Genomic DNA, 54825 nt, shown 5'->3' on the forward strand with positions numbered 1-54825 from the left:
CACCGACACCAACTGCACAACCCCATTCACCACACCACCATGAGTAACCTCCACACCCTTCGGCACACCCGTCGAACCAGACGTATACATCACATACGCCACATTCTCCGGAACGATGCGCGGCGCATGGGCGAGTCGAGGCAGCTTCTTATCCGTCAAATCGACGGCGTCGAGCAACAGGGTGGAGACGTTCGATGTCGGCAATGCCGAGGAAGTCGCGGCATCGGTGAGCAGAAGGGTCGGCCGGGCGTCTTCCACTATCGCTGCAAGGCGCTCCGACTTATACGCCGGGTCGATCGGCAGGTAGGCGGCACCACACTTGAACACCGCCAGGACGGCTACGACGAGGTCGGCGGAGCGCGGCAGGGCGACCGCCACCACCCCCCCGGTGGAGGCACCCCTGGCACGCAGGAGCGCCGCCAGACGGCCAGCTCGTTCCTCGAGCATTCGATAGGTCAGCTCATCGTGACCCGCGATCACCGCCGTCCGCTCGGGGTGCTCGGCGGCCTGGCGAGAGACGAGTTCGTCGACGGTCAGCTCGGGAACAGACTGACTGGTAGCACTCCGTGACTGCAGAAGATCACTACGTTCCTGCGCGTCCAGCACGTCGATCGTGTCGATCCGGGCCGCGGGCTGGGCGAGGACCTGACGCAGCACCCGCACCAACCGGTCCGCGATCGCCTGGGCACTGTCGTGGTCGTACAGGTCGGTGGCGTACTCGAGCCGCCCCTCGGCGCCGCCCCCGACGCGAGGAATCATGTTGAAGAAAAGGTCAAACTTGGCCGTACCCGTGAAGGCCGGCTGGAAGCTCACCCGAAGGCCGGGAAGGTCGACCACCGGCCATGGGATCTGCCAGGCGCACATGACCTGGAACAACGGGTGATACGCCGTCGACCGCTCCGGATTCAGCAACTCCACCAGACGCTCAAACGGAACATCCTGATGGTCATACGCGGCCAGCGCATCCGCTCGAACCCGCCGCAACACCTCACTAAACGACGGACCACCCGACACATCAACCCGCAGAACCCACGTATTGACGAAGAACCCCACCAACTCCGCCAACGCCTCATCAGCACGACCCGCGATCGGACCACCGATCGCCACATCCTCACCAGCACCCAGCCGCGACAACAACACCGCCAACGCCGACTGCATCACCATCGACAGCGTCGCGCCCTCTTGTGCCGCGAGCTCGGACATGGCGTCTACGACGGCGGGCCCCAGCTGGAACTCGATCAGGCCCCCGCGGTGGCTCGCGACGGGCGGCCGAGAGCGGTCGGTGGGCAGGTTCAGCAGCCTCGGACCACCGTCCAGCTTGCCGCGCCAGTAGTCGATCTGGGCCCCGGCGACACTGCCAGCACTCTCGTCCGCCAGCAGGTCGCGCTGCCAGAGGGCATAGTCCGCGTACTGCACCGGCAGTTCTCGCCACTGCGGCGACCGGTCCTCGCGACGCGCGGAATAGGCGGCCACGAGGTCGCGCACGAACGGATCCGCCGACTCACCATCGCAGGCGATGTGGTGGACGGTGAGAACCAGCACATGGTGCGATTCGTCCTGCCGCATCAGCAGGGCACGAATGGGAATCTCCTCGGCCAGGCGGAACGGGATCGCGACCTCGGACGCCACCCTCGCGGGGACCTCCTCCGGCGCAACGTCCACCACATCCATGTTGAAAGAGATCTCGGAAAGGGGAACGACCCGCTGGAAGGCTTCGCCTACGGCGTCTTCCACGATTCTCGTCCGAAGAACCTCGTGCCTGTCGATGACATCGCGGATAGCGGATCGCAGGGCAGGCACGTCGACGATGCCGTCCAGCTTCAGCACGAAGGGCCCATTGTAGGTGGCCGAAGGGCCTTCAAGCTTGTGCAAGAACCAAAGCCGACTCTGCGCGAACGACAACGGAATCATTGGATTCGTACTCCCCATTCATATTCGGACGCGCGCATCGCCGATCAGGAAGTACGGACATCGCACACATTCGGACAGCTTGTCGATCGAGCACTCTGCCCGCTGGTCCTGATCTGTCGGACTGGACCCGCGTGGCACTGCTAAGGGCTGCCCAGACCTGGGTTCGAGCCTAACGAGGTCCGCCCCCGGACTCCAGGTTCCATGGCCACGCGGACGACATTGCGATCGGAACTCGTCTCGCCGGCGGGACACCGCGATAGCCCTTTGCGCAGAAACCCTGGCATGAAGCCGAAGTGACGACGGGTCGGCGGTACACGCTCCCGCCGCCACCCGATGATGGCGTAGAAGTGCAATTCCGCAACGCGCACTGCCCGACTCCTGCATGCCGGCGCAAGACCTCCGGCCCGTTTTCGCTGAGGAGCGTCCTCCCCGCGAAACATCGGAGCGTCGAGCTGGTCCTCCAGAAGCCTGGTGTGGGCAATCACGAAGAGGAGGGACCGCCGAACAGAAGTCGCGCGCTGTAGGCAGTCACCGGCTGCCATCCTGACCTTGCCTCTTCACGGCCGCGACAGTCGCCACACTCGTCTCGTCAAGGCCGTCCGCGCCAGAGAGTGCCTGGTGTGCCGAAGAGTCCGCCGGTTCTCCGACGAGCTACGCGGATACGCACCAACCGATGGTGATATGACCGAACCACGCAGCCTTACTTTATGCGCTGCAGGCAAGACTGAGGTCTTCATCATCGTGATGGGCCTGGTTACTGGTGGGTACGGGGGAAGATCTGTCGACATAGGAGGAGGCTCCCGGTGAGACAGCAGTCGACCACATCCCGATGTCCCAACCGGGATCCTCGCTGTGCTGTCCCACCCGTCCGCGGTCACGCTGTCCAGCCGCCCCCCCCCTGAACCACGCTGCCCGACCTCATCCGCGCCGAACGCACCCGCCGCCGGGGCCGGTGGTGATGCCTCGACGCCGGCCAGCAGGCCCTACTCGCCCTGGCCCATCTCCGTAACGGTGGCCCATCCTCCGTCTTGCCTGCGGCTTCGCGGTCAGCGTCACGACCGCCTGGCAGTACGTCCGGGAAGCCATCGACCGGGTCGCAGACCAAAGGCCGTACCACTCTGGAACACAGGCGCCACGGGATCAACGCACAGGTCGTCGCGGAATGCAAGGGATGCCTCATCTTGGCCCCGCCCGCCCTGCCCGGGGCCGTGTACGACCTGACCGCCGCCCGCACCCACGGCCTGATCGACGCACTGGCCAACGCCAAGGTATTGACCTTCGCGGCTTGGCGTACCCGCAGCGACAACGCCACCCTGGCCGCGTCCGCTCCGAAGCCGCGTTCGCTGCCCTGGCCGACGCGTCACCGCCACCGGCTCAACCGCAGCGGCGACCGACGCCTCAGTCGAGCGCTCCACACCGTCGCGCTGGTTCGTTTGGGGCACGACCCGCGCACCCGCGAAGGACGCACCAACGCGAGACCATACGCAGCCTCAGGCGCTACATCAGCCGGCGACCCTTCCGGGCCCTGACGGCGCCACTCAGCCACCAGCACCACTTGACAGCTATCGAAGCATCTGTGAACCCGGCATCCACCATCGGATCACCCGATGCCATACGACGTTCTCAAAGGGCGTCGAGGGTGTGCTTGTATTCTGCGTGGCAGAAGTTCTCTATTCTGCGGCTCTACTCCACAGCGGCAAAGGACGCTGGGGCGAAGTCATGAGTCGCCGAGCGCACCAAATTCTCGACCCATTCGCTGAGGCTCAGCCCACAAGAACTCGCCAGCCGGACGCACAGGTCCAACTGTTCGGGCGCGAGACGCACCTGGATGGCCGTGGGCTTGGCAGACCCCTCGCAACGCTCCGAGCTCGATGTCTGCCAATCGTCAGTGCCGCGCTCGGCGAGGCTGTGCCGCACCTCTCGGCGGAGTCGATTCCGTGACCACTGCTCCTCCTCAGCCCTGCGCAGCCAATATGCCCGCTCCGGCTCGCTCAGCCGCGCCACCTCGGCGTGGTGCGCGATACTCAGACTCGCGACCCGCCGCTCGTGCGGAAACTTCCGCGCAATCCACGCGTAGTTCCGCAAAGTCTGATAGTCGAGGCCGGTCCGCTTGATCGCTTCCCGGTATCGACCGCTGAATGCAGTTTCGCCGAAGATCAGCCAGTCAGCCAGCCACCACGCGGATGAGTTCGAGGCCATCTGCAACTGCATCCCGATGTCTTCCCAGACGTGCTGGGCGAGACCGCTCGGGAAGAGAATTCCCGCCTTGGTAACCGTCACCGGACCGGAGAACCGCATCACGACCGCTGATGAGGAGGCCCTGATGCCTACCGCCTTACCAGCCTCATGACAACCCTGGCCAATCGACCCGTGTGCATTCTCGGCCGGCTTTAATCGGCCATCCGTCATCACCATGCACTCGTCACCTTCCCCCATACGATGATCTCCACACTGAAGATGATCTCCGCGCTGAAGATGATCTCGATCCTACGTCGGTAGACATGAGACAGGAAGCTGACAGGACTTTTGCCAGGGCTTTTAAAAGGGCCGGTATATCCGTTTTAGTAATTTCTTGCATCACTGTCACTACAGATCACGAATTGCACATTTTCTTCACTATGGATCGCATGTCGATGTGATCTTCCGTGGTGATCGCTGTAGGCCGGGGTGATGAGGTATCCCGATGGTGGTGGGTTGTCCGCGCGGGGGCGAGCGAAGCGTGCGGCGGTACGGCGGCAGGCGGGGTGGGTCTCGGTGCCGGTTGGATGAGGGTCGGCTGCGGCGGCTGACCGACGCGTTGGAGCACGGCCGGGCGATCCATGGGGTTGAGTAGTGATCACCGGTGGACCCTGGCGCGGGTCGGAGCTGATCGCCCGGATGTTCCACACCCGGTACACGCTGCGTGACACGGCGAACATCTTGTACCGGTTGGGCTGGTCGATGCAGGTCCCCGTGCATCGGCACCGGCAGCGGGTCCCACCTCAGACGCAGGGTTCCGGCACGGATCCCGCAGCGGGCTCGTTCCGTGGCGAGCAGACCAGCGAGGTGAACCACTGTGTGCTCGCGTACCGGCAGGACAGCGGTATGGCGCGTCTCGGACTTCCGGGCACCGGGTTACTACGCACCGGAATCACACCGTTGCGCGGATTGGCTCAGTGTTCGAGGTAGCCGTCCACGTAGCGGGGGTCGCGCAGCGCCGCCCGCAGGAACGCCAGTTACCACCGGACCCCCGGCACCCGTCGTAGCTGGCGCGACCAGCCGGAAGGGCCGCCGGCCGGTTGATTCGGCCCAGGTGGGTCAGCCGAAGCAGGTGGGCACCGGGTTCGGGCTGCCGACGCAGTTGGTGGGGTGAGTTGCTCACGAGTAGCGCCGGGCCGACCACGGTCACGGTGCCGGCGTTGTAGACACCATCAGGCGGCTCGGCAGAGCTATTCCTAGTGATCTTGACATCGCTGCACACCAGGGCGTTGGTGGCGCCGCTGTAGACGCCACCGGCGACCGCTCCAGCACCGAGAGCCCGGTTGCGGGAGATTTCGCTGTGCCGAATGGCCACCTGGTTGCCGGCAGCGCCCTCGTTGACGAACACCCTGCCGCCGTTGCCCGCCAGGGCGGCGTCGTCAACAATCCTGCTATCCGCCAACGTCACCCCAGTATTGCCGACGACCGCACCGTCCAGGCAGACCGCTGGCCCCGGGAACCCGGTCGCGCCCACATGTTTGTAGGGGGCTTCCGGGGGATGATTCACCATCGCACAGACAAAGACTAAGGCCCTGACTGAAATTCTTGCTGGTCAGGGCCTTATCGGTGTGGAGCTGAGGGGATTTGAACCCCTGACCCCCTCGATGCGAACGAGGTGCGCTACCGGTCTGCGCCACAGCCCCTCCGCCGGCGTGCCGGCGTGGGTCCCACTCGGCATTCACCGAGCGGGCCGGCGATAAGGCTAACAGGTCCCTGACCGCCCTGCGAATCGCCCCCGACCCGGCGAAGGGGTTGCGACGCGACCCGAGTGGGTGGGTGGGTGCCCGGTTCCGGCTGGGCGGGCAATTTCCGAGTTCAGGCCGGCTGAGCACCACGGCCGGCCTGGTACGGGCGCCCGCGGAGGCCGCCGGCACGCCGGTAGGAGACGGTCCCGCCGTTCGCCGCCGCCGGCAGGTCCGCCGGCCGGTCCAGACCCATCGCGGTACGGCGCACCGACTCCCGCTGGGCCGCCAGGCGGCGCTGTGCTTCACGCCGCACCGCGGCCCGGCGCGCCTGCTCGCGCCGCACCTCGGCTTGGCGGGCGGCCAGCCAGGCCGCCTCGCGGGCGGCGGCCCGGCGGCGGCGCTGGTCAGCGAGGGCGCGAGAGCGCAGGTGGGCGACGTAGGCCAGGAGCAGGGTGCCGGTGACCGCGAAGCCGATCCAGAATCCGGGGCTGACGACGAGCACTCCGACCAACTCGACGGAGTTGAGTAGGAGCAGCGCGGCGAGCACCCGCCGCCGCCGGTAGATGGCTGGGGCGTGCTGGCGGCGGCGCGGCAGGGGCCGGCGGGGGCCGGCAGCCGGGCGCCCGCCGAGCCGACGTTGCCGGTGGGGCTTCGCTGACACCGCGCGCAGCTGGTCCGACCGGCGGAACCCTGATGCCTGGTCGACGACGGCGGCACCGGAGTCCACACTTTCACTTAAAGTAACCGACAGCGAACGTGGTGGATTTATTGGCCGGCGACCTGGGACAGTGCGGCGTCGTCGACGGCGCTGGAGCACCCGCGCCGTCGACTTCGCCCGCTCCGCCGCCAGCCGCTCGGTCGCGTCGTACCGGCGGACCAGGGCCGGCGCCAGGGCGAGCAGGCCGGCGGCGGCGAGGACGGCGAGGAGCACCGAGGTCGGCACCCTCACCCCTCCCGTCACCGAATTTCAGGCAAGCACAGGCCAGCGCCGGACGATCTTTCATATTTCGGCCTGGAGCCGAAGATCCTACGGTTGGACTGCAAATGCCGTAGCTTGCAGTTACCTGAGGTTACGGGCGACGGCACCGGATGACGGCTCGCCGCGCCGATCGTCCCAGCCGGGACCGCTCAGCCAGTCGCTGCCCGCAGCCGGCACCAACGGGCCAGCAGGCCCCCCTCGGCCGCCACGTCCTCGCTGGTCAGGGCGTACCCGATGTGGTCACGCCAGGCGCCGTCGATGTGCATGTAGCGCACGTGGTACGCCTCCTCGCGAAAGCCCAGCTTCTCCATCACCCGGCGCGACGGCTGGTTCTCCGGGCGAATGCTGATCTCGATCCGGTGCAGCCCACCCGGCCCGAAGGCGTGGTCCACGGCGAGGGCAAGCGCGGTAGGGATGATGCCTCGCCCCGCCACCCGCGAATCCACCCAGTAGCCGACACAGCCCGAGCAGAACGCCTGGCGCACGATGCTGCCGACATTCAGATGCCCGACCAGACGGTCCCGTCCTCCCTCGCGGAGACAGACCACAAACGGCATGCTCTCGCCGATCCGGGCCGCGCGGCGCTGCTCCCGATACACCCAGCGAAAGGCATCGAGTGAGTTCAGGTCCGCCCAGGCACCCGGGAGAGACGCCTCCCAGGGGGCGAGCCACGCCTCGTTGGCGCGGCGCACCTCAGACCAGGCCACCGCGTCCGAACGTCGGTAGGGCCGCAACGACACCGGACCATCGGCCAACACGGCGGGCCATCCCTGCGTGCGGCGTCCCAGAAGGCTCACCCGGCTGATCCTCCGCCCGCAGCGCCGGCCGGGGCAAGCATCCTCACCGACGTCGGTCCAGCAGCAACACGTCCACGGTGGAACCCGCTGCGGCGGTGGTCACCCGCTCACCGAGCACCAACAACCCGTTCGCCTCGGCCAGCCCGGACAGGGCAAGGGGCCCGCCACGCAGCGGCTGGACGGTGTAGCCGCCGCCGCGCCGTTCCGCGACCTGCGCCGGCCGAAACTCACGCAACCCCGCCGGCGAGGAGATCGTCTCCAGCAGATGTCCCCGAACGCCAGGGCGAAAGACCGGCTCCGCCCCAGCCAGCATATTGATCACCGGCCGCGCCAGTACCTCGAAACCGATCAGTGCCGCCCCCGGATCACCAGGCAGGCAGACCACCGGTACCTCCTCCGGGCCGACCGTGCCGAACCCGAGCGCGGTGCCGGGGTAGAGCGCCACCTCGGTGAAGGCCACCGGTCCGGTCCGGTTCCCCTCCCGACGGGAGAGAATCCGCCGGACCATGTCGCCCGGCCCGGTGCCGGTGCCCCCGGTAGTGATGATCAGATCGGCCCGCAGGGTCTGGTCCTCCAGCAGGCCACGCAACCCCTCCGGGTCGTCGTCGCAGATGCCCACCCGGAACGCGAGAGCACCGGCCTCGGCCGCCGCCGCGGTCAGGGCGTGCGAGTTCACGTCCACCACCTGGCCGGGTTGGCTGCCCCGCCCCACCTCGACAAGTTCGTCACCGGTCGCCACGACCACCACGCGTGGGCTGGGCCGGACCACCACATGGCCGATTCCGGTTGCGGCGAGCACGGCGACCAGTGCCGGCGAGACGTAGGTACCGGCCCGGGCTAGCAACGTGCCGGCCGCGATCTCCTCACCGGCCTTGCGGACGCTGTACCCCCGCTTCGGTACTCGGTGGATCTCCACCGAGGCCATGCCCTGGTCGGTCCACTCGACCGGAACCACCACGTCCGCGCCAATCGGCAGCGGCGCCCCGGCGGCCACCGAGAAACAGGCCCCCGGGGTGAGTCGGACCGGACGCCAACTAGCGGCGCCCAGATCACCGACGACGTTGAGCTGCACGACCCGCCCGCCCGGCGAGCCGGCCTGGGCCGACGGGTAGCCGACGCCCCGGCCACCGGCGGCAATGTCCTCCCAGCACGCCGCATACCCGTCCACGGCTGCCTGGTCGAAGGCCGGGACGGAGTGCGTCGCGACGACATCCTCAGCGAGGACGTTTCCGTACGCCTGGGTGAGGTCGAGGTCGAGTGGCGGCAGCGCACGCAACCTGCGCAGCACACTGCCCAGGTAGTCGGCGAGCGGCGTCAACTCGTTCACGGCCGCCTCGGCGTCGGCCGTCGCGGTCATGTACCCGGACCACCCGAGGAGCCCGCGTTGACAAAGTCGGCGAGCCACTTTCGGAACTCGGCGCCAAGGTCATCGCGTTCCGCGGCGATCTGCACGACGGTCTGGAGATAGCCCAACGGCATGCCCGTGTCGTACCGGGTTCCCCGGTAGACGATGGCGTGCACCGGCACCCCCTCCGTGCGCAGGATCTCCATCGCATCGGTCAGTTGGATCTCGCCGCCACTGCCCGGATCGGTCCGGCCGATCGCGTCGAAGATGCGGCCAGGAAGGACGTAACGGCCCAACACGGCGAGATTGCTGGGAGCCTCCTCCGGCTTCGGCTTCTCCACCAGGCCGGTCACCCGTACCACGTCGCCGATGTCGGCGAGTTCCGCCTCGGCTGAAGCCACCGAGGCGATGCCGTAACGGGTGGTCTGGTCGGGTTCGACCTCGAAGAAGGCCAGCACGACGCCGCCCGTACGGGCCTGCAGCTCCAACATGGCCGGCAGCAGCGGCTCAGCCGGCTTCAGGAACTCGTCCCCGAGCAGCACCGCGAAGGGCTGGTCCCCGATGTGGGACTCGGCGTAGCCGACGGCGTGGCCGAGCCCGAGCTGATCCGGCTGCCGGCAGGTGTAGATGGCGGCCAGGTCCTCGGTCCGCTTGACCGCGGCCAACAGCTCCGGCTTCTTCGCGAGCCGCTCTTCCAAGTCGGGACGGCGGTCGAAATGATCAACTATGGCGGTCTTGCCGCGCCCGGTGATCAGCAGGACGTCGGTGATCCCGGCCTGGGCGGCCTCCTCGACGATGTATTGCAACACGGGCCGGTCAACCACGGGGAACAGTTCCTTGGGCACCGCTTTGGTGGCGGGCATGAAGCGGGTGGCGAGCCCGGCGGCCGGAATGACCGCCTTGACCGCGCGGGGACCGCCGGTTGCGGTGGCCGTCGATGGAGGATCTGCTGAGTGCTCCGACATGCCGCGAGACTATCGGCCACGGCTCTGCCGTGGCGGGTGAGGACCGGAAGTCGCACCGCGGGGAGTGACCGCCCCCGACCCCGGCGCCACCTCGGTCTCCGACCCGTTCCCACCAGCGGCACCGGGCTGGGCCGACGGCTCGCGCCGCGCGCTGGCTCGAAGCGGCCCCTCGTCCGAGCTCACCGGCGGCACGGGCGCGGGCGCCTTCGCCGCCCCGGCGACCCGGCAGGTGTCTCGGCCGCTGGCTTTCGCCGCGTACAGGGCTTGGTCAGCAGCATTGAGTACCTCCTGTCCGGTGCGGCCGTGGTCGGGGTGGACCGCGACGCCAATGGAGACGGTCACCGGCACCAGGACCGGGGCAGCCAACCCGCCGACGGCGATCGGGGTGTCCCGTACCACCGCACCGAGCCGCTCCGCGACGATGGCCGCACCCGTGGCGTCGGTCTCCGGTAGCAGCACCACAAACTCCTCTCCCCCCAACCGAAAGGCGAGGTCGACCTCACGGATCTCGCCGCGGATCCGCCGGGCGAACTCGACCAGCACCCGGTCCCCGGCGGCGTGCCCGTGGGTGTCGTTGACGTGTTTGAAGCGGTCCAGATCGAGGGCGAGGACGCTGAGCATTCGGCCGAACCGGATGGCTCGTTCCACCTCACGGCGAAGCGACTGGCGCAGGTAGCGGTAGTTCCAGAGGCCGGTGAGCGGATCGGTCAGCGACAGCCGCTGGGTCTCCTCGTGCACCCGGACGTTGTCCACCGCCACCGCGGCGTGCCCGGCGAAGGTACGGAGCGTGACCAGGCCATCGTCGTCGAACTCCTCCCCGCCGAGCCGGTCGTAGAGGGCGAGCACGCCGAACGTTGCCGGCGCCGCACCATCAGGCGGGCCACCCGGGCGGGGAGACGGACTGTCAGCCCGCGAGGCGCCGCCGTCCCGCGGGGCCGCGAAGGGCACCGCGATATACGTCCGGCAGGGGGGCTCCCCCGACAGCGCCGCGGCCGGCTCCACCCGGCCGCGGCGCGCCTCTCCGCTGACCGCTACCGCCCCCACCAGGTCGGCCAGCGGCACCCGGAGCGGCCCCGGCTCACCGGCCGGCGCCTCGAGCCCTTCGGTGGCCTGCGCGACCAGCGACCCGTCCGGATCGACGAGGAGTACCGCCCCCGCTCGGGCGCCAGTCGCCGCGATTGCGCTGTGCAGGATGACCCGCAGGATGCCCTGCAGGTCATGGGTGCTGGCCAAGGTGTCCCCCAGCACCTCCAGGTGTCCGCGCAGCTGGTCCCGGCTGCTGGTCAGGGCGGCAACGTAGGTGCCGGTCTCCCGGGTCATCCGGTTGAATGCCCCAGCCAGCCGCCCGATCTCGTCCCGGCCGCGCACCGGCACCCGCGTGGTCAGGTCACCCCGGGCCACCCGGTCCACCGCCCCCGCCAGTTCGGCCAAGGGCCGGCTGGTGGCCCGGGCCAGGCGTCCGGCGACGACGACCGCCAACAGCACGGCCAGCAAGACGGCGGCGACCAGAGCGGCGTACAGGCTGGGGGGTCGGTCACTCGGAACGGAGAGCACCAGCGACAGCGGCTGCCGGTCGGACGGGTCAACCCGCCGCAGATACCGACCGTCGTCGGTGCCCACCACCTGCTCACCGTCCAGTCCACCGACAGCCCCGAGTACCGCCTCGCGTACTCCCGCCGACTCGGTGGTGTGCCGGAGCCGGCTGGCCGGGTCCGGGCCGTCGAGCAGGGTGACCGCCGCCCCGGTGAGCACCGCCAGCCGCGCCACGAACGCGGGGTCGATCGGCTGCGCGGCGGTGACCGCCCCCTGTGCGGCCCCGCTGGCATCCCGGAGGTCCACCCGGGCGGCCAACGCGCCGGGCGGGACGTCGGCCGGGGTACGGGCCGCGCAGTCCCGCCAGGACGCGGCGGGCAGTGGCGTGGTGGCGTGGAGCACCTGGCCGCCAACGTCGGTAACCCGCACGGCGGCGGCGAGACCCCGATCGACCACCCGCCCCGCGGCGGCCGCCCGATCGGCGGCGAGGGCCACCACCTCCGCGGCGGCCCGCAGCTGCTGGCAGAGCGCGTCAACCGCGGTTCGGACGGTGGTCGCGGCAACCGCGAGCCGGTCGGCGGACTGACTTCGATCGATGCTGGTCACAGCGAACCCCACGAAGTACGCCCCGACCAGCACCGGGCCGGCCACCACCGTGAGGAAGGCTGCGGTTAAGCGTGCCCGTAGTGTCACTCGATCCCCCCGGGACTTCGCCGGCCGATGCCTGCGATGCTGACACAGAGTCACTCCCGGATGAGCCCTGCGTCAGGAGTGTTGCGTGCCAGATTTTTCTGATCGAGCGCAAGTGACCCGCGAGGCGAAGTTCGCGACGCGGACCAGATTGCTCGCCCGCCGTCGACGACTCGGCGACGCCGAACGGGCCACCGCCGCCCGACAGGTTCAGGCCGGCCTGGTCGCCCTGGTCCGCCGACTGCGCCCGCGCCGGATGACGGCGTACCTGCCAATCGCCACCGAACCGGGCGGCGCGGACCTGCCGACGGTGCTGCACGCCGCGCTGCCGGAGGGGGCCGAACTGCTGCTGCCGGTGCTCCGGGCCGACCTCGACCTGGACTGGGCGCCGTGGACCGGGCCCGACGATCTGGCAGCCGCCGGCCGGGGGATGCGGGAGCCGACCGCGCCCCCGCTCGGCCGGGCCGCGTTCGCAACGGCCGACCTGGTGGTGCTGCCGGCGCTGGCGGTGGACCGGCGGGGGGTGCGCCTGGGGCGGGGTGGCGGCTCGTATGACCGGGCACTCGCCCGGGTCCCGGCGACCACCCTGACCGTGGTGCCGCTGCACGAGGGTGAGCTGGTCAACGCGCTGCCGGCGGAGCCACACGACCGTCCGGTCCACGCTGTGGTCACCCCGGCCGACGGCCTGCGTACGCTGGACGCTGCCGCACCGCGCTGAACCCGCGCTGGTGTCGCGCCCCACACGTCCGCTGGACGAACCCGGGGGTGATGACGCACCATTGGCACTCGAATATGCCGAGTGCCAACCGACAGTGTCAGTTCCGGAGGAGAACGTGCCCACGTACCAGTACACCTGCACCGCGTGTGGCCACCAGCTCGAGGCGGTGCAGTCTTTCACCGACGCGCCGCTGACCGAGTGCCCGACCTGCGCGGGGCGGTTGCGGAAACTGTTCAACTCCGTCGGCATCGTGTTCAAGGGGTCGGGCTTCTACCGCACCGACTCCCGCACCGACTCCGGCTCAGGCTCGGGTGGCACGGCCAGCAAGCCCGCCGCCGCGAGCAACGAGTCCGGCTCGTCGAGCGGATCAGCCTCGAGCGACTCGACCTCGAGCGGATCAGCCTCGAGCGGCTCGACGTCGAACGGTTCCGCCGCGGGTGACTCAACCTCGAAGAGCGCCGGCGCCTCCTCCGCGTCGGGCGGCACGAAGACCCCCGCAGCCAGCAGCACCAGCTGAGCACAGGCGGGTCGATCCCGCCCCACCACCCGCGTTGACCACGGGCAGCACCCTGTCGTGAAACGGGTCCTTCATCGGAGCCGTCAGCACGCAGGGGCTGCCGTGATCGCTGTGGTTCAGCTCGGTGCCAGGGGGCTGACCGACAGGGTCAGAGGTTCACGCTGGTGTCGTCCGGCCAGCCCCGGTCCCCCAACGGCCAACAACGGGACGACACTCACATGTGCGACCCATCCACCGCCAGTGCCACTATCCAGCCTTTCATGATCAGTCCCAGTGCGGCGGGCGCTGCTCGAGCAGCCAGGCATCGTTTCCGCCGGCCGGTTCCCCCCAGCCCTGGTCGGTGTCGTCGGCAGCCCGCTCCGGCAGCATCGAGCCACCGTCATCGTGCAGCTTGCTCGGACGCTCCTCGGCACGCGCGCCGGATCTCCCGGGCTCCTGGTGGGTCACGAACGCCAACCCTAGCCCAGCGCGTGCCGACTCCAGCCCGGCGCGTCGGCCACCAGACGGCACCGCCTGCTGCCCCTTGGTAGCGTCAGCGGGCATGACGACTCCCGGCAGCTCCGCGGACGACTGCTGGCGACCCCCCGGTGCCGGCGCGGCCAGCGCGTCCGATCCGGCCGACGCGCCCAATCCACCTGGCACTCCCCACCCCGCCGGCGCCCCGGCCGGCACACCCAACCCGACCCCCGGCCCAGTGCCGAGGACTCCGGCCGGCGGATACACCGGCCCACCGCCGACCACCCCGCCACCAGCCGACTGGCAGCCGCCGTTGCACCTCCAGCCACCGCCGCCACGACAGCTCCCCGAACAGGACCTGACGGCCCTGGACCTGGCCGAGCAGCGGGCACAGCACTTCACCTGGACCGTAGGAGCGGTCGCCGCCGTGATTCTGCTGGTGCTCAGCTGCGCGTTCTGCCTCCGGCTGGTGCGCTGACCGTCAGAGGGTGGTTCCCCAGACCGCCTCGGCGCCGGTATGCCCGGTGAGAGCGACGTAGACGAGACTGACCACGGCGAACGCGATCACCGCCACCGACAGCACGTGGGTCACCCAACGAGGCGGTTTCGGCACCCGTGCGTGGCCGCTGGTCAGCACAAGCAGCACGACGGCGGTGACGGCCAACGCCAGTGCGTACCAGAAGGTCAGGTCGCCGTACCGAGAGTGCTCAGCGATCTGGTCGACGATCGGCCCCTGTACTCCGCGGGCGGTGAAGACATCGGTCAGCTCCGCGCCGGACTGCACCGCAACCCATGCGGTAGCCGGTGCTGTCACCGCCAGCAGGACGAGCGCCCAGTCGATGCGGGACCGGAATCGAGGCAGCGCGACATAGGTGATCGACACCAGCGCGAGCAGCGGCACGAAGACGACTACCGCGTGCACCACAAGAACGTGGGCGGGTAGCCCCATGAACTCCTTGAACATGCGTACCTCCGGTGATTGCCGGCACGGGACGGCCAGCCTACGGTCGCCCGGGCCACCCGCCTAGGCCTCGTACCCCAGCTACCCGCAGTCGTGATCAATCCGGGTCACCCGGCGGTTCGGCTCTCGGTGTCGCGCTCGGTTGTCGCGCTCGGTTGTCGCGTGCTGTCATTGGCGCATGTCCAGTGGTGAGGAGCTGCTTCGGTCGAAGGGCCTGCGGGTAACCCGCCCCCGCCTCGCGGTCCTCGACGTGCTCGCCGCCGGCGGTCACCTGGAGGTGGACGAGATCGCCCGCCGGGTCCGGGAGCGCCTCAACTCGGTCTCCACGCAGGCGGTCTACGACGTGCTCGGCGCGCTGTCCCGGGCCGGACTGTCCCGCCGGATCGAGCCGGCCGGCAGCCCCGCCCGCTACGAGGCTCGCGTTGGCGACAATCACCACCACGCGGTCTGTCGGGGCTGCGGCGACATCGCCGACGTGGACTGCACCGTCGGCGAGGCCCCCTGTCTCGACCCGAACACCGCCCACGGTTTCGAGGTGGACGAGGCCGACGTGACCTTCTGGGGTCTCTGCCCCCGCTGCCAGGCCCGCCGCCTCGCCGACGACTGACGGCGAACCGACTCACCGCTCGGGAGCCGGCACGAGCGGTACGCCGGGCTCGTCCGATCCGATGCTCGAGGCGGTGCACGCCGCTGCGCCGGCGTCACCCGCCGTCGGTCACCCGCTCCACGGCGGCCCACGGATCCTTCCCCGGCGTCTGCGCACCGGCCGGACAGTGCCGCCGGAAGTCACACCAGCCGCAGCGCGGCCCCGGGGCGGAGGGGAAGGCCTGGTCCGGGTCACCGCCGGCGGCAACCGATCGCTCACCGGCCATGATGTCCCGGGCGGTCTCCTCGGCCCGGGACACCTGCCGCGCAAGCGACTCCGGGCTGTGCTCGTGCGCGGCGATCGTCCCGGTCGGCAGGTGATGCAGCTCCACCCGGCGACACGGTTTACGGAAAACCCGCTCCGCCGCGTACGCGTAGAGCGCCAGCGCCTGCGAGCCACGGGCATCGTCGGTGTCCAACCCAGCCCGGCCGGTCTTGTAGTCCACGATGGCGAGCTCCGCCCCCGCCGGCCCGACCCGGGAGTCGATCCGGTCAGCGCGGCCGTTGAACGCCAGCACCCCGGTCTTCACCGCGACCACCCGCTCCACCCCCAGCGGTTCGGTCTCCGGGTCAAGCGTCGCCACGTATGCCTCCAGCCAGCCCAGCGCCGTTCGGAACGCGGCCCGCTCCTGCTCGTGATCCCGGTAGCCGTCGCGGACCCAGGTGCCCTTGAGCAGCGTCGCCAGCGCCGCCGACCGCCGCCGGTCAACGGGGAGCCCATGCCAGTTCTTCAACGCGGTGTGCAGGCTGGCGCCGAGCGAGTTGTGCGCCCAGGGCGGCCCCTTTGGCGGGGCGGGGCGGTCTAGGTAGGAGTAGCGGTAGCGCCGTGGGCAGTCCGCGTACGCGCCGAGTTTGCTGGGGGTACAGACGAAGAGCCGCTCCGGCATGCCCTCGAAGCCGAGCTGTTCGGGCTCGCCGGCGCGGGGTCGCGGCGGGGTGGTGGAGGGTCGGCCTGCTCGTCGCACAGCGCGATCCTGCCATCCGCCCCCGACAGAGTCAGCCCGCGGTCATGTACTGGGTGACGAAGGCGGCCACCGCGTCGGCGATCAGCTGGACCGCGATCGCCGCCAGCAGCAGTCCGGCGATCCGGGTCAGCACCTCGATCCCACCCGGACGCAGGATTTTGACGATCCCGCCGGAGAAGCGGAGCACTATCCAGACGGCGAGTAGCACAGCGACGATCGCGCCGGCGATCGCGGTGATGTCGGCCGGGCCATCGGCCTGCTGCATGAAGAGCATCGTGGCCACGATCGCCCCGGGACCGGCGAGCAGCGGGGTACCCAGCGGCACCAGCGCGATGTTCGAGGTGACCTGCTGGCTGGGGTCGTCCGATTTGCCGGTCAACAGTTCCAGGGCGACCAGCACGAGCAGCAGGCCACCGGCGGCCTGCAGGGCGGGCAGGTCCACGTGCAGGTAGGCGAGCAGGGTCGAGCCCGCCACCGCGAAGATCGCGATCACCCCGAGCGCCAGCGCCACCGCCTGCCAGGCCGCCCGATGCCGGTCCCGGACTGACAGGGGTCCGGTCAGCGCCAGAAAGATGGGCATCATGCCCGGCGGGTCAACGATCACAAGCAGGGTTACGAAGACCTCGCCGAAGAGCTTGATATCCACCGGATCAACCTAACGGCGCCGGAATGGACGACACACCGCCTCACCCGGATGCGACGCTGGTCACGCCGGCGGCGACGATCCGCTCGTAGGCCTGCGGGTCGGTGGTGAAGGCGCCCAGCCGGACCGTCTTGTGGGCGCCGTGGAAATCCGACGCGCCGGTCACCAGCAGCCCCAGATCGGCGGCGAGCGCCCGGACGTGCGCCCGCTCGGCGGGGGTGTGGTCCTCGTGGTCCGCTTCCAACCCGGCCAGTCCGGCGGCGGCGAGGTCCGCGATGAGTTCGTCGGGAACCACTCGACCACGCCGGGTCGCCCGGGGGTGGGCGAATACCGGGACGCCCCCGGCTGCCCGGACCAACCGGATCGCCTCGAAGACCTCGATGTCCTCCTTGGGCAGGCGGTACCGCCCTCCCAGCCAGTCCGGACCGAACGCCTCACTCGTCGTCGCGACCAGTCCGGCCCGGATGAGGGTTTGGGCGATGTGTGGCCGGCCGACCGTCCCGCCCCGTGCGGCGGCCAGGGTCTCCGACCAACTCACCTCCAGACCGTCAGCCTGGAGCAGCCGGACGATCCGCTCGCCCCGTTCGACGCGGGCGTGCCGGACCCGGCTCAGCGCCGCGGTGAGGTCCGGGTCATCCGGGTCGAAGAGGTACGCGAGCAGGTGCAGCGGCACGGCGGGATCCTCCCCGTCCCACCGGCAGGACAGCTCCGCACCACGGACCAGCCGCAGCCCGGCCGGGAGCGCCCGGACCGCCGGCTCCCAGCCGGCCGTGGTGTCGTGGTCGGTGATCGCGACGACGTCGAGACCGGCGGCTGCCGCCGCCTGGACCAACTCGCCGGGGGTGAGGGTGCCGTCGCTGGCGGTGGAGTGGGCGTGCAGGTCGATCCGGGTGTTCACTCCGCTGCCGCCTCAGGCGCCATCGTCGGCCTTCGCCTCGTCGGCTTCCTTGCCCAGCCGCGCCTCGACCGCCTGCGGCTCGTACATCTCCTCGACGACACGCAGGTAGAGCTCGTTCGGGTTGGGCAGGTTCTTGATCTCACGCAGCGCCTGCTCCTGACCGGCGGACTCGAGGACGAACGTGCCGTAGTTGAGCGCTCGCCCGGCCGGCGTCTGCTCGTATTTCATGTCGGTGACGCGGACCAACGGCATCATCGCCACTCGGCGGGTGATGATGCCGTTGACCACCATCACCCGCTTGTTGGTCAGGATGAACCGGTCGTACCACCAGTCGGCGACCCGCCACGCCACCCAACCCATCACGGCGAACCAGGCCAGCACCGCGGCGGTTGTCAGCCCCCCGACATCCCGCCCGGCGAGGAAGCCGGAGAGGTATCCCAGCACAAAGGTGGCGACGACGCCGATGAGCAGTGGGGTGGCGAGGTGAATCCAGTGTCGCTTCCACTCACCCCGGTACCGCTCGGTGGGGAAGAGGTAACGGGCGACGAGGGAGCTGGGCTCATCCTCCAGCGGCAGGACCCGGCGCGGCGCCATGCCGGCCGCGTCCGCCCGCAGGCCGGCGAGCTCGTCCTCGGAGATCTGCGGCGGCTGGTATTCGGCCTCGGGGTCTGGAATCCAGGTCCGCCCCGACCGGCTGTCGTCGGCGAAGCCGGGCCCCTCGCCCAGCCTCGTCTCGTCGAACGGACCGGGACCCTGGAACGGGGGTGGACCGGATCCGTAGCCGGATCCGTCCTCTGGGCCGATGCGAGGAATCGACTCCGTGTCGCGCTCCCGACGCTCCCGGTCGGGGTCGTCGGGGTCGAAGGGGGGACCGGAGGGGCTGCCCATCGTCGGCTAGGCGACGATGTTGGTGACGAACTCGCCAAACCCCTGGGCGATGTCCACAAGGCCGCCGCCGAGCGACTTGAAGACGTCCGCCGCGGAGTTCGGCCGGTAGGCCACGAAAAAGATCAGGAATGCGATACCGGCCCAGGTGAGGACCTTCTTGACCATGACGGGCCATCCTCTCGCGCGGGCGCCGGGTCCGATTACCGCAGCGACACTCAGAGTATCAGCGTGATGTCGTACAGTTATTTCACTGTGTCCGTTCTCCGACATTCCGGGGGACCTGTCAAGCCCTCCGGCCGGTCCGGAGCTGGTGCGCCATGCCTGAGCCCGGGCGCGTCCACTTCGAGAGGTTGCGCTGAACAACCCACCGAGCAACGACCCGCACTCGCCGGCCAGGCTATCGCATGCGGCCACAATCCCCGAGCTTCACCGGCCGACGCGCTTCGATCCGTTGGTGATCTCACACCACACAGTGGAGGGATTGCCCCACCTCAGGCCGGCGTTGGCCCGCCGTAGGACCGGATCCAGGCGTGCATGGCGATACCACTGGCCACGCCGGCGTTGATCGAACGGGTCGAGCCGTACTGGGCGATCGAGAAGAGCTGGTCGCAGGCGGCCCGAGCGGGTTCGGACAGACCCGGGCCCTCCTGGCCAAAGAGCAGCACGCACCGCCGGGGCAGCGTGGCCGTCTCCAGCGGTCGACAACCCGGCAGATTGTCGATGCCCACCACCGAAAGCCCGGCACCCGTCGCCCAGGCGACGAAGCCCTCGATCGTCTCGTGGTGCCGCACATGTTGGTAACGGTCGGTCACCATCGCGCCGCGTCGATTCCACCGGCGGCGGCCGACAATATGGACCTCGGCGGCGAGGAAGGCGTTGGCGTTGCGGACCACGGTGCCGATGTTCAGATCGTGCTGCCAGTTCTCGATCGCCACATGAAAGTCGTGCCGCCGCTGGTCCAGGTCTGCGATGACGGCCTCCTGCCGCCAGTAGCGGTACCGGTCAACAACGTTGCGTCGGTCACCGTGCTCCAGCAGGTCAGGGTCGTAGCGCGGATCGTCCGGCGGGGCGCCCTGCCACGGCCCCACCCCGACCTCAAACTGCTCACCGGTCACGGGTCCTAGAGGGTACGGCCAACCGGGTGCGCCACTCAGCCCAGCCCCAGGGCATCCCCGAGTCGATCGAGGAATTGGCGGTCGCTGCGGGCAACCGGCCCGCCCTGACTCGACCCGGCTCGGCAGACCCGGGCGGCGACCGACTGCACCCACTGTCGGTAGGCGGCCGAGTCGGCCGGATCCGCTCGCCGCTCGAGCAGCCGGGCCGCCGCACGGGCGACGGCGAGCAGTTCGGTGGTGTCGGCCAGTGGCCCACCCGGCGCGCTCGACGCACCGTCGTGCCGGGCATAGATCGTGGCCACCACCGCGCGAACCAGGTCACTGTCGGAGGACCGGCCGGCGGCGACGGCGTCGAGGCCGGCCAGCCCGGCGGCGACCTCCCGCACCGGCGCCTGGATGACGGTAACGACGACGGTCCAGCTGGGCAGGCTGGAGAGCAGGTCCCACTCCGCGGCGGAGTAGGGCAGATCGGTCAGCGGTACGGCATGGCGACCAGCGACGGGCGGCTCGCCGGCGAGGGAGTGGCTCATAGGAACCTCCGGCGCCAGCATAAGCCCCGATTACCAAGAAAAGACCAGCAAACGGGGAGTGCCGGATAAATCCGCAATAGCGCGAAGGGTGGGGCCACGCCGGAAGCCTTCCGGAACCTCCGGCGCGGCAACGCCGTCAGCGCGGCGTGGGGAAGCTCGGCCGCTCCAGATCCACCCCGTCGGCGGCCGTGGCCTCGGCGTACGCCTTCTTCGGCACCATGACCTTGCGCCGGAACACACACACCAGGATGCCGTCCTGGTTGTAGCCGCGGGTCTCGACGGCCACCACACCGCGGTCCGGCTTCGAGGAGGACTCCCGCTTGTCCAGGACCGTGGTCTCGCCATAGATCGTGTCGCCGTGGAACGTCGGGGCGACGTGACGCAGAGATTCGACCTCCAGGTTGGCGATCGCCTTGCCGCTGACATCGGGCACCGACATGCCGAGCAGCAGTGAGTAGACGTAGTTGCCGACCACGACGTTGCGGGTGAACTGACTCGCGGTCTCGGCGTAGTGCGCATCCAGGTGGAGCGGGTGGTGGTTCATCGTGAGCAGGCAGAAGAGATGGTCGTCGTACTCCGTGACCGTCTTGCCCGGCCAGTGCCGGTAGACCGCGTCCACCTCGAATTCCTCGTAGTAGCGGCCGAACTGCATCCTGATCCCCCTTCGACGGGCGGTGATGAGTTCGGCACAGCATGCCCTACCGATGGTTAAGGCGAACCGGGGGACAACGCTGGTCGGGAAAAGTCACACCAGCGCCACCCGAGGCCGGACGCAATGAGCGGCGGGGCCCTCCCCGGCACCCGCCGCCCACGCTCTGATGCGACAGATTCTGCCGCACCACGACACAGTCCAACAGAGACGGGGATCACAGTTTTCTTTTTGTTACATTACTCAGCGTAACTCACATCCCTCCTGCAAGTGACCACGGTAAATCCGATAGCTCCATGTCAAGGCTCAAGTTACCGACCCGTAGGCGCAGTGTCACCAAGGTCGGTTGAGAGCGCTCCCACTACCCCTGGTAACGCAAATGCGACATGCACTTGCGTATTGCAGCACCCACCCGTAACCCATGAACATCGATGAGCTCAACCCCCTCCGTAACCGAACCAGCGACGGCGGCGTTTCGGCCATCGGGGCCCGGGAATTCCACGCGGCACGCCCTGGTTCGACCAGAGGTAGTTGTTCCACGCGATCGGAGAGATTGAGATGGCAACCGTTGAGCTGACCACGGCGAACTTCGACGAGTTGACCGGCGGCGACGGAATCGTGCTGGTGGACTTCTGGGCCGACTGGTGCGGCCCCTGCAAGCGGTTCGCCCCGGTGTACGAGCGCTCCTCGGAGAAGCACCCAGACATCGTCTTCGGCAAGGTCGACACCGAGGCACAGCAGGAGCTGGGCGCAAAGTTCGACATCCGCTCCATCCCAACGATCATGGCGATCCGCGACGGCGTCATCGTCTTCGCCCAGCCCGGCGCGCTACCGGAGGCGGCCCTCGAGAACCTGATCGAACAGGTCGAGGCGCTGGACATGGACGACGTCCGCAAGAAGCTCGCCGAGCACCCCCACTGACCTACCCGGCGGCACACCCACAGCGCTTGCCACCGTTTCGTACTTGTGTTCGAATACCAGCCATGCGCTGGGACAGCCTCGCCGCCGATTCGAGCACGACCGGCCTCGACGGGTCAGCGCCAGCGACGCCACCCCTGCCGCTGGCGCTGACCGGCGCCAGCGCCCGCAGCTTCCCCACGCCCGACTTCGCCGGCATGACCTTCTATGAAATCCAGGCAAAGTCGATCATCAACCGGGTCCCGAGCACCGCCCGGGTCCCCTTCGAGTGGACCATCAACCCATATCGGGGTTGCAGTCACGCGTGCGTGTACTGCTTCGCCCGCAACACGCACAGCTACCTCGGACTCGACGCCGGTGCCGACTTCGACCGACGAGTGATCGTCAAAACCAATGCTGGCGAGGTACTCCGCCGAGAACTGGCAGCACCCAGCTGGCGGGGCGCGCCGATCGCCATGGGCACCAACGTGGATTGCTACCAACGAGCCGAGGGACGCTACCGGCTCCTACCGGAGATCATCAACGCGCTACGGGATTTCGCCAACCCCTTCTCGATCCTCACCAAGGGCACCCTCATCCTGCGTGACCTTCCCCTGCTCCGCCAGGCCGCCCAGGTGACCCAGGTCAGCCTGGCCTGCTCGCTGGGCTTCGTGGACGAACGCCTCTGGCGAGCGGTCGAGCCGGGCACGCCGAGCCCAGGTCGCCGGCTACACGTGGTCCGCCAGCTCACCGAGGCCGGCTTCGCCGTCGAGGTGCTGATGGCACCGATCCTGCCCGGCCTCAGCGACGACGACGAGTCCATCGAGGCGACCGTGGCGGCGATCGCCGCCGCCGGGGCGACCGGTGTGACCCCGATCGCGCTACACCTGCGGGCCGGCGCTCGGGACTGGTATGCCCGGTGGCTCGGTCGCGCCTATCCGCACCTGGTCCCCCGCTACCGTGAGCTGTACGGGGGCGGCGCGTACTCTCCGCAGTCGTACCAGCGGGAGCTGACCGCCCGGGTCCGGATCGCGGCCCGGCGGCACGGCCTACATCCCGGCGCTCCCCGGGACGCCCCGCGACCCCCCGGCCGGCCGCACGCTGAGCAGCTCAGTCTGCTCTAGCCGCCCCACCGGGTTCCTCGGCCCACCCTGCCAGCCCCCTCGGCCAGCACTGCCGGTGGTACCGCATCGGCGCACCCGTGCTCCGGCAGTCCGCCACGAGCAGCGGCGTTAGAGTCGATGGATGCGCACGCCCCAGCAGATCCTCGCCGACGCCGCCGTCATCGCCGTTGTCGGCGCGTCCCGTGACCAGCGAAAGCCCGCCCACACCGTGCCGCTACAGCTACACCAGCACGGCTGGCGGATCATCCCGATCAACCCTGCCGTGGACGAGTTGTTCGGCGAGCGCGCCTACCCGTCCCTCGCCGACCTCCCGCACCCAGTCGACCTGGTGGACGTGTTCCGCCCGGCCGATGATGCGGTGGAGGTCGTCCGCTCGGCCGTCGCGATCGGCGCACCGGCGGTCTGGCTGCAACTCGGCATCGTCTCCCCGACGGCCCGGCGGATCGCCACCGACGCTGGCATCGACTACGTCGAGGACCGCTGCCTCGCCGTCGAACGCGCCGCCGCCGGCCTGAGCCGCCGAGACTGACCAGGACGTCAGAGCCGGTACTCCCGGAGCAGACCACGGGAGATGATGGTCTTCTGGATCTCCGAGGTGCCCTCACCGATGAGCAGGAACGGGGCCTCCCGCATCAGGCGCTCGATCTCGTACTCCTTGGAGTAGCCGTAGCCACCGTGGATACGGAATGCCTCCTGGACCACCTCGGCGCAATACTCGGAGGCGAGCAGCTTGGCCATGCCGGCCTCGACATCGTTTCGCTGACCAGCGTCCTTGAGCCGGGCGGCGTTGACCATCAACGCATGCGCGGCCTCGATCTTCGTCCCCATCTCGGCCAGCTTGAACGCGATGGCCTGATGTGTGGCGAGCGGCTGGCCGAAGGTACGGCGCTGCTGCGCGTACGCGGCGGCCAGCTCGAAGGCACGGATGGAGATGCCGCAGGCACGGGCCGCCACGTTCACCCGGCCCACCTCGATTCCGTCCATCATCTGGTAGAAGCCGCGACCGACCTGTTCTGCTCCGCCGAGCACCGCGGACTCGGGGACGGTCACACCGTCGAGCACCATCTCGGTGGTCTCGACCCCCTTGTAGCCCATCTTGTCGATCTTCCCTGGGATGGTGAGGCCCGGAGCGGTCTCACCAAAGCCCGGCTCCTTCTCCAGCAGGAAGGTGCTCATGTTCCCGTACACCGAATCGGCGCCGGTGTCGGTCTTGACCAAGGTGGCAACCACCGATGCGTACGCCCCGTTGGTCAGCCACATCTTCTGGCCGTTCAGGACGTAATCCGCACCGTCCCGGACCGCCCGTGAGGTGATCGCCGAGACGTCGGAGCCGCACTCCGGCTCGGACATCGAGAAGGCCCCGCGTACCTCGCCGGTCGCCATCTTCGGCAGTAGCCGAGCCCGCTGGTCGACCGAGCCGTGCTGAGAGATCAGGTACGCCACGATGAAGTGGGTGTTGACGATGCCGGAGATCGACATCCAGCCCCGGGACAGCTCCTCGACCACCAACGCGTAGGTCAGCAGGGACTCCCCCAGGCCGCCGTACTCCTCGCCGATGGTCAGGCCGAACAGCCCCATCTCGCGCATCCCGTCCAGGATGTCGGCCGGGTACTCGTCGGCGTGCTCCAACCGCTGGGCGTGCGGGATGATCTCCTTGTTCGCGAACTCCCGGACGGTTTCCAGAATCGACTGTTGCACGTCGGTCAGGCCGGGTGTCTGGGCGAGTCGAGCCATATCCGCCTCCGGGTCGGTGCGCTACTCGGGGGGAACTAGTGCCCGGCTAGTATCGGCGGCACGAGCGCTGCCGCCAAGGTGACCAGTCCTCGAACCGCTGTGAAAAGTTTCACCAGCCGGGGTAGCGTCCGGCCACAGGGAGCTCGGCAGGAGGAAAAAGTCGTGAGCCAGCCACCGTCGCCCGGTCCACCGGATCCCGACCGGCCCGTGTCCCCGTGGGAACAGCCCAACGCCGGCCCAGAGCCGTCCCCCTCGTACGAAACCGGCCCGAACCAGCCGCTGGAGCACGGTACCGCGCAGGGCAGCCAGCCCCAGTCGGGGCAGCAACAGTGGGAACAGCAGCAACACTGGGGGCAGCAGCCACAGTGGGAACAGCAGCAACACTGGGGGCAGCAGCCACAGTGGGAACAGCAGCAACACTGGGGGCAGCAGCCGCACCATCTCTATGCCCCTCCCCAAAGCCCGCCGACGAACATCCTGGCCGTTCTCTCCCTGGTCTTCGCCTTCGTATTCGCACCTGCTGGCATCGTCCTCGGCCATGTGGCCCGCCGCCAGCTACGCACCAGTGGCGAGTCCGGTGGCCAACTCGCCACTGTGGGCCTGGTCCTGAGCTACATCTTCACCGTGCTCGGCCTGCTGGCCTGCTGCGGATTAGTGTTTGTGGCCAGCGCCCCCATCCCCGGCAGCCCCGACGGGTACTGAGTCGGGACGCCTCACGGTCCCCGGAGGCGTGGGCGGGCCCCTCGGTGCCGACCTGCGGCCCCGCCCACCTCGGCCCGAGAGTCGCCGGTCAGCGGAACTGCGCCTCGCGCACGCTGTTGCCGCCGTCCACCACCAGCATCTGGCCGGTGATGTAGGAGGCAGCCGGCGAGCAGAGGAACGCGATGGACGCCGCCACCTCGTCCGGCGTACCCGGACGACCGACCGGCGTGCCCAGTCCTTGTTTGAGCTCGGCCATCGTTGACGCGGCGGTGTGGATGGTCCCCGGGGCCACCGCGTTGACGGTCACCCCGTCCGCAATCATCTCCATCGCCAACGCCCGGGTCAGCCCGACGACGCCAGCCTTGGCCGCCGCGTAGGCGGCCTCGGTCGGCAAGGCGTTGACCGGCCCCGCGGTCGCCGCCAAGCTCACGATCCGGCCCCAACCCCGCTCGGCCATCCCGCCGATGAACGCGCGGCTACACAGGAAGGCGGTGGTGAGGTTGCGATCGATCTCACCGTGCCACTCCTCGTAGCTGAGCTGGGCGACCGGCCGCAGTACCTCCGGACTCGCCCGACTCGCCAAGCCGGCATTGTTGACCAGCACCTCAACGTCACCGAGTTGCTCGGTGACCGCATCCGCCAAGGCACCGACCTCCGACTCGTCGGTCAGGTCAGCCACAAATCCGGTGACCCCCAACTCGGCGGCGCGCTCGTGGATGCGACGAGTCGTGGAGACGATGGCGACCCGCGCGCCCAGGTCGGCGAGGCGACGCGCGGTCGCGTAGCCGATGCCGTCCGGGCTGCCGGCTCCGGTCACCAACGCCACCCTTCCGTCGAGCCGCATGGTGACCAGCTCCGGCAGGGGCACGTGCTCGTCCTGCCCGCTCTGCCCAACCGGGTCACCGCCCGTCGCTCGGCTACGGCGGGCCGCGCCGCGGCGACTCGCGTCTCGTCTCGGTCGGCTACCGGCTCTCGCGTCAATCGCCATGCCAGAATCCTGCCCGTTTGCCCCGGGCCGATCAACGCGGCGCGGTGGCGGTTTCCCCGAATTTCCTTCGGCTGACTACCCTGACAACTCACCAACACCCTGTGGGAGAGCAGACCAAGGCCATGACCTATCCCCCCTCCGCCGGCGACTGGCAGGACCCTGCTCGACCGCTTACCGGAGTGCCGGACGACAGTCCACAGCACGCCAATCCGGGGCAGCAACCCATTCCTTCCGCCCCGACGAGCAGCCAACCCGGGCCCGGCCAGCCCACCGGGGGCGTTCTCTACCCTCCAACCGGCCCGTACCCGGGCGCCTACCCGGCGGGCGGCTACCCGCAGCCGACGTACCCGGGCTACGGGTACCCGCAGCCGAAGACGAACGGTCTGGCCACCGTCGCCCTGGTGTTGTCACTGGTCGGTATCGTGTTCTGCCTCACCGCGCCGGCTGGCGCGATCCTCGGCCACGTCGCCCAGAAGCAGATCCGGGAAACCGGCGAGGGCGGCGACGGTGTGGCGAAGGCCGCGATCATCAGCGGCTGGATCCTGACCGGCCTGGCAGCACTCGTCGCCGTCTTCTACGTGGTGGTGTTCGTCGTGATGGTGTTCGTCCTTGTCGCCGCTGCCGAAACCACGAGCACCGTCTGACTACTGCGCCGCCGGGGTGAAGGAAGAGGTACGAACCAGCCCGGCCGCTCGGCCCTTCGCCGCGATCACCAACGCCATCTTGCGCGACGCCTCGTCAATCATCTCGTCGCCGAGCATCACCGCGCCGAGCTTCCCCCCGGCCTCCGAGGTGTAGTGCTGGTAGGCGTCGAGAATCAGCTCGGCGTGGTCGTAGTCGTCCTGGGCCGGCGAGTAGACCTCGTTTGCGGCCTCCAGCTGGCCCGGGTGCAGCACCCACTTCCCGTCGAAGCCGAGCGCGGCGGACCGCTTGGCCACGTCGCGGAACCCGTCAACATCCCGGATCTGCAGGAATGGGCCGTCGATCGCCTGCTTGTCATGCATCCGGGCAGCCATCAGGATGCGCATCAGAATGTAGTGGTAGGGATCGCCCGGATAGTCCGGAATCAGCGCCCCGACCGTCAACGACCTCATGTTGATCGAGGCCATGAAGTCGGCGGGGCCAAAGATGATGGTCTCCACCCGGGGCGACGCCGCGGCGATCACGTCAACGTTCACCAGGCCGGCCGCGTTCTCGATCTGCGCCTCGATACCGATCCGCCCGACCTCGAGGCCGAGTGTCTTCTCCACCTGGGTGAGGGTGAGATCCAGCCACTGCACCTGGCCGGCGTCCTGCACCTTCGGCAGCATGATGCAGTCCAGGTTGGCACCGGCGCCCTCGACAACATCGATAACGTCCCGGTACGTCCAGGGAGTGGTCAGGTCGTTCACCCGGACCACCCGGGTCTTGCCGGTCCAGTCGCCCTCGTTGAGGGCGGCGACGATGTTCTTCCGCGCGTCCGGCTTAGCGAGCGGGGCGACCGCGTCCTCAAGATCGAGGAAGACCTGATCGGCGGGGAGGCCCTGCGCCTTACCCAACATCTTGACGCTGGAACCCGGTACCGCGAGGCAGGACCGACGGGGGCGACCGACTGCGGTCATGTATGCGCTCCTTCCAGCATCCGGCGACAGGCCGGCGCCACCTCAACATGCAGACGATGTGGACTTGACGATCCAAACAGGCGGCGTATCGATCCCAGAGTACGTGGGGAGGCCACGGTAACCTCGTGCCGTGACTGCGGTGAACGGACCTGTGGAAGATCTCACTGGGCGTCGGCTGACAGTGGTGACCGGAGCCAGCTCCGGCATCGGCCTCGCCGCCGCAATCGAGCTGGCCTGCCGCGGCGACCAGGTGGTACTGGTCGGGCGTGACTCGGCCCGCCTCCACGCCGCCGCCGAGCAGGTCCGGGACGCCGCCGGCGAGCTGCCGGAGGTGTTCCGCGCGGACTTTGCCGTCCTCGACGATGTCCGTGCCCTGGCGGCGCGGCTGCGCGCCGCGTACGACCGGATCGATGTGCTGGCCAACAACGCCGGGGCGATCGTGCTCGAGCCGACCACCACCGTTGATGGCTACGAGCTGTCGATTCAGACCAACCATCTCGCGCCGTTCCTGTTGACCAACCTCCTGCGGGATCGACTCGGCCGGGTCGTGGTGACCGCGTCCGCCGCCCACCGCAGCGGGTCGCTGGACCCGAACGACCTCAACCAGCCGCTGCACCGGTACCGCGCGATGAGCGTCTACGGCACCAGCAAACAGGCAAACATCCTGTTCACCACGGAGGCAGCCCGACGCTGGCGGGACCTGCCGACGTACTGCTTCCACCCGGGCGTGGTGCGGACCCGGTTCGGCGGCGGCAGCCGGCTGATCACCTTCGCCATGCGCCTGTTGCCGGCCCGCAGCGCAGAAAAGGGGGCCGAGACCCTGGTCTGGCTCGCCAACCAGGCCCCAGAACGGCTCCACAGCGGCGGGTACTACCAGGATCTACGGCTCCGCCAACCAGCCCGGAAGGCAACTGATCCGCAGTTGGCCGCTCAGCTCTGGGAAGCCAGCGCAAAGGCGGTCGGCATCGACGGTAGCCCGGAATCCGGGACGGGTCACGCGGGCTGACTCCGGGTGCTGCTGTGGATCACCACCGCGACGCCCACCAGAAGCAACGCCAGGCCCGGCAACGCTGACGGCTGCGGCAGCTGGCCCAGCCAGACCCAGCCGATCAGCGCCGCACCCGGTGCCTCCAACAAGATCAGCATACTGACCGTGGTGGCCGAGACCCGACGCAGCGCGTAGGTGAACATCGAATGACCAAGCAGCTGGGCACCGGCCACCAGGGCCAGCACCGCGAGCCAGGTACGGATGTCGAAGCCGGACAACCGCACCCCACCGATCCAGCAGACCACCAGCAGGACCAGAGCGCAGACGCCGTAGCAGACGGTGGTGTACGTGGTGGTGCTGACCGTTCGCCGGGCCTGCTCACCCAGGGCCGTGTAGACCGCGGCGAACATTCCGCCGAGAATCGCGAGTAGATCACCGAGGAACGCCGGATCGGAGAGCGCGAAGTCGGCTCCGGTGGCCAGTGCCGCGCCGGCGACCGCCACGCCGATGCCGGCCCACACCGCCCTCGGCAGTCGCCGACCCTGGGCCTGCGCGATCAGCCCCTGCCATACCGGTTGGGTGGCGACCAGCGCGGTGGCCGCCGCCACCGTGGTGAGCTTGGCGCTCGGCATCCAGGTGGCGAAGTGCGCGGCGAGCGCGACACCGGAGAGAACACAGTACCGGCCGGCGCGTCGTCCGGCCGGAGCGGCCAACGCCCGCAGCTCTGCCCGCCGAAAGAGCAGGGTGGCCGGACTGAGCACCGCGGTCGAGAGCAGGTTGCGCCAGAAGGCTACTGCCAGGGCCGGTGCGGCAGCGAAAGCCACCAGCGGCGCGGAGGACGACACGGCGAGCACCGCGAGGGCGAGCGCGCCGACGGTCAGCGGCTCCGGCGGCAGCCGGTAGGGCAGGGCGGGCACGAGGAGCAATAGTCACACGTATCCGAAGCCGGCTCGATCAGCCTTCGACTACGATCGTCCGCGACTCACCGCCAACCCCTCACCGCCGAAAGGCCCCCATGCCCCGGTTCCAGGCGGTGCTCTTCGACTTCTTCGGCACGCTGACCTGCGCCGTGCAGCGCGGCAGCGCCCACCGTACGACGGCCGAGCTGCTCGGTTGCCCGCCGGAGGTGCTCGTCAACGTCCTCAACCGCACCTACTACCAGCGCGCCACCGGCGCCCTGGGCACCGCCGAGGCGACCCTGCGCTGGGTCTGTGCGCAGGCCGGGGTTCGACCCTCAACCGAGGCGCTCCGGTCGGCGGTGATCGCCCGATTCCGCGCCATCCGCGCCGACACCCGCCTTCGCACCGAGGCAGTACCCACCCTCGCCGCGCTGCGCCAGCGCGGGCTCCGGATCGGGTTGGTCAGTGACTGCACCCATGAACTGCCCGCCCTCCTACCGCAGTTGCCGATCGATCCGCTCCTGGATGTCCGAGTCCTCTCGGTCCAGTTCGGGCGCTGCAAGCCCGACCCGGAGCTGTACCGGGCTGCCTGCCGGCACCTGGGCCTGACGCCCGCCACCTGCCTGTACGTGGGGGACGGAGGGAGCCAGGAACTAACCGGGGCGGAACGGGCCGGGCTGCACGCGGTACGCCTGGCGGCCCCGGACCTCGCTGGCCATCTGACCTTCAACCCGGACACCGGCTGGACCGGACCGGAGCTGACCTCGCTGGCCGACGTGGTTGACCTGATCGACCGGGCCGACGCCGACTCCGGGTCGCCGGGGGCGACCGGACCCGCCGCACACCGGCAGCCGGCGGAGGTCAGTATCGGCTGAGGTCAGCGCCGTCGCACGCGGTGCAGCCGGAGCGGCTTACGAGCCGCCCGAACCACCGCCGCCGGGCGGGGTGGCTGGGCCAGCGAAGCGGTGGGAAGTGCCGGGCCGGCCAGCGGATCGCCGGCGGGAACGAGGCGGTTGAGCGCGCAGCCGACGGTCGCCCAGCGGGCCACGAGGTCGGCAGCCGAACCTGGTGCGTTCAGCCGCTTCGCCGCAACCAGCGGCGCGCTGGTCTCCCAGTCTTCGGTGTCGGGCAGCAGCCGGGTCACTTCCGCCGGCCAGGTGACGATCCGGCCGCCGTGATCGCCCCGCAGCGTGACCTCCGCCCGCCTCGCATCGGCGAGCCCGGGAGCGGTCTGCTCGCCCGGCCCGCTGACCACGAGGAGCCCGCCCGCCTGGGGCACACACCAGAGCGCGGATGCCGGGCCGTCGGCGACACCGACCCAGGCGATGGCCGCCTTCTTCAGCGCCTCGTCAACCAGCAGGTTGCTGCGTCGTACCGCGTCACTCACTCCCGCATCCTCCCGCACCCCACCGCCGGTCCGCACCCCCACGGTCGGGGTGGATGCGGCTCAGCCGACGAACGGCGGGATCACGATCTCGCCCCGGGCCACCGGCGCCACCCCGCCGGTGACGGTAGCGCCGAGGGCAGCCCCGTCGGCCGCGGTAACCGTGCAGGCCAGCGCGGATGGTCGGTTGATCTCGCTGCCCTGGCGAACGGCGTAACCGGTTCGGCCCACGCCAGGCAGCCACCCACTGGCCACCAACCACACCCCCAGCCCCAGTGCGGCCGACCCGGTCGCCGGATCCTCCGGCACGCCCAGCCCGGGGACGAAGACCCGGGTGTGCGCGGTCCGCGACTCGGCATCCCAGGAGAAGACAACGATACGCTCCACTCCGCACCGCCGGGCTACCACCGGATTCAGCCGGGCGCGTGGCACCGCGTGCGGATGGACCGGTAGGTACGGGAATTCCCGGCCGCAGCCGGCCACCCGGGGCGCCGGCCCGGCCTGGTCAACCCCGGTGAGGCCGACCAGCTCCAGCAGCGGCCCCGGATCCAGTTCGGGGCCGAGCGTCGGCGTACCTCCGGTCAGCGTCGCGCCGGTCGCGGTAACCTCGATCGGTAGCACACCGGCGCCGCACTCCTGCCGCACCCAGCCGGCGGCGAAGAGACCACGCCGGCTGGCGGTGACCGCCGCGCCGACACTCGGGTGGCCGGCGAACGGCAACTCGTCAACCGGGGTGAAGATCCGCGCTCGATAGGTGGCGTCGGCCCGGGTGGGTGGGAGCACGAACACCGTCTCGGAGAGGTGGAACTCCAGTGCGAGCGCCTGCATCTGCTCCGTGGCCAACCCGTCGGCCCCGAACACCACCGCCAAGGGGTTACCGGCAAAGGGGCGATCGGTGAAGACGTCCACGATCTCGTAGGCCAGGGTCGACATGCTGATAGACAATAGGCACTTAGGCTGGTTTCCGTGAGTACGCCGACCCGGGTCTACATCGCCCGGCTCGCTGGCGTCGCCGTCTACGACCCCAACGGTGACCAGGTGGGCCGGGTACGCGACGCGGTAGCTCGGCTACGGGCCACGAAGCACCCGCCGGAGGTGGTCGGGCTGGTCGCCGAGATGCCGATGCGGCGGCGGATCTTCCTCTCGATCAACCGGATCACCTCGATCGACTCGGGCGCTGTGGTCCTCGGCACCGGTACCCTCAACCTGCGCCGTTTCGAGAAGCGCCCGAACGAGCTGCTCGTCCTCCAGGAGCTGCTCGACCGGCGGGTGCAGATCCACCCGGACGGGTTGGCCGGGGTCGTGGTGGATGTCGCGATGGAGGCGACTCGCGACGAGTGGACGTTGACCCGGGTCGCCGTCCGCGAGCACACCGGCCGACTCACCCGCCGCGGCAACCTGCGCCAGATCGAGTGGGACCGGGTCCGCGGGTTGAGCGGGATCGCCGACAACCGGGGTACCGCCAACCTGCTGGCGGTCCTGGAGGAGATGCGCCCCGCGGACCTGGCGAACGCCCTGCAGGACCTGCCCGACAAACGGCGCAACGAGATCGCCGCCGCCTTCGACGACGAACGGCTCGCCAACGTCCTCAGCGAGTTGCCGGAGCACGACCAGGTGGAGGTCCTGGCCGCACTGGACCGAGAGCGGGCCGCGGACGTGCTGGAGCAGATGGACCCGGACGACGCCGCCGACCTGCTCGGCGCGCTACCGCCACCGGAGCAGGATGTCCTGCTCGACCTGATGGAGCCGGACGAGGCCGATCCCGTACGCCAACTCCTCAAGTACACGCCGGGCACGGCCGGCTCGGTGATGACCTCCGAGCCGGTGATTCTGCCCCCGGATGCCACGGTGGCCGAGGCACTGGCCCGAATCCGCGAACCCCAGCTCTCCCCCGCGGTGGCCGCCCAGGTCTTCGTCACCCGGGCGCCGATGACCACACCGACCGGCCGCTACCTCGGAATCGTGCACTTCCAACGGCTGCTGCGGGAACCCCCGGCCGACCTGTTGGGCGGGGTGGTGGTCAACGACATCGACCCGCTGCGGCCGGTCACCCCGCTACCTGAGATCACCCGCCGGATGGCCACCTACGACCTGGTCGCCATGCCGGTGATCGACCGCAGCAGCCGCCTGGTGGGCGCGGTCACCGTGGACGACGTACTGGATCAGCTGCTGCCTCGGGACTGGCGGGACCGGGACGCGCGGCCGCCCGCCCCGGTCGTCACCGCCGAGTCGTCGGACGCAGCGGATGGTTGAGCGGCGGCGGCCGGAGCGGTTGGACCAGCCACGCGAGGTCCGGCGCGTCCAGCTGCCCCGGTTCGACCCGGAGGCATTCGGCAGATGGTCGGAGGCGATCGCCCGGAGGATGGGCACCGCCCACTTCATCGTCTACATGACGGTGGTGATCGCCGCCTGGTTCAGCTGGAACACGCTCGCCCCCGCGCACCTTCGGTTCGACCCGTACACCTTCACGTTTCTGACCCTGATGTTGTCGTTGCAGGCGAGCTACGCGGCGCCGCTGATCCTGCTCGCCCAGAACCGCCAGGCGGACCGGGACCGGCTGGCGCTGGAGGAGGACCGGCGTCGGGCGACCGCCCAGAAGGCCGACACCGAGTACCTGGCCCGGGAGATCGCCGCGCTCCGGAACGCGATGGGTGAGGTCGCCACCCGCGACTTCCTCCGCTCCGAGTTGGCCCGGCTCGCCGAGGAGCTGGATGACGCCGCCCAACGCCGGCTACGCCGGCAACACCGGGCCCCGGGGTGGCCGGTCGACGGGGACGGGCTCGACGAACCCCGGGATGAGGTGGAGACTGACGCGGCCGGCGACGGCCGCACCGGTGCCGGCAACAGGTGATCGCCGCCGCTGCCACCCAGGGCGGCGCCACATCGTGGCCGACGTAGCATTGCCGTCATGTCTGCACCCGCCAACACCGTCTCCGACGCGATTCAGGCCGCCCTGGCCACTGTCAACGACCCGGAGATCCGCCGTCCCATCACGGAGTTGGGCATGGTCCGCTCCGCGGCGATCGGCGACGACGGTGTGGTTCAGGTTGAGCTGCTGCTTACCGTCGCCGGCTGCCCGCTGAAGGAGAAGCTGCGCTCGGACATCACGGCCGCCGTGGGCGCGGTGCCGGGGGTGACGGGGGTGGAGATCGAATTCGGCGTGATGAGCCCCGAGCAGCGCAAGGAGCTCCAGACCACGCTACGCGGCGGCGGCACCGACGAGGAGCCGGTGATTCCGTTCGCCCAGCCCGGCTCCCGCACCCGGGTGTACGCGGTGGCCAGCGGCAAGGGCGGGGTCGGCAAGTCCAGCGTGACGGTCAACCTGGCGGCAGCGCTGGCCGCCCGGGGGCTCTCCGTCGGGGTGGTCGACGCGGACATCTACGGCCACTCGGTGCCGCGGATGCTCGGGGCCGAAGGGCGTCCCACCCGCGTCGAAGACATGATCATGCCGCCCGAGTCGCACGGCGTGAAGGTCATCTCAATCGGGATGTTCACCCCGGGCAATGCCGCCGTGGTGTGGCGCGGCCCGATGCTGCACCGGGCACTACAGCAGTTCCTCGCCGACGTGTACTGGGGCGACCTGGACGTGCTCCTGCTCGATCTGCCCCCGGGCACCGGTGACGTGGCGATCTCGCTGGCCCAGCTGCTGCCCAACGCCGAGATCCTGGTGGTCACCACGCCGCAGACCGCTGCCGCCGAGGTGGCGGAGCGGGCCGGCGCGATCGCGTTGCAGACCCACCAGCGGGTGGTCGGTGTCATCGAGAACATGTCGTGGCTGGAGCTGCCGGACGGCACCCGGATGGAGGTCTTCGGGGCCGGCGGCGGCCAATCGGTTGCCGATTCGCTGACGAAGGCCATCGGCGCGCAGGTGCCGCTGCTTGGTCAGATCCCGCTCGACACCCGGGTCCGCGAGGCCGGCGACGAGGGCAACCCGGTCGTGCTCGCCGAGCCGACCTCCCCCGCCGCCGCGGCGCTGGGCCAGGTCGCCGACCGGCTCGCGGTACGACGCGAGTCGCTGCTCGGCAAACCGCTGGGCCTCAAGCCGGCCGGCAACTAGCGCAACCCGGTCGAGCCGCTCTCCCCGAGACCTCTTTCTGGACCGGCGGTCAGCCGATCAGGTGGGGTGCTGGACCCGCCGGTCAGCCGGTCAGTCGGGCTCGCAGGTTGCTGACCTCGGCTGCGGTCAGGCCGTTCTCGAGGAGGTAGCCGGGCATCGTCAGGGCGGCGACCGTCGAACTCAGCGATGTCTCGATGGTGATGTTCCGAGTCGCCAGGAACTCGGTCACCTTGACGAGTTGGTCGGGAGCGCCGAGCTCGGCGTAGCGCTGCCGCATCCGCTCGTAGGAGAGCAGGTAGTCCGCGATGATCTCCTCCGGCGTCGCCTCCGCCAAGGTCAGCAACACCAGCGCGAGCAGCCCGGTCCGGTCCTTACCGCCGGAGCAGTGAAACAGCACGCAGCCCGACGCGGCGGTGCTGATCGCCCGGACGGCGGCTATCACCCGCTCCGACTGCTCGGCCAGCATCGCCGGGTAGTACAGCGGTGACGCCAGGTTATCGATCTTCTCCCAGTGCGCATAGAAGGGTGTGCCAACCGGTTCGAGCGGCACCTGCACCGTCGTGATCCCCGCTGGTCTGGGCGCGCTGTCCTGCCCGTACTCGTCGGCGTTACGCAGATCGACGACCGTGCGAACCCCGTAGGCCCAGGCGGCCGCCCACCCCGTCGCGCTCAGGCGGTTCGGCTCCTCCATCCGGACCACCGCACCCGGCCGCACCCGCCCGAGCCCGCCCAGATCCCGAACGTTGACACACCCGTCCCAGGAGAGCTCCCTGGCCTGCGCCACCGTCGTGTCGTCGCCGTCGGCACCGACGAGCGACGTCGATCCACAGTCGGTGTCAGTCATGCCCCGGCATGGTAGTTCGGCCGCGCAATCAGGCCCGGCCAGGCATCAGTCAGGTCGCGTCGTCGTAGCTGATCCGAGGAGTGGGCGCGGGCGAGGCACCGCCGGTCGCCTGGACCGGACGGCTAGCTGGGCGGCTTGCCGGGTCAACGGCGGTGGCGACATCCTTCAGCTCCTCGTGCACGCTGGTGACATCGGCCCGCAGGTTGTCGTAGACCCCCTGCAACGGCTTCCGAATCGCCGCCTCATCCTCCTCGCTGAGCAGGTGCTTGCGAACGAACGCCTTCGGATGTAGGTCCTGGAGCTGGATGTCGGTGCCCAGTTCCCGACTCAGGTCGGTGGTGGCGTTGGTCGCCATCCGGCGCAGGTTACGCACCATCCGCAGACCGTCACCGATGACCGCGGGCAGCCGATCACCGAAGATCAGCAGCGCCAGGAGCAGCAGCGCACCGATCTCCCACCAGTTCAGGTTGTCGAACACCGCACGATCCTCCCTTCGGCCTCAGCGCAAGCCTACGCACGTCACAGGCTAGCCCGGCAGGGGGCCGAGCGGCTCACTTCACATCCGCGACCAGGGTCACCGAGGCGTTTCGCCGGGACGTGCCACGCCGGTACTCCACCACCACCACGGACCCGGGTGCGAACTTACGGACCAGGGCGATCAGATCAGTCGGCTCGTTCGTCGGCAGCCCGTTGAACGTGACGATCACGTCATTCGCCCGCAGCCCGGCGCCGGCCGCCGGGCCGGACGGCGCCACCGAGACCAACCGCACCCCCACCCCGGCACCCACACCCGCGCCGCCCACCTGGGCGCCGATCACCGTACGACGGGCCTTGCCGGTGCCGATGATGTCCTGGGTGATCCGCTTGGCCTGGTTGATCGGAATCGCGAAGGCGAGCCCGATGTTGCCGGCCTCCTGCCCCTCGGCGACCAGCGACTTGATCGTGGAGTTGACCCCGATCACCCGCCCGGCACCGTCCACGAGGGGGCCGCCGGAGTTGCCATGGTTGACCGCCGCGTCGGTCTGGATCGCCGCGTAGTAGCGGGTGGGGCCGCCCGGCTCGCCCGCCCGCATCGTCCGGTCGAGGGCGCTGATGATGCCGGCGGTGACCGTGTTGGTCAGGGAGAGCGGCGACCCGACGGCCAACACCGGGTCGCCGACCGCGAGCGCTTCCGAATCACCGAACGCCACCGGGCGCAGCCCCTCCTTCGTGACCTTGATAACCGCGATGTCCGACTCCGGATCCTGGCCGACGAGAGTGGCCGAGGTGGAGCTCCCGTCATTGAAGATCACTGTGGCCGGCCCGGTCGCGCCCGCCACCACATGGTCGTTGGTAATCACATAGCCGTCGGTGGTGGCGATGAAGCCGGAACCCTCACTCATCCCGTCGGGGCCCGCCACCCGAACCGTGACCACGCTCGGCAGCACCCGCTCGGCCACCCCGGCGAGCGACTCCGGCCGACGCTGGGCCAGCTCCGGCGGCTGGATCGGGGCACCGCCGAGAACCGGGGCGGTACCGCCCCGGATCGCGAACGCGTAACCGAGCGCGCCCCCCAGCGCACCAGCGAGTAGTGCGGTGACCAGCGAAATGATCAGCAGGTGCCGCAGGGTGGGACGGGTCGACGAATCCGGGTCGGTGACCGGCTCCGGCTCGGTGCCGGGAACCGGTGCGGCGGGCACGACCACCGCCGCCGGTGCCAGCGGATCCCGCCACGGGTCGGCCAACGCGTCAGACCACCAGGGCGAACCCGGGCCACCCGGCGGAGGAGGGGCCGACGACGAGCCCGCCGCTGTGGCACCCGTCCCGGGCTGGCGCCAGTCCCAGCCGTCGGTCACGTCGCTGCCTCCCACTCGTCCCGGGTTCATCCGCGCCAACCACACCCGACCGGTTGCACTCGTTCGAACACCGCCTCCAGGATTGCACGGAAGCCACGGGTGGAGTCACGGTTGCCCACCGTGATCGTCGATGTCGGGACGCGCGGCTGCGCCCCGTGCACATCGCCTAGGCTCACAGTGCCCCACTCACCCCTGAAGGGCGTGTTCCGATCACGCTGCCGCAGCACCCGGAGCCCGCTCTGACCCGAACGCCGTCCGGAGGTGTCCCATCGCCACGGTCGCCAATTCCGGCTCTTCGGCCCAGGCTCTGCAACTCGCCGAGTCGTACGTGACCGAGGATCTCGTACTCCGCACCGCCCGCGCGCTCGCCCACGAGGTCGGCCTCGAGGCGGTGACCCCCGGTGCGGGTGCGGCCCTGCGGCTGCTGGCCGCCGCGGGGAACGCCCGCGCGGTGGTGGAGATCGGCACCGGCACCGGTGTCAGCGGTGTCTGGCTGCTGCGCGGCATGCGCCCCGACGGGGTGTTGACCACGATCGACGGTGAGATCGAGCACCAGCGCATCGCCCGCCGGATCTTCACCGAGGCCGGTTTCACCTCCGGCCGGAGCCGGATCATTACCGGTCGCGCGCTGGACGTGCTGCCACGCCTCGCCGACGGTGCGTACGACCTCGTGTTCGTTGACACCGAGGCGACTGGCTTCGCCGCCTGCGTGGAGGCCGCCCACCGGCTGCTCCGACCGGGCGGAGTGCTCGCCCTCAACGGCGCCCTGGCCGACGGCCGGATCGCCGACCCTGCCGCCCGGGACGTGGAGACGGTGACCACCCGAGAGACGATCAAGGCGATCCGGGAGTCTGAGCACTGGATTCCCGCCCTGCTCCCGGTCGGCCACGGGCTACTCACCGCGGTGCGCGGCTAGGCAACCGCAGGTCGGCTCCCCGGTGGGAGCTCCAGCGGAGAGCCAGAGCTCCCACCGGCAGGGCCGGCCGCCCGACCGTCCGGAGCCGGTCACGTCTCCCCGAGCGTCTCCAGCCAGCGCAGGAGCGAACGGACGCCCCAGCCGGTGGCGCCCGGCGTCAACTCCGCGTCCGCCCCTTCCGACCAGGACGGTGCCGACATGTCGACATGCACCCACCGGTCCCGCAGCTCACCGAGGAACTCGCGCAGATAGAGTGCCGCCACCACCGACCCGGCGCCCTGGGCCGGCGCGCTGAACAGATCGGCGAGGTCGCTGCGGAGGTAGTCGACGTAGTCGGTCGGCAGCGGCAACCGCCACGCCGCTTCACCGGCCGCGTCGACCGCCGCCAACAGGTCCCCGGCGAGGCGGTCGTCCTCGCTGTACAGGGCGGCGGTGCGCTTGCCCAGCGCCACCGCGTTCGCACCGGTCAGCGTGGCCAGATCGACGACCAGGTCGGGCTGGTGTTCCCGTACGGCGTAGGCGAGCGCGTCGGCGAGGACCAGCCGGCCCTCGGCGTCGGAGTTGGTGGTCTCGCTGGTCACGCCCCCGTAGTGGCGGATGATGTCACCCGGCCGGAACGCGGCGCCGCTGACCATGTTCTCGGCGAGCGGGGCGAGGGTGGTGACCCGGACCGGTAGCTGCCGCAGGGCCGCCCCCAGCGTGGCCGCCACCACCGCCGCCGCGCCGGCCATATCCTTGCGCATGAGCTTCATCCCGGCCCGGGGTTTGATCGAGATTCCCCCGGTGTCGAAGGTGATCCCCTTGCCGACCAGCACGACGTGCATCCGCGGCCCGGCCGGCCGCCAGTCCAGCTCGACGAGACGGGGACCGTTGGCGGAGCCGGTGCCCACAGCGACGATCCCGCCGAAGCCCTCGGCGGCCAGCTCATCCGGTTCCCGGACCCGCAGGTGCAGGTCGGGGATGCCGGCCGCGGCGTCGGCCACCTGCCCGGCGAACCACTCCGGGTTCTTCACCGACGAGGGCATGTTCACCAGGTCGCGGGCGAGCCGGGTCATCTCCGCGGTGGTGCGGGCGCCCGCGACCACGTCGGCGTACTCCGCCGGATCTGGCGCCACCAGGTCAACCGCGGCCAGGGCGGGTGCGGCCTTGTCGGCACCGAGCCGGAACCGGTACGAGGCCAGCAGCAGCCCTTCCACCAGCCCCCGTACGGCCGCTGGGGTGGCAGCAGCCGGGAGCGGGAGCGTGACGTGCTCCGCATCGGCCGCCGCCCGGGCGAGGGCGGCCCCGGCCGTTCGCCAGGCCGCCTCGTCCCCGGCCCCGATGCCGAACGGGAACAGGCGGGCCGGCACCCGTCCGGGTCGGATCTGGTTCCAGGTCTGGCCGGCAGCACCGCCCAGTCGCGCGACCGGCAGCAGCGCGGCGAGTTCGTCGGCGACCCCATCCGGCAGGGCCGCCGTGACGGGCACCGGCTGAGCTGATGGTTCCGCCTCGACAGCGGGTTGGACGGGCAGGGCCAGGACATCGAGCCGCTCAGGCTCAGCGAGTAGACGGATGGCGAGCACGCGACGCCGTACCTTCCAGGAGAAGCCTGCGGAGCGACCTCCGCAGAACAGGAGAAAAATGCGCAAAGCGGCTACCGGGGCAGCACGTGGGGTCGGCCGACGACCGGCGGTGGCCGCCCGGCACTCCGGGTGGCCACGGCCTCGCCGTCCGCTTCAGCATGCCTGCGACCACCGGCGCGCGGACGCCGGTGGACCAGGAGGCAGATGGACCGTCCACGCGGGGCGCGGACGGTCCACACTCAGCCGGCAGCCGCCCTCAGCGCGTCACCGAGCGCGGTGGCCTCGTCCGGAGTCATCTCGACGACGAGCCGGCCACCGCCCTCCAGCGGGACTCGCATGACGATGCCACGGCCCTCCTTGGTGACTTCCAGCGGACCGTCGCCCGTCCGCGGCTTCATCGCCGCCATGTTGTCTCCCCTCAGACCTGAACCAGGGTCGGTGGGTTGCCCCACAGCCACTTCGCCACGACCACCCGCAACCTTCACCGGGGTGTCGACCAACGATTTTCCCTGATGAACACCGCCGGACCCAAACCGAGGCAGTATTGATGTAACAGAACCTAGCTTATCCCGAGAAGGCCTGTCACAATGTGCGGTCATGCAGGCACGGTCGGCACTCTTCGACCTGTACGGTGACCACCTCCGGCCCCGAGGTGGCCGGGCACAGGTCGCCGCTCTGGTCAAGCTACTGGCGCCCCTGGGCATCGCACCGCCAGCAGTACGGACGGCGGTCTCCCGGATGGTGCGCCAGGGCTGGCTCGAACCCCTCCGGATGGCCACCGGACCCGGATACGCGATCACCCCGAAAGCCGCTCGCCGGTTGGACGAGGCGGCCACGCGGATCTACCGCACTGGCAAAACCGGCTGGGACGGGCGCTTCGACCTGCTCGTCGTGGCGGCACCGACCACCCGCCGGGAACGCCAGCGCCTCGCCGCGAACCTGAGCTTCCTCGGCTACGGCACGCTCGACGAGTGCACGTGGGTGGCCACCCGACCGGGTGAGGACGTTGACCTACTCCTCGACGAGGCGGGGGTGCGCTACGAGCGGTTCACCGCGGCGCACGTCGCCGGCACGCCGGGCGCGATGGGCGTCGTCCGCCGCGCCTGGGACCTCGCCGAGATCGGCCGGGCATACGATCAGTTCGTCGCCGAACAGCGGGCGCTGCTCGGCGGGGTCACCGTTCGCAGTCCCGACGAGGAGGCGTACGCCGCCCGGTTTCGGCTCGTGCACGCCTGGCGCACCTTCCTGTTCCGGGACCCGCAGCTGCCGCCGGCGCTGCTCCCCGAGCGGTGGCCGGGCACCGCCGCGGGCAGCTTCTTCGACCGCCACGCGGCCCGGCTGCGGCCGGCCGCCGACCGCTACGTCGAGGCCTGTCTCGACGTCGGTAACCGCATCACTGGACAGAAGGGTCATTGACACCGTGACCGAGCCACTCCTCATCGACCGCACCGACGCCGTCGTCACCCTCACCCTGAACCGCCCCACGGCCATGAACGCGCTCGACACCGCCCTGAAGGAGGCGTTCCGGGACGCCCTGGCCGAGTTGGAGGGCGACCGAAGCTGCCGGGCGGTGGTGCTGGCCGGGTCCGGCGGTTCGTTCAGCGCCGGTCAGGACCTGCGCGAGCACGTACGGACGATGGAGTCCGCCGAGGGTAACCCGCTGGACACCGTGGGAACGCACTACAACCCGATCGCCGCCCGGCTGGCGGGCATGGCCAAACCCGTCATCGCCGCCGTGGGTGGCATGGCCGCCGGGGCGGGTGCCTCACTGGCCTTCCTCGCCGACATCCGGATCGGTGGACCCTCCACCAGCTTCCTCATGGCGTTCGCCAAGGTTGGGCTCGCCGCCGACACCGGCGCCTCGTGGACGCTGCCCCGGCTCGTCGGCCACGCCAAGGCCGTCGAGCTGCTGATGCTCGCCGAGCCGGTACGGGCGGCGGAGGCCCACCAGCTCGGCCTGCTCAACCGGCTGGTCGCGACCGACGAGGAGGTGCTGCCGGCGGCGCAGGAGTTGGCCGCTCGGTTGGCGGCTGGCCCGACCATCGCGTACGGGGCGATCAAACGACAGCTCTCCATCGCGGACGCGGGCACGCTCGCTGATGCCCTGGCCGCCGAGGCGCAGGCTCAGTCGATCTGCGGCGCCACCGCCGACCACCGGTCCGCCACCATGGCCTTCGTCGCCAAGCAGAGGCCGGTCTTCGAGGGCCGCTGACGACACCCGGGGGGGGCGAAGCCGCCCCCCGGGGTCAGTCGTCTTCCTCCGGGTCCTGGTTGGCCTCCTCGCCGAGGACGAACGCCCGCATGGCCAGCTCGTTGCCGGAGGGCCAGACGAATGCGGGTAGCTCGCGGGGGCCCAACTCCTGCACGTAGGCCCAGAACTCCCGGACCGCCTCCGCCGATGACCCGGCCTCGATCGGCAGGTCGAGACTGACCATCCAGGACTGCCGTGGCGGGGGCGGACCAAGCTGGTCGACCAGCGCCTGGAAGGCCGTCGGGTCCAGCGGTGTGACCGGCCCGTCGACCGTCAGGGCATCGGCCAACACCGGGGAGTCGAAAGACCGTCGGGTGTAGGTGATCACCAGCCGCGGCTCGACCCGCTCCGCGGGCGGTCCTTCCGGAAGCAGGTCACCGATGTCGGTGACCTGCCCCAGCGCGACCAGCCTCGACGGCGCGTCGGTCAGCACCGCTACCTGGTCGCCGGGGCGCGGCCGAGCTCCCTCGGCAGCAGCGATCAGCTCAAGCGTGTCATGGTGCACGAGCCGCTCGGCCTCCAACCGCCCCGGCGGCAGCAGCACGGCCCAGGTGTCCGCGCCGTCGGTACGGGTCGTCCGGTCGGTCCGGTCCGCGGTGTCGGTCGTCATGCGCTCCATCTCATCACGTCGTCATCGCCAGCCGGCACGTGGCAACCGACGAGATGGTCGTCAACCATGCCGGTGGCCTGCATCAGCGCGTAGGCGGTGGTCGGGCCGACAAACCGGAAGCCGCGCTTCTTCAACGCCTTCGCCATCGTGGTGGACTCCACGGTCAGCGCCGGCACCTGCGCGAACGACGCCGGCCGTTCGCGTCGCGGAGGCGGAGCAAACGACCAGAGTAGGGCGGAGAGGCCGACCGGAAGTTCCAGCGCGACCCGCGCGTTGGAGATCGCCGCCTCGATCTTGGCCCGGTTGCGGACGATGCCGGTGTCATCGAGCAGCCGGGCGACGTCCGCCGCGGAGAAGGCTGCGACCGACTCGATCCGGAACCCGTCGAACGCCTCCCGAAAGGCGGCCCGCTTCCGCAGGATGGTCAGCCACGACAGCCCGGACTGGAACGCCTCCAGCGTCATCCGTTCGTAGAGGGCGTCGTCGCCGTGCAGCGGGCGGCCCCACTCGGTGTCGTGGTAGACGGCGTAGTCGGGCGTGCTCGCCCCCCAAGCGCAGCGAGATGAACCGTCAGCACCGATTACGAGGTCAGTCACCCGTCAACGCTACGACACCCCACCGACGCCTCGGCAGTGGCCGGCAGTGGCCGGGCGCGCGCATCAGGGGAGGCGGCCCTGCTCCACCCGCCGCCCGAAACGCCGGAGGGCCTGCGTCAGGCCGACCTTCGAGCCGGGCCAGAGGAAGGGCCATACGACCCGTCCGACCGCCCCGCCCGGGAGCTGGAACCACTCGTGCCAGACGACCTGGGTCCGCCCTCCGGCCAGCTGGGTACACCGCAGCACGCCGGGGCCGCGCAGCAGCTTCCCGCAGTGGACCACACGCACCTCGTACGGTGCGTCCACCCGGACCACCCGCATCTCGTCACGGAGTGTGGCCGGCCCGACCGCGGTGACCGCCTCGACCAGACTGCCCTCGCCACCATCGCCCTCGACCACCCGGACCTTCGTGAAGGGGATCCATTCGCCCTGTCGTTCCCAGGAGACGAGCGCCGCGAAGACCTGCTCGGCCGACGCGTCAACGATCACCGCGGCGGTAACCTCGGCGGCTCCCGGCCGCGCCACCTCCCGCAGTTCAGCGCCGTCCGGGGCGGTCCACTCCTCGGCGCCGTCCCCCGCCGTCACACCGACTCCGACCGAGCGGTCGAGTCGGCTACGCCCGCCGACCGGGCGTCGTCCGCCGGCCCACCCACGACCTCGCCGCCGGAGCGGGCCGCGGAATCCGACCGGGTCTGGTCAACGGATCGAGCTTCGGGGTCTGGCTCGGCCTCGCCGCCGGAGCGGGCCTCGTCCGCCGACTCGTCAGCGGCCTCGCCGGTGTGCGGTTGGGGCGGCGGCGCTGCGTCACCGGGCGGGTCGCCGACGGCCCCGGGGCGCGCTCCGGCGGCCTGCTCACGGGCGCGCAGGAGCGCATCAGCGTCGGCGTTGCGCCCCTCACGCAACGCGGTGACCTCTGCCTCCAGCACCCCGATCAGCTCCGTCTTGTAGCCAATGTCGTACGCCGCCCGGCGCATCGCCTGGTCGACCTGAGCCATGCGGTACCCACGCAACGCCGTGTCGAACCGCACCTGACCAACATCGGACTCCCGCAGCGGGCGATTGCCAGGCAGGGGCACCGCCGTCCCGTCGGGCTCGGCTGGCACAAGACCCGAATCCCGACCGGTGACCAACACCGCCACACCGAAGACCACCGCCGCGACGGTGAGCGCCGCTACCAACAGGAGCAGAACCTGACCCATGCACCAAATCGTGGCACGTCAACCGGGGCAGGGCGACCCCACCACCCCGGATCCCCAGTGAGCAGGCGAATCGACCGCCGGTCCGGCCGGCACGGTGGTGACCGACTAGCGTCGTGACGGCCGGGAGGTCCGGCGACACCCTCGGGAGGCGGGATGGCGGACGCACTGCGGCTCGGCCGGCGAACCTTCGGCCCCGGCGAGCTCGGAGTCATGGCGATCATCAACCGCACCCCGGATTCGTTCTTCGACCGGGGCGCGACCTTCGGGCAGGAGAGTGCACTACGCGCGGTGGAGCGTGCGGTTGCCGAGGGCGCGGACATCATCGACATCGGCGGGGTCAAGGCCGGCCCTGGTGCCGAGGTCGACGCGGCCGAGGAGATCCGCCGGACCGTGGCCACCATCGCCGCGGTCCGCGCCGCCTTCCCCGACGTGGTCATCTCGATCGACACCTGGCGTGCCGAGGTAGCCGTGGCGGCGGTGGCCGCCGGTGCGGACCTGCTGAACGACACGTGGTCCGGCACCGATCCAGCACTGGCTCAGGTCGCGGCGGAGACCGGCGCCGGGCTGCTCTGCTCACACGCGGGCGGACTGACGCCGCGTACCCGGCCGCACCGGGTCGCCTACGACGACGTAGTGGCAGACGTGGTGGCGACCGTGACCGGCCTCGCCGAGCGGGCGGTGTCGCTGGGGGTACGGCCCGACGGCATTCTGATCGACCCAGCCCACGATTTCGGTAAGAACACCCACCACTCCTTGGAGATCACCCGCCGCCTCGACGAACTCGCCGGGACCGGCTGGCCGCTGCTGGTTGCCCTGTCGAACAAGGACTTCATCGGCGAGACCCTGGACCTACCGGCCGTCGAACGACTGGAAGGAACCCTCGCCGCCACCGCAATCTCCGCCTGGCTGGGTGCCCGGGTGTTCCGGGCGCACCAGGTCCAGGCGACCCGCCGGGTCCTGGACATGGTGGCCACCATCCGGGGGGACCGCCCACCCGCGTCCACCCGGCGGGGCCTGGCGTAGCGCACCGCCACCGCAGCCCCCGGGCCGACGTGGCCGAACGGTCAGGTCCAGCGCAGGATGTTCTTCCGCCACGCGTAGAGGATGCCCAGCGCCAGCACCGCCACGAAGATCGCCATCTCCACGACGGTAACCAGCCCGTAGCCGCGCCGGTTGAAGATCACGGCCCAGGGGAAGAGAAACACCGCCTCGACCGCGAACAACACGTACAGGTAGGCGTACACGTAGTAACGGATCTGGGCTTGGGCCCAGTCACCGCCCACCGGGTCCAGCCCACACTCGTAGGCAGCGCGCTTACCAGGCGGCTCGGCAGGGCGGGCGGGGCGCAACACCCGATTGGCCGAGAAGGCCGTCACGAAGAAGAGCAGACTGGCGAGGAGCAGGAGCCCGAGCGTCGCATAGGAGCCCAGGTAGCCGGTCACGGTGGCTCAGACTACCGGTCCGATCCCCGGCCCGCACCCGCCCGTTCGCGAACGACGACAACAAGGGCCGGCCCCTCGTGGGGCCGGCCCTTGGCGGTTGGTGGGGGTCAGCTGGTGGAGTAGCCGCGGGTGGCGATCCAGTCGGCGAGGGCGTCGGTGGTGATCCAGTATTCGGCGGTGTTCGGGTTCGCGGAGTCGGCGATCTTCACCTGGTCGCCGGCGTCGCGGTAGCCGGTGACGGAGATGTAGTGGCCGCCGGCGAAGGAGTGGGTCTCGCCGTTGGTGTCGGTGGCGGTGCCGGCGATGTTGGCCACGATGGCGCGGCCGTCGTCGACGGTGCGGATGATGTCCTCGCGCAGGGTGTCGGTCTGCTTGTCGTCGGCCATCGGGGTGGAGATCTCGACGCTGCGGTACACGTCGTGGCCGGTCTCGGTGTTCAGCACCGGGGTGATGTCGTTGATGGAGTCGGTGCCGGACTGGGTGGTGCCCATCCGCTCGGCCATCGCGTCCATGTCGATGTTCTTGCCCTGCACGGACAGGGCGTTGCGGGCGGCGGCGGGGCCGCAGTAGTAGAAGTTCGGCTGGGCTTCGTAGTCGACCGGGAGCACGCGGGTGTCGTCGCGCTCGGTCTGCGTGGTGGGCTGCGTGGTGGGCTGCGTGGTGGGGGCGGCGAAGGCGGCGCTGGCGGGGGCGGCGATGGCGCCACCGGTGGCGATCAGGCCAGCAGCGGTCAGGGCGGTCTTACGGAGGATGTCGGTACGCATGATGGTCGAAGCCTTCCGCTCGGGGGTGCCGCGGACGCGGGGGGCGCGCCAGCGGGTCGCACGAGGTGGTTCGAGATGAGAACGAATAGGGGGTCCCGCCCGGCGGGGTGCTACTCGGGCGGCCCGGGGATGTAACCAACGCCGGTCCGGCGGCATTCCACCGGCGGGCGGCCACCGGCGGTCCGGTGGGGCGGTGGGGCGCTCACGGCTGCCCCGCATGGTTACGCCAGGTATAACCACCGGCCCCCGGCACCGATTCCCCGCCAACCGTGACCCGAGTCACAGTACAAAACGTCAGATACCTCACAATCGGTGACCCAATTTGGCCCAAAATTCCGAATCAACCATAAAGCGCACCACTGTGTGGCGGCGGTGCCGACAGCCGAGAATCGGCTTCACCCACAACCCATTGACCAGCCAGGGACCCCGGAGCGGCCAACGAGTGCCGGAGATGCAGAGCCGCCGGGGCCAGCGAGGCAGTCGGGTGATCTGGATTACGACACCGGGCCAAAAATAGCTGTAAAACGGTCATCTACTCGCCAAATCAAGTCTCAGTCGCCGGACCTCTCGAGCTGGCGAGGAGGTGATCCGACGTAGGCTCTCAGGTGAGAAACGACAGCAGGCCGGACAACCACACGAGGTGGGTCACGGCGGCGCGCCGAGGAGGCCATGTGACCGGGCAAGGCGAGGTCAGGAGCGAGTGCGGCAGTCCGGGCGACCGCGCCGACCGAAGCGAGGTGCGGTCATGACCAAGAAACTCCGTCAACTGGACCGCGTGGTCATCCGCTTCGCCGGGGACTCCGGCGACGGGATGCAGCTCACCGGCGACCGATTCACCTCCGAAACTGCGCAACTCGGCAACGACATCTCCACGCTGCCCAACTTCCCCGCGGAGATCCGCGCACCCGCCGGGACGCTGCCCGGAGTGTCAAGCTTCCAGGTGCACTTCGCCGACTACGACATCCTCACCCCCGGCGACTCGCCGAACGTCCTGGTCGCGATGAACCCGGCCGCGCTCAAGGCCAACCTCGCCGACCTGCCGCGCGGAGCCGACATCATCGTCAACACCGACGAGTTCACCCGACGCAACCTGGCCAAGGTCGGCTACCAGGCCAACCCGCTCGAGGACGACTCACTCGCCGGCTACACGGTGCACCCGGTGGCGTTGACCTCGATGACCGTCGGCGCGCTCGCCGACCACGAGGTCTCCAAGAAGGACGCAGAACGAGCCAAGAACATGTTCGCGCTGGGCCTGCTGAGCTGGATGTACTCCCGGCCGTACGAGTCGACCCTGCGGTTCCTGGAGCGCAAGTTCGCGACCCGGCCGGAGCTGGTCGCGGCCAACGTCGCAGCCTTCAAGGCCGGCTGGAACTTCGGCGAGACGACTGAGGACTTTGCGGTCCGGTACGAGGTCAAGCCGGCGAAGATGCACCCGGGGACCTACCGGAACATCACCGGCAACATGGCGCTGTCACTCGGTCTGGTGGCTGCCGGAGTCCGCTCCGAGCTGCCGGTCTTCCTCGGCGCCTACCCGATCACCCCGGCGTCGGACATCCTGCACGAGCTGAGCAAGCACAAGCGCTTCGGCGTACTCACCATGCAGGCCGAGGACGAGATCGCAGCCATCGGCGCGGCCCTCGGCGCCTCGTACGGCGGGGCGCTCGGCGTCACCACCACCAGCGGTCCCGGCGTCGCGCTCAAGAGCGAGACCATCTCCCTCGCGGTGGCCCTGGAGCTGCCGCTGGTCATCGTGGACGTGCAGCGGGCTGGGCCGTCAACCGGTATGCCGACCAAGACCGAGCAGGCCGACCTGAGCATGGCCCTCTTCGGCCGACACGGTGAGGCGCCGGTGGTGGTGCTCGCGCCGAAGTCCCCGGCCGACTGCTTCTACGCGGCGTTGGAGGCGGCCCGGATCGCGCTGACCTACCGCACGCCGGTGATCCTCCTCTCCGACAACTACGTGGCCAACGGCTCCGAGCCGTGGCTACTCCCCGACGTCGAGTCCCTGCCCGACCTGCGAGTCGACTTCGCCACCCGACCCAACGGCGAGGACGGCGCCACTTTCCTGCCATACCTGCGGGACCCGGAGACCCTGGCCCGGCCCTGGGCTGTCCCCGGCACGCCCGGCTTGGAGCACCGCATCGGCGGGCTGGAGAAGGCCGACAAGACCGGCGACATCTCGTACGACCCGGCCAACCACGACCTCATGGTGCGGACCCGTGCCGCCCGGATCGAGGCGATCCCGGTGCCCGACCTCGAGGTCGAGGACCCGGACGGTGACGCCCGGGTGCTGGTGCTCGGCTGGGGGTCCACGTACGGTCCGATCGGCGCGGCCTGCCGTGGCCTGCGCCAACGCGGGCTCTCCATCGCCCAGGCGCACCTGCGGCACCTCGCCCCGATGCCGGCCAACCTCGGCGAGATCCTGCGCTCCTACGAGCGGGTGGTCATCCCCGAGATGAACCTCGGTCAGCTCGCCCACGTGATCCGCGCCCGACACCTGGTCGACGCGATCGGCTACAACCAGGTACACGGGCTGCCGTTCACCGCCAACGAGCTGGAGACGATGCTGGAAGAGGTCCTGAAGAATGTCTGAGCCCGTCGCCCTCAAGCTCACCGCGAAGGACTTCAAGTCCAACCAGGAGGTGCGGTGGTGCCCCGGCTGTGGTGACTACGCGATCCTCGCCGCTGTCCAGGGCTTCATGCCGGAGCTGAACATTCCCCGGGAACGAATCGTCTTCGTCTCCGGTATCGGCTGCTCGTCGCGTTTCCCGTACTACATGAACACGTACGGGATGCACTCGATCCACGGTCGCGCCCCAGCGATCGCCACCGGCCTCTCCACCACCCGCCCCGACCTCTCCGTCTGGGTGGTCACCGGGGACGGCGACGCGCTGTCGATCGGCGGCAACCACCTGATCCACGCGCTACGGCGTAACGTCAACCTGAAGATCCTGCTGTTCAACAACCAGATCTACGGCCTTACCAAGGGGCAGTACTCCCCCACCTCCGAGGTTGGCAAGATCACCAAGTCGACCCCGGTCGGCTCGGCAGACGCGCCGTTCAACCCACTCTCGCTGGCGCTGGGCGCGGAGGCCACGTTTGTCGCCCGCACCATCGACTCCGACCGCAAGCACCTGCAGTCGGTGCTCCGGGCCGCCGCCGAGCACGAGGGCTCGGCCTTCGTGGAGATCTACCAGAACTGCAACATCTTCAACGACGGTGCCTTCGAACAGCTCAAGGGGCCCGCCACCCGGGACGACTCGCTGATCCGGCTGGAACACAACCAGCCGATCACGTTCGGCCGGGACGGACAGTTCTGCGTCGTACACCCGGCCGGCGGCTTCGGCCTGGAAGTCCGCGAGACCGCGGCCACCGCGGCGGAGGAGATCGTGGTCCACGATGCCACCATCACCGACCCGGCGTACGCGTTCGCCCTGTCCCGGCTGCCGGGTCTGGACCTGCGCAACACCCCGATCGGGGTGTTCCGTTCGGTGCGGCGGCCGTCGTACGACAGCGTGGTGCAGGAGCAGCTCGACGCCGCCCGGGCGACGGTGACCGACACTCGGGAGCAGCAGTTCGCCGGCCTGCTGCACAGCGGCGACACCTGGACGATCGACTGAGCCGCGGGCTGGTGCCTGCGCACGCCGGGTAGCCGGGCTGCGTCGGTGCATACCGCTTCCGGAGCATGGCCGCGCTCCGGAAGCGGCACGGGCACGCAGGATATCGACGTGGAGCGCAGCGGCGGGCCCTGAGGACATCGGCGCGGGGCTCAGGACATCGGCACGGGGGCTCAGGACATCGGGCTGGATGCCCGACGGTCGTCGCGGACGTGCACGAGCATGTCGCCGGTTTCGATGACCCCGCCGGCCCGATCGGCGAGGGTGACCACCTTGCCCCGCCGCACCAGCGCGATAACCAGGGCGTCCAGCTCGCGGGGGGAGCGGCCAACCTCGTGCCGCTCGGCCGACCGCATCGCGAGCGCCATCCCCTGACCGGGCGTGAGTAGGTCCTCCACGACCTCGATCAACGGCGGCGCGGAGGTGGAGAGACCCAGCAGCCGACCGGCGGTCGCCGACGAGACGATCACGTGATGGGCACCGCTCTGTTTGAGCAGCGGGGCGTTCTCCGCCTCCCGGGCCGCGGCGATGATCCGCACCTGTCCCGCGGTGAGCTGCCGGACGGTCAGTGCCACCAACACCGCAGCGTCGTCACTGTCAGTCGCGATGATCACTGCCTTGGCGGTCCGGACGTGTGCCTCGTTGAGGGTGGCCGAGCGGGTCGCCGATCCCTCGATCGCCACCAAACCGGCCGAGGTCGCCTGCCGCAGGGCAGCGCCACTGCGTTCGACCACCACGATCCTGGACTTGTCGAAACCATTCTCGAGCAGGGCGGAGATCGCACTACGACCCTTGGTCCCGTAGCCGCAGATGATGACGTGATCCTTCACAGCTCTCCTCCACCGCGACAGGCGAAGGCCGGTCCGGTACTGCTCGGTCAGGACTTCCAGGGTGGTGCCGACCAGGATGATCAGAAAGATGACCCGGGCCGGGGTGATGTAGAGGACGTTGAGCAGGCGGGCCGACTCCGAGACCGGGGCGATGTCGCCGTACCCGGTGGTGGAGAGGGAAACCACAACGTAGTAGAAGCAGTCAAGGAGGCTCAGCCCGTCCGAGTCGCGGTTGGCGTCCCGATAACCGTCGCGGTCGAGCCACACCACGGCGACGCTGGCAAGGATGAGCCCGAGGGCCGCGGCCAGCCGCAGACTCAACGCGCTCAGCGGATCGCGCCGTTGCGCCGGGAAATGAATCACCGTTCGCCCCGCCCACACTCCGCTGCCAGCCGCACGCCCACAACATAGCGGGTCAGGGGTAGCTCGGATGGCGAGGCGGCCGGGACGACGCCACAACAGCCCCGACGGGCATGATAGGAGCTGTCTCCCTCGGACAACGGCCAACGAAAGCGAGGCGGAGCATGTCCTTGCTCAGACGAGTCATCGGCGGGGTGTTGCGCCGGCTACGGGTGCGGCAGGGCCGCACGCTGCGGGAGGTGGCTGCCGCCGCCGGGGTCTCCATGCCGTACCTGTCCGAGGTGGAGCGGGGGCGTAAGGAGGCCTCGTCCGAGGTACTCGCGGCGGTCTGCCGGGCGCTCGGGATCCGCCTCTCCGACCTGCTTGGGGAGGCTCGGGACGAGCTACGTCGCCTGGAGCGGCCCGAGCCGATCGGGTTCACCATCGGCGAGGTCAACCGAACGCCGAGCTCCCGCGTGGAGCCGGCCCGGCAGCACTCGGTCCGGACCGGGCTACCCGGCGGCGGCCCCACCGCCCGCGATGCCAGCCAGGTGCACCTTCGACTGGGCTCACCTGGGCTGCCCATCGGTGGCGCGGGGCTGGCGCCGATCGGGCCCGCGTTGACCGGCAACCCGTCAGGAGGGGCCGGCCTACGAGTCCGATTGATCGCTGCGGCGCCGGCTGCCCGCCCCGCCGCACGAAGCTCGTGGCGGGCCCAGCGGCTCACTCGGGCCCGCCGGCAGCGGGCTCGGCGCTAACCCAACCGGACGCCCCGCGCCGATCTGCTCTGGGCCGATCTGCTGCCGGCAGATCGGCTACCTCCTCCTGCACCGGCGCGCGCACGCTGGACGGGCCGGCTCCCGGGCGGTCCCCCGCCCGCCGACGCGCTGGAGGTAGCACCTAATGATCAAAATGTTGGACGATGGGCAGCAGGGCTTCGGCGACCAGGTCTTCGAGCGGCTGTTGAAGGAACGCATCGTCTTCCTCGGCACCGAGGTGACCGACGAGTCGGCCAACCGGGTCTGCGCCCAGATCCTGCTGCTGGCCGCCGAGGACCCGGACCGAGACATCACCCTCTACATCAACTCTCCCGGCGGCTCGGTGAGCGCGGGGATGGCCGTCTACGACACGATGCGCTTTGTCCGCAACGACGTGGCGACGCTGGCGTTGGGCATGGCCGGCTCGATGGGGCAGTTCCTCCTCTGCGCCGGGACGGCGGGCAAACGGTACGCGTTGCCACACTCGTGGATCCTCATGCACCAGCCCTCCGGTGGGATGAGGGGCACCGCCGCGGACATCCGGATCCAGGCGGAGAACCTCCTGCACATAAAGAAGACCATGCAGGGGCTGATCGCCCAGCACAGCGGTCGGACGCTGGCGGAGATCCAGCGGGACTGGGACCGGGATCGCTGGTTCACCCCGGAGCAGGCCCGCGAGTACGGCCTCATCGACCACGTCATCACACAGGCGGCGGAGCTCGCCCGCTGAGCCACCAGCCATCGGTCGGGCAGAAGCCGCACGGATCGGCCGGACGTGCTGCTACGGCGTATATTGTCCTCCGCTCACTGATTGGCGCCGACCCTTCTCCTTGACAGCAACGGAGCCTCCGCCGAACCACCGGACGCCCCTTGCCGACCGGATCGGGCCGGCCAACCAGATCTGCTGGAGGCCCGGACCGTTGGAAGTCCTCGCCGTCTTCGAAAAGCTCGTGCCGGTGGCGTTGGCTCTCGGCGCCGGTGTGTTGTTCGCCCAGCGGAGCGTCGTCAGCGCGGCGAGCTCGAAGGCGTTCGCGGACTTCGCCTTCCTCTTCGCCGTGCCGTGCTACCTGTTCGCCGCCATCTACCGCAGCGACCTGGGTGCCCTGTTCGCCTGGCGCGCTCTCGCCGGCTACGCCGTCACGGCGGGGATCGCCATGGCCGTGGTCGGGGTGCTGGCCCGGCTGACCACCACCCGCGAGCCCCGGCAACTCGCGTTGCGGATCATGGCGGCGGTCCAGGTCAACACCGCGTATTTCGCGGTACCCGTGTTCATCATGCTCTTTGGCGACGCAGCGCCGGTCTTTCCGATCCTGCTGTTCCAGGTGTGCGTCCTCTCCCTGGTCGTCCTGGCCATCATGGAGCTCCATGGAGCGCCGGTTACGGGCATACCGGCTGGCCAGGCCGTACCGGCCTCGGTTAGGGCCGGTGGGCCACGACCGACGCAGCCGACCGGCGGGCCACCAGCACCGCCGCAACTCCGAAGCTGGCGCAGCCAAGCAGGCCGGGCGGTGTGGGGTTCCCTCACCACTCCGATCGTCCTGGCGTGCAACGCCGGCCTCCTGCTCAACCTGCTGGCCTTCCGGATGCCGGAGCCCCTACTCGACGGATTCGATTTCGTCGGTGCCGCGGCGGCGCCGATCGCGCTCTTCGCCCTGGGCCTGCACCTGGGCGGCAGCGGGATCAGCTTCCGTCACACCAGTGGCGAGGAGATCTGGCTGATCGCCGTCAAGTGCCTGCTGTTCCCGTTCGCGGTCTGGCTG

60 protein-coding genes, 1 tRNA gene and 3 pseudogenes (1 of these 64 only partly in view) are annotated in these 54825 nt (G+C 69.9%); 26 read left to right on the plus strand and 38 right to left on the minus strand.

Annotated elements, in window-relative coordinates:
- Positions 1–1929 (minus strand): condensation domain-containing protein (locus SALPAC6_RS0115575; protein WP_317889031.1); only part of this gene is annotated, 1929 nt, incomplete at its 3' end.
- A gap of 890 nt (positions 1930–2819) precedes the next feature.
- Here SALPAC6_RS0115575 and SALPAC6_RS31410 point away from each other — a divergent pair.
- Together SALPAC6_RS31410 and SALPAC6_RS31280 are read left to right on the plus strand one after the other, a co-directional pair.
- Positions 2820–3194: pseudogene (locus SALPAC6_RS31410) on the plus strand (helix-turn-helix domain-containing protein); the annotation flags it as partial.
- A gap of 26 nt (positions 3195–3220) precedes the next feature.
- Positions 3221–3445, plus strand: a pseudogene (locus SALPAC6_RS31280) (IS110 family transposase); the annotation flags it as partial.
- Positions 3446–3594: 149 nt separating this feature from the next.
- On the opposite strand, the gene SALPAC6_RS26095 reads toward SALPAC6_RS31280, so the two are convergent.
- Positions 3595–4326 (minus strand): LmbU family transcriptional regulator, encoded by a 732-nt coding sequence (locus tag SALPAC6_RS26095; protein WP_162561496.1) that lies wholly within the window; start codon positions 4324–4326, stop codon positions 3595–3597.
- Positions 4327–4743: 417 nt separating this feature from the next.
- Here SALPAC6_RS26095 and SALPAC6_RS31285 point away from each other — a divergent pair, with 417 nt between their 5' ends.
- Positions 4744–5079 carry a winged helix-turn-helix domain-containing protein gene (locus SALPAC6_RS31285; RefSeq protein WP_018254322.1) on the plus strand — a complete coding sequence of 112 codons (336 nt, stop codon included), beginning with the start codon at positions 4744–4746 and terminating at the stop codon, positions 5077–5079.
- Here SALPAC6_RS31285 and SALPAC6_RS0115595 read toward each other — a convergent pair.
- From SALPAC6_RS0115595 to SALPAC6_RS0115625, 7 genes are all read right to left on the minus strand, one after another.
- The gene (locus tag SALPAC6_RS0115595) at positions 5042–5659 is read right to left on the minus strand and encodes a hypothetical protein (RefSeq protein WP_162561495.1); all 618 of its coding nucleotides are present in this window, start codon (positions 5657–5659) and stop codon (positions 5042–5044) included. The two genes, SALPAC6_RS31285 and SALPAC6_RS0115595, sit on opposite strands and share 38 nt — an antisense overlap.
- A gap of 59 nt (positions 5660–5718) precedes the next feature.
- Positions 5719–5792 (minus strand) — tRNA-Ala (locus tag SALPAC6_RS0115600).
- Positions 5793–5964: 172 nt separating this feature from the next.
- Positions 5965–6783 carry a divisome protein SepX/GlpR gene (sepX, locus tag SALPAC6_RS0115605; RefSeq protein ID WP_026189719.1) on the minus strand — a complete coding sequence of 273 codons (819 nt, stop codon included), beginning with the start codon at positions 6781–6783 and terminating at the stop codon, positions 5965–5967.
- Between the two features lie 179 nt (positions 6784–6962).
- Positions 6963–7610 (minus strand): GNAT family N-acetyltransferase, encoded by a 648-nt coding sequence (locus tag SALPAC6_RS0115610; RefSeq protein WP_026189720.1) that lies wholly within the window; start codon positions 7608–7610, stop codon positions 6963–6965.
- A gap of 43 nt (positions 7611–7653) precedes the next feature.
- On the minus strand, positions 7654–8967 hold the full coding sequence (locus SALPAC6_RS0115615; RefSeq protein ID WP_018254325.1) for a molybdopterin molybdotransferase MoeA: 1314 nt from the start codon (positions 8965–8967) through the stop codon (positions 7654–7656).
- Entirely contained in the window at positions 8964–9920 is a 957-nt protein-coding gene (locus tag SALPAC6_RS0115620) for a UTP--glucose-1-phosphate uridylyltransferase (protein ID WP_018254326.1), read from the minus strand. Before SALPAC6_RS0115620 ends, SALPAC6_RS0115615 begins: the two co-directional genes overlap by 4 nt.
- 9 nt (positions 9921–9929) lie before the next feature.
- On the minus strand, positions 9930–12107 hold the full coding sequence (locus SALPAC6_RS0115625; protein WP_033666699.1) for a GGDEF domain-containing protein: 2178 nt from the start codon (positions 12105–12107) through the stop codon (positions 9930–9932).
- A 124-nt stretch (positions 12108–12231) separates the two neighbouring features.
- Between SALPAC6_RS0115625 and SALPAC6_RS0115630 the strand changes: the two genes are divergently transcribed.
- Complete coding sequence (locus tag SALPAC6_RS0115630) at positions 12232–12861, plus strand: 5-formyltetrahydrofolate cyclo-ligase (RefSeq protein ID WP_033666693.1); 630 nt, start codon at positions 12232–12234, stop codon at positions 12859–12861.
- Between the two features lie 115 nt (positions 12862–12976).
- Positions 12977–13117, plus strand: a pseudogene (locus SALPAC6_RS30290) (FmdB family zinc ribbon protein); the annotation flags it as partial.
- A gap of 14 nt (positions 13118–13131) precedes the next feature.
- On the opposite strand, the gene SALPAC6_RS30295 reads toward SALPAC6_RS30290, so the two are convergent.
- Both SALPAC6_RS30295 and SALPAC6_RS0115640 read right to left on the minus strand, forming a co-directional pair.
- The gene (locus SALPAC6_RS30295) at positions 13132–13371 is read right to left on the minus strand and encodes a hypothetical protein (RefSeq protein WP_033666691.1); all 240 of its coding nucleotides are present in this window, start codon (positions 13369–13371) and stop codon (positions 13132–13134) included.
- Between the two features lie 271 nt (positions 13372–13642).
- The gene (locus SALPAC6_RS0115640) at positions 13643–13825 is read right to left on the minus strand and encodes a hypothetical protein (RefSeq protein ID WP_026189723.1); all 183 of its coding nucleotides are present in this window, start codon (positions 13823–13825) and stop codon (positions 13643–13645) included.
- Between the two features lie 94 nt (positions 13826–13919).
- On the opposite strand from SALPAC6_RS0115640, the gene SALPAC6_RS0115645 reads away from it, so the two are divergent.
- Positions 13920–14312, plus strand: coding sequence for a hypothetical protein (locus SALPAC6_RS0115645; protein WP_018254331.1), 393 nt, complete (start codon positions 13920–13922; stop codon positions 14310–14312).
- 3 nt (positions 14313–14315) lie between these two features.
- Here the strand turns inward: SALPAC6_RS0115645 and SALPAC6_RS0115650 are convergent, their stop codons facing one another.
- Positions 14316–14798, minus strand: a complete 483-nt coding sequence (locus SALPAC6_RS0115650; RefSeq protein WP_018254332.1) for a DUF2231 domain-containing protein — start codon at positions 14796–14798, stop codon at positions 14316–14318.
- Positions 14799–14973: 175 nt separating this feature from the next.
- Here SALPAC6_RS0115650 and SALPAC6_RS0115655 point away from each other — a divergent pair, with 175 nt between their 5' ends.
- Positions 14974–15402 carry a Fur family transcriptional regulator gene (locus tag SALPAC6_RS0115655; RefSeq protein WP_018254333.1) on the plus strand — a complete coding sequence of 143 codons (429 nt, stop codon included), beginning with the start codon at positions 14974–14976 and terminating at the stop codon, positions 15400–15402.
- Positions 15403–15496: 94 nt separating this feature from the next.
- On the opposite strand, the gene SALPAC6_RS0115660 is transcribed toward SALPAC6_RS0115655, so the two are convergent.
- From SALPAC6_RS0115660 to SALPAC6_RS0115695, 8 genes are all read right to left on the minus strand, one after another.
- Positions 15497–16405 carry a RecB family exonuclease gene (locus SALPAC6_RS0115660; RefSeq protein WP_018254334.1) on the minus strand — a complete coding sequence of 303 codons (909 nt, stop codon included), beginning with the start codon at positions 16403–16405 and terminating at the stop codon, positions 15497–15499.
- Positions 16406–16436: 31 nt separating this feature from the next.
- On the minus strand, positions 16437–17051 hold the full coding sequence (locus SALPAC6_RS0115665) for a MarC family protein (RefSeq protein ID WP_018254335.1): 615 nt from the start codon (positions 17049–17051) through the stop codon (positions 16437–16439).
- 40 nt (positions 17052–17091) lie between these two features.
- Positions 17092–17946: a PHP domain-containing protein gene (locus tag SALPAC6_RS0115670; protein ID WP_018254336.1), complete on the minus strand. Its 855-nt coding sequence runs from the start codon at positions 17944–17946 to the stop codon at positions 17092–17094.
- Between the two features lie 12 nt (positions 17947–17958).
- Positions 17959–18834: a PH domain-containing protein gene (locus tag SALPAC6_RS0115675; RefSeq protein ID WP_018254337.1), complete on the minus strand. Its 876-nt coding sequence runs from the start codon at positions 18832–18834 to the stop codon at positions 17959–17961.
- Positions 18835–18840: 6 nt separating this feature from the next.
- On the minus strand, positions 18841–18999 hold the full coding sequence (locus SALPAC6_RS29715; protein WP_018218449.1) for a hypothetical protein: 159 nt from the start codon (positions 18997–18999) through the stop codon (positions 18841–18843).
- A gap of 326 nt (positions 19000–19325) precedes the next feature.
- A complete protein-coding gene (locus tag SALPAC6_RS0115685; protein WP_018254338.1) occupies positions 19326–19949 on the minus strand; it encodes a TrmH family RNA methyltransferase in 624 nt (207 codons plus the stop codon).
- A 35-nt stretch (positions 19950–19984) separates the two neighbouring features.
- Positions 19985–20500, minus strand: coding sequence for a hypothetical protein (locus SALPAC6_RS0115690; protein ID WP_033666688.1), 516 nt, complete (start codon positions 20498–20500; stop codon positions 19985–19987).
- A gap of 115 nt (positions 20501–20615) precedes the next feature.
- A complete protein-coding gene (locus SALPAC6_RS0115695) occupies positions 20616–21131 on the minus strand; it encodes a MaoC family dehydratase (protein WP_018254340.1) in 516 nt (171 codons plus the stop codon).
- A 555-nt stretch (positions 21132–21686) separates the two neighbouring features.
- Between SALPAC6_RS0115695 and trxA the strand changes: the two genes are divergently transcribed.
- The 3 genes from trxA (at position 21687) to SALPAC6_RS0115710 (ending at position 23678) form a co-directional block, all read left to right on the plus strand.
- Positions 21687–22049, plus strand: coding sequence for a thioredoxin (gene trxA / locus SALPAC6_RS0115700; protein WP_018254341.1), 363 nt, complete (start codon positions 21687–21689; stop codon positions 22047–22049).
- 62 nt (positions 22050–22111) lie between these two features.
- Complete coding sequence (locus SALPAC6_RS0115705) at positions 22112–23149, plus strand: Rv2578c family radical SAM protein (RefSeq protein ID WP_018254342.1); 1038 nt, start codon at positions 22112–22114, stop codon at positions 23147–23149.
- Positions 23150–23270: 121 nt separating this feature from the next.
- Entirely contained in the window at positions 23271–23678 is a 408-nt protein-coding gene (locus SALPAC6_RS0115710; RefSeq protein WP_018254343.1) for a CoA-binding protein, read from the plus strand.
- An 8-nt stretch (positions 23679–23686) separates the two neighbouring features.
- Here the strand turns inward: SALPAC6_RS0115710 and SALPAC6_RS0115715 are convergent, their stop codons facing one another.
- Positions 23687–24883: an acyl-CoA dehydrogenase family protein gene (locus SALPAC6_RS0115715; RefSeq protein ID WP_018254344.1), complete on the minus strand. Its 1197-nt coding sequence runs from the start codon at positions 24881–24883 to the stop codon at positions 23687–23689.
- 162 nt (positions 24884–25045) lie between these two features.
- Between SALPAC6_RS0115715 and SALPAC6_RS0115720 the strand changes: the two genes are divergently transcribed.
- The gene (locus SALPAC6_RS0115720) at positions 25046–25585 is read left to right on the plus strand and encodes a DUF4190 domain-containing protein (RefSeq protein ID WP_026189724.1); all 540 of its coding nucleotides are present in this window, start codon (positions 25046–25048) and stop codon (positions 25583–25585) included.
- Positions 25586–25673: 88 nt separating this feature from the next.
- Here the strand turns inward: SALPAC6_RS0115720 and SALPAC6_RS0115725 are convergent, their stop codons facing one another.
- Positions 25674–26573 (minus strand): SDR family NAD(P)-dependent oxidoreductase, encoded by a 900-nt coding sequence (locus SALPAC6_RS0115725; protein WP_026189725.1) that lies wholly within the window; start codon positions 26571–26573, stop codon positions 25674–25676.
- Between the two features lie 122 nt (positions 26574–26695).
- On the opposite strand from SALPAC6_RS0115725, the gene SALPAC6_RS0115730 reads away from it, so the two are divergent.
- Entirely contained in the window at positions 26696–27217 is a 522-nt protein-coding gene (locus SALPAC6_RS0115730; protein WP_018254347.1) for a DUF4190 domain-containing protein, read from the plus strand.
- On the opposite strand, the gene SALPAC6_RS0115735 is transcribed toward SALPAC6_RS0115730, so the two are convergent.
- Positions 27218–28174 carry an HpcH/HpaI aldolase/citrate lyase family protein gene (locus tag SALPAC6_RS0115735; RefSeq protein WP_018254348.1) on the minus strand — a complete coding sequence of 319 codons (957 nt, stop codon included), beginning with the start codon at positions 28172–28174 and terminating at the stop codon, positions 27218–27220.
- A 151-nt stretch (positions 28175–28325) separates the two neighbouring features.
- On the opposite strand from SALPAC6_RS0115735, the gene SALPAC6_RS0115740 reads away from it, so the two are divergent.
- Entirely contained in the window at positions 28326–29180 is an 855-nt protein-coding gene (locus SALPAC6_RS0115740) for an SDR family NAD(P)-dependent oxidoreductase (protein ID WP_018254349.1), read from the plus strand.
- Here the strand turns inward: SALPAC6_RS0115740 and SALPAC6_RS0115745 are convergent.
- Positions 29168–30079 (minus strand): DMT family transporter, encoded by a 912-nt coding sequence (locus SALPAC6_RS0115745; protein WP_018254350.1) that lies wholly within the window; start codon positions 30077–30079, stop codon positions 29168–29170. The genes SALPAC6_RS0115740 and SALPAC6_RS0115745 overlap by 13 nt on opposite strands.
- A 98-nt stretch (positions 30080–30177) precedes the next feature.
- On the opposite strand from SALPAC6_RS0115745, the gene SALPAC6_RS26105 reads away from it, so the two are divergent.
- Positions 30178–30936, plus strand: coding sequence for an HAD family hydrolase (locus SALPAC6_RS26105; RefSeq protein ID WP_018254351.1), 759 nt, complete (start codon positions 30178–30180; stop codon positions 30934–30936).
- Between the two features lie 2 nt (positions 30937–30938).
- Here SALPAC6_RS26105 and SALPAC6_RS0115755 read toward each other — a convergent pair whose 3' ends face one another.
- Complete coding sequence (locus SALPAC6_RS0115755; RefSeq protein ID WP_018254352.1) at positions 30939–31448, minus strand: hypothetical protein; 510 nt, start codon at positions 31446–31448, stop codon at positions 30939–30941.
- A 60-nt stretch (positions 31449–31508) separates the two neighbouring features.
- Positions 31509–32378 carry a PhzF family phenazine biosynthesis protein gene (locus SALPAC6_RS0115760; protein WP_018254353.1) on the minus strand — a complete coding sequence of 290 codons (870 nt, stop codon included), beginning with the start codon at positions 32376–32378 and terminating at the stop codon, positions 31509–31511.
- 33 nt (positions 32379–32411) lie between these two features.
- On the opposite strand from SALPAC6_RS0115760, the gene SALPAC6_RS0115765 reads away from it, so the two are divergent.
- The 3 genes from SALPAC6_RS0115765 to SALPAC6_RS0115775 are packed head-to-tail and all read left to right on the plus strand — an operon-like array spanning position 32412 to position 35502.
- Positions 32412–33698: a magnesium transporter MgtE N-terminal domain-containing protein gene (locus tag SALPAC6_RS0115765; protein ID WP_018254354.1), complete on the plus strand. Its 1287-nt coding sequence runs from the start codon at positions 32412–32414 to the stop codon at positions 33696–33698.
- On the plus strand, positions 33691–34296 hold the full coding sequence (locus SALPAC6_RS0115770; protein ID WP_018254355.1) for a DUF1003 domain-containing protein: 606 nt from the start codon (positions 33691–33693) through the stop codon (positions 34294–34296). The genes SALPAC6_RS0115765 and SALPAC6_RS0115770 overlap by 8 nt, the downstream gene beginning before the upstream one ends.
- Positions 34297–34353: 57 nt before the next feature.
- A complete protein-coding gene (locus SALPAC6_RS0115775) occupies positions 34354–35502 on the plus strand; it encodes an Mrp/NBP35 family ATP-binding protein (RefSeq protein ID WP_018254356.1) in 1149 nt (382 codons plus the stop codon).
- Between the two features lie 82 nt (positions 35503–35584).
- Here SALPAC6_RS0115775 and SALPAC6_RS0115780 read toward each other — a convergent pair whose 3' ends face one another.
- From SALPAC6_RS0115780 to SALPAC6_RS0115790, 3 genes are all read right to left on the minus strand, one after another.
- On the minus strand, positions 35585–36346 hold the full coding sequence (locus SALPAC6_RS0115780; protein WP_018254357.1) for a tyrosine-protein phosphatase: 762 nt from the start codon (positions 36344–36346) through the stop codon (positions 35585–35587).
- A 49-nt stretch (positions 36347–36395) separates the two neighbouring features.
- A complete protein-coding gene (locus SALPAC6_RS0115785; protein ID WP_018254358.1) occupies positions 36396–36824 on the minus strand; it encodes a Sec-independent protein translocase family protein in 429 nt (142 codons plus the stop codon).
- 73 nt (positions 36825–36897) lie between these two features.
- A complete protein-coding gene (locus SALPAC6_RS0115790) occupies positions 36898–38181 on the minus strand; it encodes a S1C family serine protease (protein ID WP_080636071.1) in 1284 nt (427 codons plus the stop codon).
- A gap of 328 nt (positions 38182–38509) precedes the next feature.
- Between SALPAC6_RS0115790 and SALPAC6_RS0115795 the strand changes: the two genes are divergently transcribed.
- Entirely contained in the window at positions 38510–39097 is a 588-nt protein-coding gene (locus tag SALPAC6_RS0115795; RefSeq protein ID WP_018254360.1) for an O-methyltransferase, read from the plus strand.
- Positions 39098–39186: 89 nt separating this feature from the next.
- Here SALPAC6_RS0115795 and SALPAC6_RS0115800 read toward each other — a convergent pair whose 3' ends face one another.
- A complete protein-coding gene (locus tag SALPAC6_RS0115800; RefSeq protein WP_018254361.1) occupies positions 39187–40659 on the minus strand; it encodes a leucyl aminopeptidase family protein in 1473 nt (490 codons plus the stop codon).
- Between the two features lie 239 nt (positions 40660–40898).
- Positions 40899–41066, minus strand: a complete 168-nt coding sequence (locus tag SALPAC6_RS27895) for a DUF3117 domain-containing protein (RefSeq protein WP_018254362.1) — start codon at positions 41064–41066, stop codon at positions 40899–40901.
- A gap of 190 nt (positions 41067–41256) precedes the next feature.
- On the opposite strand from SALPAC6_RS27895, the gene SALPAC6_RS0115810 reads away from it, so the two are divergent.
- Positions 41257–42075, plus strand: coding sequence for a PaaX family transcriptional regulator (locus SALPAC6_RS0115810; RefSeq protein ID WP_018254363.1), 819 nt, complete (start codon positions 41257–41259; stop codon positions 42073–42075).
- 4 nt (positions 42076–42079) lie between these two features.
- Complete coding sequence (locus SALPAC6_RS0115815; RefSeq protein ID WP_018254364.1) at positions 42080–42871, plus strand: enoyl-CoA hydratase-related protein; 792 nt, start codon at positions 42080–42082, stop codon at positions 42869–42871.
- A gap of 34 nt (positions 42872–42905) precedes the next feature.
- On the opposite strand, the gene SALPAC6_RS0115820 is transcribed toward SALPAC6_RS0115815, so the two are convergent.
- The 4 genes from SALPAC6_RS0115820 to SALPAC6_RS0115835 all read right to left on the minus strand — a co-directional run bounded on the left by SALPAC6_RS0115820 (position 42906) and on the right by SALPAC6_RS0115835 (position 45315).
- Positions 42906–43520 carry a hypothetical protein gene (locus SALPAC6_RS0115820; protein ID WP_026189727.1) on the minus strand — a complete coding sequence of 205 codons (615 nt, stop codon included), beginning with the start codon at positions 43518–43520 and terminating at the stop codon, positions 42906–42908.
- Positions 43517–44116 (minus strand): DNA-3-methyladenine glycosylase I, encoded by a 600-nt coding sequence (locus SALPAC6_RS0115825; protein WP_018254366.1) that lies wholly within the window; start codon positions 44114–44116, stop codon positions 43517–43519. Before SALPAC6_RS0115825 ends, SALPAC6_RS0115820 begins: the two co-directional genes overlap by 4 nt.
- Positions 44117–44179: 63 nt before the next feature.
- Positions 44180–44701 carry an SRPBCC family protein gene (locus tag SALPAC6_RS0115830; RefSeq protein WP_018254367.1) on the minus strand — a complete coding sequence of 174 codons (522 nt, stop codon included), beginning with the start codon at positions 44699–44701 and terminating at the stop codon, positions 44180–44182.
- Positions 44698–45315, minus strand: coding sequence for a DivIVA domain-containing protein (locus SALPAC6_RS0115835; protein ID WP_018254368.1), 618 nt, complete (start codon positions 45313–45315; stop codon positions 44698–44700). The genes SALPAC6_RS0115830 and SALPAC6_RS0115835 overlap by 4 nt, the downstream gene beginning before the upstream one ends.
- Positions 45316–45468: 153 nt before the next feature.
- Between SALPAC6_RS0115835 and folP the strand changes: the two genes are divergently transcribed.
- Positions 45469–46338 carry a dihydropteroate synthase gene (folP, locus tag SALPAC6_RS0115840; protein ID WP_018254369.1) on the plus strand — a complete coding sequence of 290 codons (870 nt, stop codon included), beginning with the start codon at positions 45469–45471 and terminating at the stop codon, positions 46336–46338.
- A 41-nt stretch (positions 46339–46379) separates the two neighbouring features.
- On the opposite strand, the gene ndhC is transcribed toward folP, so the two are convergent.
- The gene (gene ndhC / locus SALPAC6_RS0115845) at positions 46380–46757 is read right to left on the minus strand and encodes an NADH-quinone oxidoreductase subunit A (RefSeq protein WP_018221289.1); all 378 of its coding nucleotides are present in this window, start codon (positions 46755–46757) and stop codon (positions 46380–46382) included.
- A gap of 107 nt (positions 46758–46864) precedes the next feature.
- Positions 46865–47521 (minus strand): C39 family peptidase, encoded by a 657-nt coding sequence (locus tag SALPAC6_RS0115850; RefSeq protein WP_018251965.1) that lies wholly within the window; start codon positions 47519–47521, stop codon positions 46865–46867.
- A gap of 745 nt (positions 47522–48266) precedes the next feature.
- Between SALPAC6_RS0115850 and SALPAC6_RS0115855 the strand changes: the two genes are divergently transcribed.
- Positions 48267–50114 carry a 2-oxoacid:acceptor oxidoreductase subunit alpha gene (locus tag SALPAC6_RS0115855; RefSeq protein WP_018254370.1) on the plus strand — a complete coding sequence of 616 codons (1848 nt, stop codon included), beginning with the start codon at positions 48267–48269 and terminating at the stop codon, positions 50112–50114.
- Positions 50107–51141, plus strand: coding sequence for a 2-oxoacid:ferredoxin oxidoreductase subunit beta (locus SALPAC6_RS0115860; RefSeq protein WP_018254371.1), 1035 nt, complete (start codon positions 50107–50109; stop codon positions 51139–51141). The genes SALPAC6_RS0115855 and SALPAC6_RS0115860 overlap by 8 nt, the downstream gene beginning before the upstream one ends.
- 170 nt (positions 51142–51311) lie before the next feature.
- On the opposite strand, the gene SALPAC6_RS0115865 is transcribed toward SALPAC6_RS0115860, so the two are convergent.
- On the minus strand, positions 51312–52331 hold the full coding sequence (locus tag SALPAC6_RS0115865) for a potassium channel family protein (RefSeq protein ID WP_018254372.1): 1020 nt from the start codon (positions 52329–52331) through the stop codon (positions 51312–51314).
- A gap of 161 nt (positions 52332–52492) precedes the next feature.
- On the opposite strand from SALPAC6_RS0115865, the gene SALPAC6_RS0115870 reads away from it, so the two are divergent.
- The 3 genes from SALPAC6_RS0115870 to SALPAC6_RS0115880 all read left to right on the plus strand — a co-directional run.
- On the plus strand, positions 52493–53065 hold the full coding sequence (locus SALPAC6_RS0115870; protein WP_018254373.1) for a helix-turn-helix domain-containing protein: 573 nt from the start codon (positions 52493–52495) through the stop codon (positions 53063–53065).
- 145 nt (positions 53066–53210) lie between these two features.
- Positions 53211–53795, plus strand: a complete 585-nt coding sequence (locus tag SALPAC6_RS0115875; RefSeq protein WP_018254374.1) for a ClpP family protease — start codon at positions 53211–53213, stop codon at positions 53793–53795.
- Positions 53796–53985: 190 nt separating this feature from the next.
- A protein-coding gene (locus SALPAC6_RS0115880) for an AEC family transporter (RefSeq protein ID WP_018254375.1) crosses the window boundary here: on the plus strand, positions 53986–54825 show its 5' portion. Its footprint extends 195 nt past the window's final position; the window shows 840 of its 1035 coding nt (coding positions 1–840); it begins with the start codon at positions 53986–53988; the stop codon falls past the right edge of the window.

It is taken from the genome of Salinispora mooreana, assembly GCF_000379065.1.
Classification (GTDB): domain Bacteria; phylum Actinomycetota; class Actinomycetes; order Mycobacteriales; family Micromonosporaceae; genus Micromonospora; species Micromonospora mooreana.

What these genes read in the sequence shown, in the direction of transcription:
- SALPAC6_RS0115870 (WP_018254373.1), top strand. Translation starts at nt 52,493, where the DNA reads ATGTCCTTGCTCAGACGAGTCATCGGCGGGGTGTTGCGCCGGCTACGG.
- SALPAC6_RS0115780 (WP_018254357.1), bottom strand. Translation starts at nt 36,346, where the DNA reads ATGACTGACACCGACTGTGGATCGACGTCGCTCGTCGGTGCCGACGGC.
- SALPAC6_RS0115735 (WP_018254348.1), bottom strand. Translation starts at nt 28,174, where the DNA reads ATGACCGCAGTCGGTCGCCCCCGTCGGTCCTGCCTCGCGGTACCGGGT.
- SALPAC6_RS0115675 (WP_018254337.1), bottom strand. Translation starts at nt 18,834, where the DNA reads ATGGGCAGCCCCTCCGGTCCCCCCTTCGACCCCGACGACCCCGACCGG.
- SALPAC6_RS0115850 (WP_018251965.1), bottom strand. Translation starts at nt 47,521, where the DNA reads ATGCGTACCGACATCCTCCGTAAGACCGCCCTGACCGCTGCTGGCCTG.
- SALPAC6_RS0115875 (WP_018254374.1), top strand. Translation starts at nt 53,211, where the DNA reads ATGATCAAAATGTTGGACGATGGGCAGCAGGGCTTCGGCGACCAGGTC.
- SALPAC6_RS0115860 (WP_018254371.1), top strand. Translation starts at nt 50,107, where the DNA reads ATGTCTGAGCCCGTCGCCCTCAAGCTCACCGCGAAGGACTTCAAGTCC.
- SALPAC6_RS26105 (WP_018254351.1), top strand. Translation starts at nt 30,178, where the DNA reads ATGCCCCGGTTCCAGGCGGTGCTCTTCGACTTCTTCGGCACGCTGACC.
- folP (WP_018254369.1), top strand. Translation starts at nt 45,469, where the DNA reads ATGGCGGACGCACTGCGGCTCGGCCGGCGAACCTTCGGCCCCGGCGAG.
- SALPAC6_RS29715 (WP_018218449.1), bottom strand. Translation starts at nt 18,999, where the DNA reads ATGGTCAAGAAGGTCCTCACCTGGGCCGGTATCGCATTCCTGATCTTT.
- SALPAC6_RS0115730 (WP_018254347.1), top strand. Translation starts at nt 26,696, where the DNA reads ATGACCTATCCCCCCTCCGCCGGCGACTGGCAGGACCCTGCTCGACCG.
- SALPAC6_RS0115835 (WP_018254368.1), bottom strand. Translation starts at nt 45,315, where the DNA reads ATGGGTCAGGTTCTGCTCCTGTTGGTAGCGGCGCTCACCGTCGCGGCG.
- SALPAC6_RS0115650 (WP_018254332.1), bottom strand. Translation starts at nt 14,798, where the DNA reads ATGTTCAAGGAGTTCATGGGGCTACCCGCCCACGTTCTTGTGGTGCAC.
- SALPAC6_RS0115715 (WP_018254344.1), bottom strand. Translation starts at nt 24,883, where the DNA reads ATGGCTCGACTCGCCCAGACACCCGGCCTGACCGACGTGCAACAGTCG.
- SALPAC6_RS26095 (WP_162561496.1), bottom strand. Translation starts at nt 4,326, where the DNA reads ATGGTGATGACGGATGGCCGATTAAAGCCGGCCGAGAATGCACACGGG.
- SALPAC6_RS0115615 (WP_018254325.1), bottom strand. Translation starts at nt 8,967, where the DNA reads ATGACCGCGACGGCCGACGCCGAGGCGGCCGTGAACGAGTTGACGCCG.
- SALPAC6_RS0115775 (WP_018254356.1), top strand. Translation starts at nt 34,354, where the DNA reads ATGTCTGCACCCGCCAACACCGTCTCCGACGCGATTCAGGCCGCCCTG.
- SALPAC6_RS0115725 (WP_026189725.1), bottom strand. Translation starts at nt 26,573, where the DNA reads ATGGCGATTGACGCGAGAGCCGGTAGCCGACCGAGACGAGACGCGAGT.
- SALPAC6_RS0115645 (WP_018254331.1), top strand. Translation starts at nt 13,920, where the DNA reads ATGACGACTCCCGGCAGCTCCGCGGACGACTGCTGGCGACCCCCCGGT.
- trxA (WP_018254341.1), top strand. Translation starts at nt 21,687, where the DNA reads ATGGCAACCGTTGAGCTGACCACGGCGAACTTCGACGAGTTGACCGGC.
- SALPAC6_RS0115620 (WP_018254326.1), bottom strand. Translation starts at nt 9,920, where the DNA reads ATGTCGGAGCACTCAGCAGATCCTCCATCGACGGCCACCGCAACCGGC.
- SALPAC6_RS0115770 (WP_018254355.1), top strand. Translation starts at nt 33,691, where the DNA reads ATGGTTGAGCGGCGGCGGCCGGAGCGGTTGGACCAGCCACGCGAGGTC.
- SALPAC6_RS0115760 (WP_018254353.1), bottom strand. Translation starts at nt 32,378, where the DNA reads ATGTCGACCCTGGCCTACGAGATCGTGGACGTCTTCACCGATCGCCCC.
- SALPAC6_RS0115690 (WP_033666688.1), bottom strand. Translation starts at nt 20,500, where the DNA reads ATGCTGGCGCCGGAGGTTCCTATGAGCCACTCCCTCGCCGGCGAGCCG.
- SALPAC6_RS0115855 (WP_018254370.1), top strand. Translation starts at nt 48,267, where the DNA reads ATGACCAAGAAACTCCGTCAACTGGACCGCGTGGTCATCCGCTTCGCC.
- SALPAC6_RS0115595 (WP_162561495.1), bottom strand. Translation starts at nt 5,659, where the DNA reads ATGGTGAATCATCCCCCGGAAGCCCCCTACAAACATGTGGGCGCGACC.
- SALPAC6_RS0115810 (WP_018254363.1), top strand. Translation starts at nt 41,257, where the DNA reads ATGCAGGCACGGTCGGCACTCTTCGACCTGTACGGTGACCACCTCCGG.
- SALPAC6_RS0115710 (WP_018254343.1), top strand. Translation starts at nt 23,271, where the DNA reads ATGCGCACGCCCCAGCAGATCCTCGCCGACGCCGCCGTCATCGCCGTT.
- SALPAC6_RS0115820 (WP_026189727.1), bottom strand. Translation starts at nt 43,520, where the DNA reads ATGACGACCGACACCGCGGACCGGACCGACCGGACGACCCGTACCGAC.
- SALPAC6_RS27895 (WP_018254362.1), bottom strand. Translation starts at nt 41,066, where the DNA reads ATGGCGGCGATGAAGCCGCGGACGGGCGACGGTCCGCTGGAAGTCACC.
- SALPAC6_RS0115695 (WP_018254340.1), bottom strand. Translation starts at nt 21,131, where the DNA reads ATGCAGTTCGGCCGCTACTACGAGGAATTCGAGGTGGACGCGGTCTAC.
- SALPAC6_RS0115705 (WP_018254342.1), top strand. Translation starts at nt 22,112, where the DNA reads ATGCGCTGGGACAGCCTCGCCGCCGATTCGAGCACGACCGGCCTCGAC.
- SALPAC6_RS0115655 (WP_018254333.1), top strand. Translation starts at nt 14,974, where the DNA reads ATGTCCAGTGGTGAGGAGCTGCTTCGGTCGAAGGGCCTGCGGGTAACC.